This window comes from Pseudoalteromonas sp. CR1 (assembly GCF_019392235.1).
In the GTDB taxonomy this organism is placed as follows: domain Bacteria; phylum Pseudomonadota; class Gammaproteobacteria; order Enterobacterales; family Alteromonadaceae; genus Pseudoalteromonas.
This window is the reverse complement of record NZ_JAHXRM010000002.1, coordinates 1-57671: the sequence shown is the minus strand read 5'-3', so window position 1 is coordinate 57671 and position 57671 is coordinate 1. Positions and strand designations below refer to the sequence as shown.

Annotated in this window: 43 protein-coding genes (1 of these 43 running past the window's edge); 27 read left to right on the top strand and 16 right to left on the bottom strand. The window is 39.9% G+C overall.

Going from position 1 to position 57671, the window contains the following annotated elements; all coding sequences use genetic code 11:
• From KZZ04_RS03130 to KZZ04_RS03115, 4 genes are all read right to left on the bottom strand, one after another.
• A protein-coding gene (locus KZZ04_RS03130) for a PTS glucose transporter subunit IIA (protein WP_138530058.1) crosses the window boundary here: on the bottom strand, positions 1-366 show its 5' portion. It extends 132 nt beyond the left edge of the window; only the first 366 of its 498 coding nucleotides appear in the window; it begins with the start codon at positions 364-366; the stop codon falls past the left edge of the window.
• Between the two features lie 3 nt (positions 367-369).
• Positions 370-756 (bottom strand): ACT domain-containing protein, encoded by a 387-nt coding sequence (locus KZZ04_RS03125; protein ID WP_058404430.1) that lies wholly within the window; start codon positions 754-756, stop codon positions 370-372.
• A gap of 212 nt (positions 757-968) precedes the next feature.
• Positions 969-3122 carry a phosphate acetyltransferase gene (gene pta, locus KZZ04_RS03120; protein WP_219421765.1) on the bottom strand — a complete coding sequence of 718 codons (2154 nt, stop codon included), beginning with the start codon at positions 3120-3122 and terminating at the stop codon, positions 969-971.
• A 1-nt stretch (position 3123) separates the two neighbouring features.
• Positions 3124-4338, bottom strand: coding sequence for an acetate kinase (locus KZZ04_RS03115; RefSeq protein ID WP_219421764.1), 1215 nt, complete (start codon positions 4336-4338; stop codon positions 3124-3126).
• Positions 4339-4621: 283 nt separating this feature from the next.
• Between KZZ04_RS03115 and yfbV the strand changes: the two genes are divergently transcribed.
• Positions 4622-5068 (top strand): terminus macrodomain insulation protein YfbV, encoded by a 447-nt coding sequence (yfbV, locus tag KZZ04_RS03110; RefSeq protein ID WP_219421763.1) that lies wholly within the window; start codon positions 4622-4624, stop codon positions 5066-5068.
• A gap of 16 nt (positions 5069-5084) precedes the next feature.
• Here the strand turns inward: yfbV and KZZ04_RS03105 are convergent, their stop codons facing one another.
• The 3 genes from KZZ04_RS03105 to xthA are packed head-to-tail and all read right to left on the bottom strand — an operon-like array spanning position 5085 to position 7338.
• Positions 5085-5882 (bottom strand): L-histidine N(alpha)-methyltransferase, encoded by a 798-nt coding sequence (locus KZZ04_RS03105; RefSeq protein WP_219421762.1) that lies wholly within the window; start codon positions 5880-5882, stop codon positions 5085-5087.
• Entirely contained in the window at positions 5879-6526 is a 648-nt protein-coding gene (locus KZZ04_RS03100) for an energy-coupling factor ABC transporter permease (RefSeq protein ID WP_219421761.1), read from the bottom strand. Before KZZ04_RS03100 ends, KZZ04_RS03105 begins: the two co-directional genes overlap by 4 nt.
• Positions 6527-6531: 5 nt before the next feature.
• On the bottom strand, positions 6532-7338 hold the full coding sequence (gene xthA, locus KZZ04_RS03095) for an exodeoxyribonuclease III (protein ID WP_058404436.1): 807 nt from the start codon (positions 7336-7338) through the stop codon (positions 6532-6534).
• 240 nt (positions 7339-7578) lie between these two features.
• On the opposite strand from xthA, the gene KZZ04_RS03090 reads away from it, so the two are divergent.
• The 4 genes from KZZ04_RS03090 (at position 7579) to rluB (ending at position 10557) form a co-directional block, all read left to right on the top strand.
• Entirely contained in the window at positions 7579-8010 is a 432-nt protein-coding gene (locus KZZ04_RS03090) for a hypothetical protein (protein ID WP_058404437.1), read from the top strand.
• 219 nt (positions 8011-8229) lie between these two features.
• A complete protein-coding gene (locus KZZ04_RS03085; protein WP_219421760.1) occupies positions 8230-8751 on the top strand; it encodes an EF-hand domain-containing protein in 522 nt (173 codons plus the stop codon).
• Positions 8752-9100: 349 nt separating this feature from the next.
• Positions 9101-9691 (top strand): SMC-Scp complex subunit ScpB, encoded by a 591-nt coding sequence (scpB, locus tag KZZ04_RS03080; protein ID WP_058404439.1) that lies wholly within the window; start codon positions 9101-9103, stop codon positions 9689-9691.
• Positions 9688-10557, top strand: a complete 870-nt coding sequence (gene rluB, locus KZZ04_RS03075) for a 23S rRNA pseudouridine(2605) synthase RluB (RefSeq protein ID WP_219421759.1) — start codon at positions 9688-9690, stop codon at positions 10555-10557. Before scpB ends, rluB begins: the two co-directional genes overlap by 4 nt.
• A 71-nt stretch (positions 10558-10628) precedes the next feature.
• Here the strand turns inward: rluB and KZZ04_RS03070 are convergent, their stop codons facing one another.
• On the bottom strand, positions 10629-11375 hold the full coding sequence (locus KZZ04_RS03070; RefSeq protein ID WP_219421758.1) for a YciK family oxidoreductase: 747 nt from the start codon (positions 11373-11375) through the stop codon (positions 10629-10631).
• A gap of 206 nt (positions 11376-11581) precedes the next feature.
• Between KZZ04_RS03070 and KZZ04_RS03065 the strand changes: the two genes are divergently transcribed.
• The gene (locus tag KZZ04_RS03065; RefSeq protein WP_219421757.1) at positions 11582-14011 is read left to right on the top strand and encodes a VolA/Pla-1 family phospholipase; all 2430 of its coding nucleotides are present in this window, start codon (positions 11582-11584) and stop codon (positions 14009-14011) included.
• Positions 14012-14113: 102 nt separating this feature from the next.
• Positions 14114-15130 (top strand): protease SohB, encoded by a 1017-nt coding sequence (gene sohB / locus KZZ04_RS03060; RefSeq protein WP_138530072.1) that lies wholly within the window; start codon positions 14114-14116, stop codon positions 15128-15130.
• 77 nt (positions 15131-15207) lie between these two features.
• Here sohB and KZZ04_RS03055 read toward each other — a convergent pair whose 3' ends face one another.
• Positions 15208-16539 carry a dicarboxylate/amino acid:cation symporter gene (locus tag KZZ04_RS03055; RefSeq protein WP_010557477.1) on the bottom strand — a complete coding sequence of 444 codons (1332 nt, stop codon included), beginning with the start codon at positions 16537-16539 and terminating at the stop codon, positions 15208-15210.
• A 192-nt stretch (positions 16540-16731) separates the two neighbouring features.
• Here KZZ04_RS03055 and KZZ04_RS03050 point away from each other — a divergent pair, with 192 nt between their 5' ends.
• The gene (locus KZZ04_RS03050) at positions 16732-20082 is read left to right on the top strand and encodes an invasin domain 3-containing protein (RefSeq protein ID WP_138530074.1); all 3351 of its coding nucleotides are present in this window, start codon (positions 16732-16734) and stop codon (positions 20080-20082) included.
• 245 nt (positions 20083-20327) lie between these two features.
• Positions 20328-23036: a type I DNA topoisomerase gene (topA, locus tag KZZ04_RS03045; RefSeq protein ID WP_219421756.1), complete on the top strand. Its 2709-nt coding sequence runs from the start codon at positions 20328-20330 to the stop codon at positions 23034-23036.
• Between the two features lie 158 nt (positions 23037-23194).
• Here topA and KZZ04_RS03040 read toward each other — a convergent pair whose 3' ends face one another.
• Positions 23195-23437: a hypothetical protein gene (locus KZZ04_RS03040; protein WP_058404446.1), complete on the bottom strand. Its 243-nt coding sequence runs from the start codon at positions 23435-23437 to the stop codon at positions 23195-23197.
• Between the two features lie 231 nt (positions 23438-23668).
• Here KZZ04_RS03040 and KZZ04_RS03035 point away from each other — a divergent pair, with 231 nt between their 5' ends.
• Complete coding sequence (locus KZZ04_RS03035; protein ID WP_058404447.1) at positions 23669-24223, top strand: TIGR00645 family protein; 555 nt, start codon at positions 23669-23671, stop codon at positions 24221-24223.
• A gap of 68 nt (positions 24224-24291) precedes the next feature.
• Here the strand turns inward: KZZ04_RS03035 and KZZ04_RS03030 are convergent, their stop codons facing one another.
• Complete coding sequence (locus KZZ04_RS03030; RefSeq protein ID WP_219421755.1) at positions 24292-25914, bottom strand: alpha-glucosidase family protein; 1623 nt, start codon at positions 25912-25914, stop codon at positions 24292-24294.
• 660 nt (positions 25915-26574) lie between these two features.
• On the opposite strand from KZZ04_RS03030, the gene KZZ04_RS03025 reads away from it, so the two are divergent.
• The 6 genes from KZZ04_RS03025 (at position 26575) to KZZ04_RS03000 (ending at position 38718) form a co-directional block, all read left to right on the top strand.
• A complete protein-coding gene (locus KZZ04_RS03025) occupies positions 26575-29367 on the top strand; it encodes a TonB-dependent receptor (RefSeq protein ID WP_058404449.1) in 2793 nt (930 codons plus the stop codon).
• Positions 29368-29511: 144 nt separating this feature from the next.
• Positions 29512-31005, top strand: coding sequence for a tryptophan halogenase family protein (locus tag KZZ04_RS03020; protein ID WP_058404450.1), 1494 nt, complete (start codon positions 29512-29514; stop codon positions 31003-31005).
• On the top strand, positions 31005-32861 hold the full coding sequence (locus KZZ04_RS03015) for a glycoside hydrolase family 13 protein (RefSeq protein WP_058404451.1): 1857 nt from the start codon (positions 31005-31007) through the stop codon (positions 32859-32861). The genes KZZ04_RS03020 and KZZ04_RS03015 overlap by 1 nt, the downstream gene beginning before the upstream one ends.
• An 84-nt stretch (positions 32862-32945) precedes the next feature.
• The gene (locus KZZ04_RS03010; protein ID WP_058404452.1) at positions 32946-34805 is read left to right on the top strand and encodes an alpha-amylase family glycosyl hydrolase; all 1860 of its coding nucleotides are present in this window, start codon (positions 32946-32948) and stop codon (positions 34803-34805) included.
• Complete coding sequence (locus KZZ04_RS03005; protein ID WP_219421754.1) at positions 34798-36297, top strand: MFS transporter; 1500 nt, start codon at positions 34798-34800, stop codon at positions 36295-36297. The genes KZZ04_RS03010 and KZZ04_RS03005 overlap by 8 nt, the downstream gene beginning before the upstream one ends.
• A gap of 9 nt (positions 36298-36306) precedes the next feature.
• Entirely contained in the window at positions 36307-38718 is a 2412-nt protein-coding gene (locus KZZ04_RS03000; RefSeq protein ID WP_219421753.1) for a glycoside hydrolase family 15 protein, read from the top strand.
• Positions 38719-39014: 296 nt separating this feature from the next.
• Here the strand turns inward: KZZ04_RS03000 and KZZ04_RS02995 are convergent, their stop codons facing one another.
• Positions 39015-40031: a LacI family DNA-binding transcriptional regulator gene (locus KZZ04_RS02995; protein WP_219421752.1), complete on the bottom strand. Its 1017-nt coding sequence runs from the start codon at positions 40029-40031 to the stop codon at positions 39015-39017.
• Between the two features lie 292 nt (positions 40032-40323).
• Between KZZ04_RS02995 and glk the strand changes: the two genes are divergently transcribed.
• From glk to gap, 5 genes are all read left to right on the top strand, one after another.
• Positions 40324-41316 (top strand): glucokinase, encoded by a 993-nt coding sequence (gene glk, locus KZZ04_RS02990; protein ID WP_058404455.1) that lies wholly within the window; start codon positions 40324-40326, stop codon positions 41314-41316.
• A 31-nt stretch (positions 41317-41347) separates the two neighbouring features.
• Positions 41348-42364 (top strand): LacI family DNA-binding transcriptional regulator, encoded by a 1017-nt coding sequence (locus KZZ04_RS02985; RefSeq protein WP_058404456.1) that lies wholly within the window; start codon positions 41348-41350, stop codon positions 42362-42364.
• Between the two features lie 327 nt (positions 42365-42691).
• Positions 42692-44542: a phosphogluconate dehydratase gene (edd, locus tag KZZ04_RS02980; RefSeq protein ID WP_058404457.1), complete on the top strand. Its 1851-nt coding sequence runs from the start codon at positions 42692-42694 to the stop codon at positions 44540-44542.
• A 33-nt stretch (positions 44543-44575) separates the two neighbouring features.
• A complete protein-coding gene (gene eda / locus KZZ04_RS02975) occupies positions 44576-45196 on the top strand; it encodes a bifunctional 4-hydroxy-2-oxoglutarate aldolase/2-dehydro-3-deoxy-phosphogluconate aldolase (protein ID WP_058404458.1) in 621 nt (206 codons plus the stop codon).
• A gap of 9 nt (positions 45197-45205) precedes the next feature.
• Positions 45206-46210, top strand: a complete 1005-nt coding sequence (gene gap, locus KZZ04_RS02970; protein ID WP_058404459.1) for a type I glyceraldehyde-3-phosphate dehydrogenase — start codon at positions 45206-45208, stop codon at positions 46208-46210.
• Between the two features lie 70 nt (positions 46211-46280).
• Here the strand turns inward: gap and KZZ04_RS02965 are convergent, their stop codons facing one another.
• The 4 genes from KZZ04_RS02965 to KZZ04_RS02950 form a co-directional block, all read right to left on the bottom strand.
• A complete protein-coding gene (locus KZZ04_RS02965) occupies positions 46281-47612 on the bottom strand; it encodes a leucine-rich repeat-containing protein kinase family protein (RefSeq protein WP_257903528.1) in 1332 nt (443 codons plus the stop codon).
• A 33-nt stretch (positions 47613-47645) separates the two neighbouring features.
• A complete protein-coding gene (locus KZZ04_RS02960) occupies positions 47646-48359 on the bottom strand; it encodes a YebC/PmpR family DNA-binding transcriptional regulator (RefSeq protein WP_219421751.1) in 714 nt (237 codons plus the stop codon).
• A gap of 198 nt (positions 48360-48557) precedes the next feature.
• On the bottom strand, positions 48558-50636 hold the full coding sequence (locus tag KZZ04_RS02955) for a M13 family metallopeptidase (RefSeq protein ID WP_219421750.1): 2079 nt from the start codon (positions 50634-50636) through the stop codon (positions 48558-48560).
• 174 nt (positions 50637-50810) lie between these two features.
• Positions 50811-52589, bottom strand: coding sequence for an ABC transporter ATP-binding protein/permease (locus tag KZZ04_RS02950; protein WP_219421749.1), 1779 nt, complete (start codon positions 52587-52589; stop codon positions 50811-50813).
• 94 nt (positions 52590-52683) lie between these two features.
• Here KZZ04_RS02950 and KZZ04_RS02945 point away from each other — a divergent pair, with 94 nt between their 5' ends.
• The 6 genes from KZZ04_RS02945 to KZZ04_RS02920 all read left to right on the top strand — a co-directional run bounded on the left by KZZ04_RS02945 (position 52684) and on the right by KZZ04_RS02920 (position 57587).
• On the top strand, positions 52684-53145 hold the full coding sequence (locus KZZ04_RS02945) for a hypothetical protein (RefSeq protein ID WP_219421748.1): 462 nt from the start codon (positions 52684-52686) through the stop codon (positions 53143-53145).
• Between the two features lie 110 nt (positions 53146-53255).
• Entirely contained in the window at positions 53256-55094 is a 1839-nt protein-coding gene (gene secD / locus KZZ04_RS02940; RefSeq protein WP_219421747.1) for a protein translocase subunit SecD, read from the top strand.
• Positions 55087-56019 carry a protein translocase subunit SecF gene (gene secF, locus KZZ04_RS02935; protein WP_219421746.1) on the top strand — a complete coding sequence of 311 codons (933 nt, stop codon included), beginning with the start codon at positions 55087-55089 and terminating at the stop codon, positions 56017-56019. Before secD ends, secF begins: the two co-directional genes overlap by 8 nt.
• Positions 56020-56133: 114 nt before the next feature.
• Complete coding sequence (locus KZZ04_RS02930; protein ID WP_219421745.1) at positions 56134-56610, top strand: GreA/GreB family elongation factor; 477 nt, start codon at positions 56134-56136, stop codon at positions 56608-56610.
• A gap of 250 nt (positions 56611-56860) precedes the next feature.
• Complete coding sequence (locus tag KZZ04_RS02925) at positions 56861-57151, top strand: hypothetical protein (protein WP_219421744.1); 291 nt, start codon at positions 56861-56863, stop codon at positions 57149-57151.
• Between the two features lie 118 nt (positions 57152-57269).
• On the top strand, positions 57270-57587 hold the full coding sequence (locus KZZ04_RS02920) for a hypothetical protein (protein ID WP_219421743.1): 318 nt from the start codon (positions 57270-57272) through the stop codon (positions 57585-57587).
• The last annotated feature ends 84 nt before the right edge of the window (positions 57588-57671 follow it).

The following is a 57671-nucleotide window of genomic DNA, read 5'->3' as shown; positions in this document are numbered from 1 at the left end:
TAAGTCAAAATATGCTAGTCGTTGACCTTTAAATACTTGGCTGCCATTTAACTGGGCTATATGGGTATGTGTAATTGCTGCAGATTCCGGTAAAGTTAGGTTAATCAGTATCTTCAACCCGTTTTTAGCCTGTAAAATAAACTCAGTCCCCGCGTTTTTAACCTGTAGTAAAACCCCATCAAAAGGCGCTAATATTTTATGACTTGTTGTTTGCACCATGACGCCTGGGCCAAGGGTACCAAAACTGAACAAAGGCTCTGGGTGGTTACTCAATTCTATTACCTTTCCCGTAAAAGGACTGGTGATATTAATGGCGTCTCGGGGTATTTTATTTTGTGCAATTAGTTCTATTGGTTGTGCTTTCATAAATTAGTTTGTTACCACATTATAGCCATCTTTTTGGAGTGCTTTAATCGCTTCTTTCGCAGTTTGTTTTTTCACTAAAATATAATCAGTGTCGTAAGTTGAAAGAGAAAAAATAGATATTTGTGCCTTTGCTAACACACCAGAAATATTTGCCATAATCCCCGTTAAGGAAAACCCCAAAGGGCCAATTACCTCAAGTGCTTGCCAATTAGATTCGGTATCAAGACTTTGTAATTCAAAATTGCTGGGGCATACAATTGATAGTTCGTCATGGGTTTTTGAGATAAAAAACAACGGAAGTTTTAACAAAGCCGCAGGAATATCTGCATCTATATCTAAACTATGTATAGATAAAATGGTGCTGTGTAATTGTAATGTTTGTTTTGACATTAAAAACCTGCGAACAGCAAAGAGGATTTATTAATAGTATAGATTATTAAAGCTAAATTAAAGCGGTAACTAGGTTGCAAAATGTAGACTAAGAAAACTTACCCACAATTTCTGTGGATAACTATGGGGGTTGAGAGGTATAAATAGCCTAAATAACTAATTTATAATTAGAAATTAGCTAGGCTATAAAAAGCACATGTTTATTAAAGCGTTTAATTAAGGGCTTCTACTTGTGCTGCTTGAATAGCTGTTAATGCAATTGTGTACACAATATCATCAACTAATGCGCCTCTGCTCAAATCGTTCACTGGTTTACGCATGCCTTGAAGCATTGGACCAATACTAATTAGATCTGCACTTCTTTGTACGGCTTTATATGTAGTATTACCGGTATTTAAATCAGGAAAAATAAACACCGTTGCCTTACCCGCAACAGGGCTGTTAGGTGCTTTTTTAAGCGCAACGTTTTCCATAATTGCAGCATCGTATTGAAGGGGACCATCAATAATTAAATCGGGACGTTTTTGTTGTGCTATTTTAGTTGCTTCGCGCACTTTTTCTACGTCTGCACCTGTACCTGAAGTACCTGTGCTATAGCTAATCATGGCTACACGTGGCTCTATACCAAACGCGGCAGCTGAATCAGCTGACTGAATAGCAATGTCAGCGAGTTGTTCAGCATTTGGATCTGGGTTTATTGCACAGTCTCCGTAAACGAGAACCTGATCAGGTAACAACATAAAAAATACCGACGACACAAGAGACGAACCTGGCGCTGTTTTGATGAGCTGCAGTGGTGGTCGAATTGTATTAGCCGTAGTGTTAACTGCACCAGAAACGAGTCCGTCGACTTTACCTTGTTCAAGCATCATAGTACCTAGTACAACATTATCGAGTAATTGTTCTCGCGCTACAACAGCAGTGAGACCTTTGCTTTTTCGGATTTCGACCATAGGCTCGACATAATCATTGATGATGCTGCTTGGTTCTACAATACTTACATTTTCGTTAAGCTCTATACCTTGTTGCTCAGCAATACGCATTATTTCTTCGCGATCACCTAATAAAATGGTTTTTGCTATACCGCGTTGCCCACAGATAGCCGCGGCTTTAATGGTTCGAGGTTCGTTGCCTTCAGGTAAAACAACCGTTTTGCCTGCTTTACGCGCTTTATCTGTAAGTAAGTATCTAAATGCGGGAGGTGATAGTTTACGTGTTTTTCCCACATTTTTTGCAAGTGAGTTTAGCCAATCTGAGTCAATATATTCAGCATTGTGGCTTTTCACTTTTTCTATACGTTGGTCATCATCGCTTGGTACTTCCATATTAAAGTTATGAAGTAATAACGATGTACGCCATGTATCGGCCTCAGTTGCTAATATTGGTAGGCCTGTTTGCATCGCTTGTTCGCACAGCGCCATAATACGCTGTTCTGGCATAAACCCACCGGTAAGCAATATCGCACCAATTTTTGTGCCATTCATTGCCGATAAGCATGCAGCAACTAAAATATCGGAGCGATCGCCTGGGGTAACTAATAATGCACCAGGTGTGAAGTGGTTTAGAATATTAGACACTGTGCGTGCACAAAATGTAATACGACGTAGGCGTCGATGCAGCATGTCACCTTCGTTAATAATTGTGGCTTTTAAATACGCACTTAGATCTTTCACTCGGGGGGCAACTAAATCAAAATCCCATGGTATTGCACCAAGCAACATGAATGGGTTTTTTCTAAAAATTGGTAGGGATGCTAAGCGGTTTAGTTCGTTATCCACTTCATCAGGTTTGTAAGAGTCAACTAAGTCGGCGCGTGCTCTGCCTTCTTCATCTAGCGGAGCATTTACTTTATTAAAAATACAACCTAATACACGAGGGTGGTCAATTCCACCATAGTTACCAGCAGCAATTTCAAGGCGATCTTCAAGTTGAGTAATATTGTCGTTACCAGGTGTTAATACAAATACAATATCTGCACCTAAAGTTTGCGCTATTTCACGGTTTACACGCCCTGCATAAGGCTGTTTACGAGTAGGAACCATGCCTTCAATAATGGCTACTTCATCATCGTTAATTTTACTTTCGAAGCGTTCGACAATTTCTTCTAAGAGGTCGTCGCCTTTTGCATCGCCAATCATTTGCTCTGCGTAATCAAGTGCAAATGGAGTTGGTGGGTCAATAGGGGAGCCTTGTTTTATTATTTGTGTCGATTTTTCTGGACCGGTTTCGCCAGAACGTGGTTGAGCAATAGGTTTAAAAAAATTAACTTTAACTGCTTTTTGCTCTAATGCACGTACAAGCCCAACTGAAACTGATGTTAACCCAACTCCCGTAGAAATCGGTATCAACATAATACGGTGTGCCATATTAAAGCTCCTTAACAATGTTTGCAGAGTCTAGGGCGATGACCCATTCCTCATTTGTTGGCATAACAACACTTTTGATACGAGAGTGCTCTGTGCTGATCACACCTTGTTGGCCAAAGCGAGCATCTAAGTTTGCTTGTGCGTCACATTCTATGCCTAAAAAGCCAAGTTGAGTGATCACTTTTTTACGTATGATATCTGAGTTTTCTCCAATACCGCCGGTGAAAATAAGTGCATCAAGACGCTGCAAAGGCACCATGTACGACGCAATTTGCTTTGATAAACGATAGCAAAACATATCTAAGGCTAGAGTTGCTTGTTCATTTCCTGCTACAGAGGCTTCTTCAATGGTACGGCAATCGTTAGAAAGTTCGCTAATGCCTAATAAGCCACTTTTTTGATTAAGTAGGTCATCTATTTGCTGCGCACTATAATCAAGTTGCGTCGTTAAAAAGTTAAATAAGCCAGGGTCAATATCGCCACTGCGAGTGCCCATTACTAACCCCTCAAGGGGGGTTAGGCCCATACTTGTATCAACACTATTACCATTTTTAATCGCACATACTGAGCAACCATTACCCAAATGAGCACTTATAAAATTGCTTTTTTCAATAGGTTGGTTAAGTAATTTTGCTGTTTGGCCGGCAACATAAAAATGGCTTGTACCGTGAAAGCCATAGCGTCTAACACCAAACTCGGTATATAAATTGTAAGGTAGGGCATAAAGGTATGCGACCTTGTCCATTGTTTGGTGAAAAGCCGTGTCGAATACGGCAATTTGAGGCAAGCCTTTAAACGAGGCTTGCGCTGACGAAATACCCAGTAAGTTAGCATGCCCATGAAGCGGTGCAAGCGTAGCCGCTTGAGTGATGCTTTCAATTACTTTGTCGTTAATTAATACTGATTTAGTGAAATGTTCACCACCATGAACAACACGGTGACCCACAGCGATTAGCTGTTCATCTAGTTTATGATCTTTTATTAACGTTACTAACGTATCAATTGCCTCAGCATGAGCTTGATTCGGCGTTAAATCAATGAGGGTTTTAACTCCCTTGTATTTATACTTTACCGACGGAGTTGCTGCACCTAAACGTTCTGCTAAACCAGATATTATTTCATTACCGGTGTTTGCATCAATAATGGCAAATTTTAAACTTGAGCTACCACAATTTAGTACTAAAACATGTTGTGGTTTAGGAGCAGGTGTTGGCATAGATTAGATTTCCATAAATAAAGTTTAGTCAGTGAACGTTAAGCTATTTTGTTACACTAATATATTAGTAAAGCGGCTAAAGTGGGTTATCAAGTAAGGCTATCAATAAGCTACTTCAGGCTTTTATTTTAAACCATTTGCTGTACTTAGTTTAGTGTTTTGCACAATTTAACAGCAAAATTAAGCACTTTTACTGATTAAGTGAAACCATATGAATTTGTGTTACAATTTATTGAGCGCAAGCTCATTTATATATTGAATAAAGTTAATGTGAGGAGTCATGATGCAAAAAAGTGTGATGTCACAAGTTCAAATTGGCCGACAGTACGCAAAACAATGGCCAATGCGAAAAGAGCTCGCTCCGTTGTTTAGTGAGTTCAGAGTTATTAAAGCAACAGAACTGGCTATCACGGTTATGCCGATACTTGCTATGTTAACGTTGTTTTTTCAACTTAATTATTTGGGGCCTGATTTTTTACCTCAAGCTATTGCCAGTGCATTATTCTTCATCTTACTACCTCTGCAAGGTTTATTATGGCTAGGGAAACGTGCGCAAACACCACTAGACCCTGTTATGCAAAACTGGTACAAAGAGCTTCACACAAAAATGGTCGCTCATGGGTATCAAGCCAAACTAAGTGAAAAGAAGCCTCGCTATTTAGAATTAGCGCATTTACTTAAAGATATGTTCGAAAAAATGGATAAAGCGTTTACTAAAGAACAGTTTTAACAAACGCTAGCGTTAATCATGCTTTCTTAAATTGCGTAATATAAAATGACAAAGTCACTAGGTGGTCACCTTTTTCTTCTAGGGCCTGCCAATGTTCAGGTCTAAATTTCCACGCAAACGGTGTCATCATAATCAGGTTTTTAACATCATTAATACTCAGTGTAACTTGCTCAGTGATTAAATCTTGATTCGTTTCAGTAAAACCCTCAGGTACATCTACTTTCGTATGCTCGTTTACTGTTTGGTAAATATAAGCTTTTAACTCTTTTAGATGCCATGGGCCCGGGCTTGCGACCACAAGCGTGGCATTTGGTTTAGCGAGTCTATCAAGCTCTTTAGAAAATAAAGGCGCAAATACACTTATCAGTATATCAGCAAACTCTTTTTTAAACGGTGCCTGGCTGATTGAAGCCACACTAAAATGGCAATGAGCATATCGCTTTGCGGCATATTTAATAGCTGATTTTGAAATATCTACACCATAAATATTTGCTTGTGTGTTATCTGCAATAGCATGAGTGTAAAACCCTTCACCGCACCCTAAATCAATAATATTATTACCTTGTAAACGGCTGACAATATCGCTGAGTGCTTGTTGTAAAAACGCATAATAGCCTTGCTCTAAAAAAGTACGTCTTGCCTGTACCATTTCAAGTGAGTCACCGGGCTGTTTAGAGTTTTTGTTTTGAACAGGGAGTAAGTTAACGTAGCCTTCTTTCGCAAAGTCAAAACTATGATTGTTTTCACAACTCAGCGAATTTAAAGAGTGTGATAGCGATTTGCTACATAAAGGGCATTGATATTCAAGACTCATGAGTCAAGGTAGTCCTTGTCGTAAAAAGTTTTAACCCAATGGGGACGGTACGTGATTAAGATAGTGATAGCCATTCCATTTAACATGGCTTCTGGAAACCAAATTATAGCACTTAAATAAACGTAATTGTCTGCAAGTTCTGGCCAATTGTACTGGCCTAAAAAGAAATAAAAGAGGGCACCCAAACTTATTTTGATACATGCTATAAACCCTGCAGTTATAAAAGCACAAACAAATATATATACAAAAAAATGCCGCGGTAAATAGTGATAGCATAAAATAAAACTTAAATAACTCAGCAATATGGGAATAAAAGCGCCAATAAGTAACTGTACAGGTAAAAGGTTAAAACTAACCTGCCCAAATGAAAACAACAAAGCACTTGCTAGTAGGCTACTCAAAATGGCTAGCCGCCAGCCCACTATTAATGTAGCTGCGGTAATACCCAGTATATGTAAGTCTAGGCCGGTTAAAATACCGGCTTTAATGCGCCAAAGTAATGCAAACACAAGGGCACAGGCTAATACGCCGGTTTGCCTCGCAGACGTTTTATAAAGCGATTTATAGGTGTTTTTGTCAAAACTAAAAATCGCAATAGCAACTACAAGGACCCACAACAGCCCTTGTATTTCAGTGTTTAACATTATAGCTACTTAAACGTTGACCAAATAGGCGCATGATCTGATGGCTTTTCGATCGCGCGAAGCTCATAATCTATTCCAGACTCAGTGCAACGCTCAGCAAGTGAATGGGTTGCAAGCACCACATCAATTCGCAGGCCGCGATTATCTAAAAAGCCTTTAGAGCGGTAATCAAACCATGAATATTGATCGTTCACCTCGGGGTAGAGTTCTCTGAATGTATCTTTGAACCCCCAATCTAGAAGTGTTGCTAGCCATTGACGTTCTTCTGGTTGGAAAGAGCACTTACCTGTTTTTAACCAGCGTTTAGCGTTTACCTCGCCAATACCTATGTCCAGGTCTGTAGGGGATATATTTATGTCACCCATAACAACCACATCTTGTTCGGGAGAAAGGTGTGTATTTAAGTGGGTCATCAAATCTTTATAAAATTGACGTTTATACGGGAATTTAGTTTCGTGGCTAATGTTATCGCCTTGCGGGAAATAACCATTCATAACTGTAATGTCGCGGCCGCTATCTTGTTCAATAGTGACACTGATCATACGCTTTTGCGACTCTTCTGTGTCGGTAGCAAACCCTTTTAAGACCGATTTTGGCTCTTTTTTGCATAACATTGCTACGCCGTAATGTGCTTTTTGACCATGAAAGTAGACGTGGTAACCCATTTTTTGAACATCGTCTAATGGAAACGCTTCATCATGAACTTTAATTTCTTGTAAGCCAATTACGTCTGGTTGATGCTTATCAATAACAGCTTGTAATTGGTGAAGACGAGCACGCAGACCATTGATATTGAAAGAAATCACTTTCATTCGATTTACCTTTAAATTAGTGCTTATTTTAATGGTAAATTGTATCAGTAATTTAGCTTATATAACATGTCTGAAATGACAAAATAGCTGCGCAAATGTTGATCAAATGCTGGTGAAAGTTTAAACATTGTTAATGTTGTATTAATTTATAAAATAAATAAAAAATTCAATTGATCTGCACAATATTGGCTATATAATGCGCGCAAATTCATTGGCAAACTCGTTCACATAGGATCTCTCATGAAAGCACAATTATTTTTAGCGGCAACATTATTAGTATCTTCTTCTGTTTCAGCTCAAAGTAACACTTACTTTAGTCAAGACAACTCAATTGAGTCTAAATTGTGTGTATTAAGCGCAAACGAAGGTTTTTCTGCGGCACGTAAATTAGCAGCTAAGCACAACGTTTACTTATCGCGCTTTTCACAAAGCATTATGTGTAACGGTCAAGATATTCGCGATATTGCAAAAAAAGATTCAACAAACAACATAATTGAAAACAAAGTAGAAGTGTTTGCTAAAGACGCTCAACAAGAAACTCAACTATGTATGACTGCATTAAAGCAAGGTTTAGCGCCAGTACGCCAAAAAATCGGTAACTTAAACTCGCTAAAATGTAATGGTCAAAAAGTTACTGATTTTGTTAAGCGTTACCAAAATGCTGCAATTTAATTAGTACAACAAGAATTAACGAGAGCCCAGCTTTTATAGTTGGGCTTTTTTTTTGCAAAATTTACAAGGTTGATTGAAAAGGTTTCAAGGCTAACGTATTGAAATAGAATGAAAAACATACGGTCAACTTGCAAGTTATTGAAATTTATATTTATTTCATTTTGGCATTAGACTTGTATTAGTTATTGTGACATTTACTAACAACGAAGGACACGTCTTATGAAAAAGTTAGCATTAGCAACAACTATCCTAGCAACATTAAGTTTAGCGGCTTGTGCGTCTAATCAAGGTCTTGATAAAATAGATAGCGACTTTGCAAGTCTAGACAACGATAGTGACGGTTTCATCTCAAAAGTTGAAGCTGACGATGATAATATTTGGGGGCATTTTTCTAATATCGACACTAATATGGATGAAGAAATTAGTCGTAAAGAATTCAATGCCTACATGCAATTAAATACTGGTAAAGTTGCTACTGACAGTGATGTGAGCGAATCAGCTTTTAAAGCAAATATTGCTAAATTTGATAAAATTGAAAGTAGCTTTGCAAGTTTAGATAACGACAGTAATGGTTACATATCAGTTGTTGAAGGTAACGACGACGATATTTCTAACCACTTTGGTTACATGGACAAAAACAAAGATAAACGAATTAGTAAAAACGAGTTTACGGGTTACATAAAGAAATATGGTAAAGCCGTAGCTGAAGACGATGCATTAAAAGTAATTAAACACAGCTAACTGTGATTTAGTTTTAAAACAGCAAGCCAGTTATAGTAACTGGCTTTTTTTATGGGTAAAGCTCAGTAAGCGCTTATCTTTCCAGGTTGAAATTACAGCAATCTGTTTGGTGTTTAGGCAAAATAGAGTCTACTTAGTGTGGTTATTCCCTATAAATTGGCAACAACACAGGAGCCGTTATCGAGCCCACAAAGTTAAAAACTTTGCGCCGAATTAATCAACCCCTAATTTAAACCCATCTTCATTCGTAAAGATAATAGACCTAATAAAATTACTAGATATATTTTCCTAGTTAGTGCTTATTCTGTCATAATAGATGGCTGTGTATTTTTATTTATTAAGAGTGTATATGGCTGGGCGGCGAATTAGTGATGAGCAGTTAGTTGAAATCATTGAAGCTGCAATTTTTGTTGCAGACAAACCCATAAGTAAACGCCATATTAAAGACACTGTTTTAATGGATATTGCAATTTCTATGTCACGAATAAACCATGCCATAGAAACGATACAAACACATTTTCAAACCCGTGGTATCCGCCTTGTTGAAGTGGGCAGTGGTTATCGATTTCAAGCGTGTAGCAGTTTAAGTCCTTGGTTGAGTAACCTTTGGCAAGAACGAGCGCCTAAATACTCACGTGCTTTATTGGAAACACTATCACTTATTGCCTATCGTCAACCCATTACACGTGGCGAAATTGAGCAAGTAAGAGGGGTAACAACGGGTTCGAATATAATTAAAACCTTACTCGAAAGAGAGTGGGTTAAAGTAGTAGGGCATAAAGAGGTACCGGGTAAACCCGCTTTATACGCCACAACTAAACAATTTTTAGATTATTTTTCATTAACGGGTTTAGAAAACTTACCTGCGTTACCTGCGCAACAAGAAAGTAAAATAGACCAGTTATTAAGTGATCCTTCTGTGAGAGAACCATCCGAATGAATGTACAAGGTGAAAAGTTACAAAAAGTCCTAGCCAGAGCTGGTGTAGGCTCGCGCCGTGAAATGGAAAAATACATTGACGCAAACCGCGTTAGTGTCAATGGCAAAGTCGCTAAACTCGGTGACCGCGTTGAAGAAACCGATTTAATTCGAGTAGACGGTCATACCGTAAAAATTGAAGAGAAAGCAGACAGAATTTGTCGTGTGATAATGTACAACAAACCAGAGGGAGAATTGAGTACACGCAAAGACCCTGAAGGTCGTCGTACTGTATTTGACAGACTACCTCGTATTGATGGCGATCGTTGGATAGCTGTAGGCCGACTAGATGTAAATACATCTGGTTTAATGTTGTTTACTAATGATGGTGAATTAGCAAATCGTTTAATGCACCCAAGTTATGAAGTTGAGCGTGAGTATTCTTCGCGTGTGTTTGGTGAAGTAACAAACGAAACACTTAAAAGCTTGATGCGCGGCGTAGAACTTGAAGATGGTCCTGCAAAGTTCACAAATATTAAACCGCTTGGTGGTGAAGGAATTAACCGTTGGTTTAATGTGACGTTAAATGAAGGGCGTAACCGCGAAGTTCGTCGTTTGTGGCAATCTCAAGATGTTGAAGTGTCGCGTCTTATCCGTATTCGTTATGGTAAGTTAGAGCTCGACAAGCGCGTTCCACAAGGTGGTTGGGTTGAATACGACTTAGATACCGTTAACTATTTACGTAAAACGGTTAAGTTAGGTCGTGAAACGCAAACTAAACTTTCAGTTATGCCAGAGAAACGTAAAGACAAACGCGCTAAAATTAATCAAATTAGAAAAGCGGTTAAAAAGCACAATCAACGTGTTAAGTCGACTAAACGTAAGTAACATTTTAACGTTCATAAAAAAGCCGCATTGTTGCGGCTTTTTTTATTTAGGCTATTAAAAATTAATACCTGTTACTTTTTTATTTGTGCATCTAATGACTCGCCATTGACTGTAGTTGAATCATCACTCATTAAATATAAGTAAGTAGGCATTATGCTTTCAGGCGTTGCCAACTTATCTCTATCTTCACCCGGGTATGCCGATGCGCGCATAGATGTACGTGTGGCGCCTGGATTAATACAGTTTACGCGAATGTTTGTTTTACCTACTTCACAAGCCCACGTTTGCATCATACCTTCAACTGCAAACTTAGAGATGGCATAGGGCCCCCAAAACTCACGGCCTTTTCGACCAACACCTGATGAGGTAAAAACAATAGACGCGTTGTCTGATTTACGCATTACGGGGAATAATGCTTTGGTGATCATTGCTTGAGCTGTCACATTAACTTTCATGATGTTCTCAAACGTAGATGAACAAAAATGCTCTAGTGGCCCAAGAGAGCCAAGTATTCCTGCACTATTTAGAAGCCCGTCTAAACGGCCAAACTGATTTTCAATAGTTGCAGCAAGATCACGATAATTTTGTTTTGTCGCGCCCTTTAAGTCCATTGGTACAATTGCAGGTTTAGGATATCCGGCATTCACAATTTCATCGTATACGCATTCAAGTTTATTTGTTGTTTTACCTAATAAAATGACTGTAGCACCATATTTGGCATAAGTAATAGCCGCTACTCGGCCAATACCATCGCCCGCGCCGGTGATTAAAATAACTTTATCGTTTAATGCATTTTCAGCTGCTTGATAAGTGTGCATAAAAGTACCAATTGATAGATTTTTTTTGATTTTAACATAGCAAATCGACAAGTAATCGAATTTATTGAAAAATTAGGTGGCGAAAAAAGAAACTTTACGTTAAGTTTAACTGGTCTAATGTCTCATTAATAATCTGATTACATTGTTTTAACTTGATACACTGATTAAACACACTATAAAAATAAAATATGTTCGGAGTCACCAATATGAAGAAAATGCTACTTTCACTCTCTGTCACTGCTGCTTTAGCAGGTTGTGGCGGCGGAGAAACGTTAGAAGATGTTAAGAATGAAACCGCTACAGTAGTACCCATGGCCACGGTTAGCTTTGACCCCGCCAACGGTGTAATTTCTGTTCCCAACGATTTATTAATGAGCGGCACCCAAGATGGTACTTTAAACATCCCGGGTGAGCTAGATGACGATAATGTATCTATCCCAAGAGCAGCTTATGCTGACCCTCAGCTTGCGCTAGGTGCACTTGACGGCTGGTCGTCTCAGGTTCCTTATAAAGTTGATTTGACATTTCCACCCACTGTATCACTTGACGAAGCGTCAGCTGGAACACCAGGCAGCGTAAGAATTTTTGAAGTAATAATGGGTGCAAGCTTAACAGATGCAGAATGTTCTGTTGCTCCAGCAGGCGCTGCTTGTAAGCTAGTAGGTGAATTAACATTTGGTGTTGATTTTGTTACTCAAGCTTCTGGAAATGCCGTTGCGATTATTCCTCTTAAGCCTTTTAAGGCAGGTAGTTCGTACATTAACGTTCTAACTACGGGTCTTAAAGATTCAATGGGTCGCTCTATTGCACCGTCGTCTACTTATGGTTTAGTGAAACAAGAAGCGCCATTAATTACCGACTCTCAACTGGCATTACAAGGTGCTGTAAATAGTTACGAGAATGTAGTTGTAAGCTCTGGTGATATTTCAAAAGAAGATATTATTTTCTCCGGCGCAATGACAATTCAGTCAGCGGGTCCGGTACTTGGCACAATAAAAAATCTATTGGCTGCAAGTTTACAGAACGACGCTTTGCCTACACCTGCACTTCAAGTTCCTGAACAACCAATGGTTAATGTGCAACAAGTGTTTGCATCTCAGGGTGTAACGGTATCGGCTGCGTTTTCAGGCGTTCAATATCAAAAAGGTAGCATTATGTTACCTATGTACCTTGGTACGCCAACAGGCACAGATATTAGCGATTTAAACGACACATATTGGCAAGGTATGTGTGATAACGCTGTAGCTCTTCAGGGTTACAAAGCAGTTGCAGGTGATGCATTTCCAACTGATCCTATCAGTGAAAACGATGGGTTATGTTCGGCACTGAGTGGCGGACAGTTACGTGATTTAGGTATCGATAGTACACGTCATTTAACAAAATATAACTCAATTCCTAAAGTACAAAGCATGGCTAACGTGCCAGTACAAATGACTAAGCCAATTTTACCAATTATTAACGGTGTGCGCGCGCAGCTACAGTTACCTGCAATTGAAATGCCTGAAGGTGGTTGGCCTGTTGTTATGATGCAACATGGTATTACAACCAACAAAGAAAGTATGCTTGCATTAACTGCTCAGCTTTCTATTCAAGGTTTTGCAACGGTTGCAATTGATCATCCTCGCCATGGTGAACGAGGTGTAGATGTTGACGGTGATGGTAACGACGACTTTAATGCAACAACCGGTTCAGTACTTAGTTACATGAATTTAAGTTCTTTATTAGTTGCACGTGATAGTTTGCGCCAATCTGCTGCAGATTTATTAGGTTTACGTTTAGGTTTAAACTTTTTGCAAGATGCAACTATTAACAGCCAAGATGTTACTTACATTGGACATTCACTAGGCTCTATTGTTGCTCCTGCGTTTATTGCACAGGCTAACAATCCATTAGCGCCGACTGTTGACCCATTATTTAATGTAAACACAGTGGCTCTTGCAAGTGGCGGTGGTGGTATTGCTAGCTTCTTATTAGAATCAGCAGCATTTGGCCCGTTTATTCAAGGCTCTGTACTTTCTCAAGCTGGTACAACTGAAGCTGATGAGTTTAATGCCTTCTTGCAAGGTGATGCAGTTTCTAACTGTGGCGCTACACTACCCGATATGGAAGCATACTTAACGTGTGGTTATAACGAATACATTGCGTCTATTACAACGGCAGGCGAAACAGCTAAGCTTACAAATATTCAAGGCGTGTTTACGCAGTTTGCGTTTGCTTCTCAAACAGCATTAGACAGTGGTGACCCAACTAATTACGCAGCAGCGGTACAAGCGTTGGGTACACCTGTTTATACTAATGTAGTAGTGGGTGACGGCGGTGAAAACAAGCCGGATCAAGTTATTCCACCAATGGCTGCTAACAATCCTATTTCTGGCACAATTCCACTTGCTAATTTTATGGGATTAGAAACAGTAAGCACAACGCAGGCAATGACAGAAACACCATCTAGCTACTTAGTTAAATTTTCTAAGGGTCATCATGGTTCTATTTTGACACCTGCACAAGATGCTGCTCAGTCATCTACTGCAGAGGGTAGTGCTGCTGCAAATGCTGAAATGCAAATGCAAGTTGCTGTTTATTTAGCTACTCGCGGTCGTACGTTATTAGTAACAAACAGTGATGTTGTTACTGACTAAACATACGCTCTAAAATATATCTAATACAAAGCCACTTTAAAGTGGCTTTTTTTTGCTTAAAAGCATGATAAATTAGCGTAAATTTAAAATCGGAGAAATCAGTTGGAATTTTTATACGAATACGGTTTGTTTTTTGCCAAAACAGTTACCTTTGTTATCGCGGTAGGACTTATTTTAATGATGCTTGTTGGCGCTGCTGTAAAGCCAAAAGCAAAAAAGGGTGAAATACAAATTGATGATGTATCGGCTCAGCTGAGTGAGCTTAAAGAAGATTTTTTACAAAATACATTAAGTAAAAAAGAACTTAAAGTGCACGATAAAGAGCGTAAAGCGCTCGACAAAAAGTCAGAAAAAGAAGGTGTAAAACCTCGCCTTTATATTATTGATTTTATTGGGAGTATGGATGCTCATGAAGTTGAGAGTTTAAGAGAAGAAATTACAGCAATCATTTCAATTGCAGAACCTAAGAAAGATAAAGTCCTAATTCGCTTGGAAAGTGGCGGCGGGGTAGTACATGGTTATGGGCTTGCTGCATCGCAATTGCAGCGCATTAAATCGGCAGGAATACCGCTGAGTGTGTCTATCGATAAAGTAGCAGCAAGTGGTGGTTACATGATGGCTTGTGTTGCTGATGAAATACTAGCAGCGCCTTTTGCTATAGTTGGGTCTATTGGCGTAATAGCGCAAATTCCAAATTTTAATAAAATTTTGAAAAAAAATGATGTTGAGTTTGAACAAATTACTGCAGGTGAGTTTAAACGAACTTTAACTCTTTTTGGTGAGAACACAGACAAAGCACGTGAAAAGTTTCGTGATGAAATAGAACAAACGCATGACTTATTTAAAACCTTTGTTAGTTCACAGCGTCCGAGTTTAGATATAGACCAAGTTGCAACGGGTGAGCATTGGTTTGCAACACAAGCAATAGACAAAGGCCTAGTTGACGTTATTAAAACAAGTGACGATGCATTACTTGAACAGCAATACGAACGTCAAATTTATAAGGTTAAGTACAAAGTAAAAAAAGGACTAAGCGATAAATTTGCGCTTGGGTTAAGTAGTGGCGTAAATAAGATAGGGTTAAACTTAATATCCAAGTTTAAATCGCTAAATCCGTAGATGTTCGTACAAAAATGTTAAGCATAAAAAACCCTGATAATTATCAGGGTTTTTTTACACCATAAAATGCATGGTAATTAGTCAATTGACTTATGGTAATCTTCTAAATCTTTTGCGGCATTAGGGTCGTTAAATATAGTTTCATCTAACTCACCTTCGCTTTTAGCAACTGCACAGGTAACCATACAATCGCCTGTAACATTGACAGCGGTGCGAGTCATATCTAACAGTCTATCTACACCAATAATTATGGCAATGCCCTCTACCGGCAAGCCCACTTGATTAAGCACCATCGCAAGCATTATTAAACCAACCCCAGGTACACCTGCCGTACCGACGGACGCAAGTGTGGCTGTTAAAATTACCATTAAGTAATCAGACACCGTTAAATCAACGGCAAAAACTTGTGCAATAAATACCGTAGCCACACCCTGCATGATTGCAGTGCCGTCCATATTAATGGTTGCACCTAGCGGAATAGTAAATGAAGCTACAGAATTACTGGCACCTAACTTTTTAGTTGCTGTTTCAAGTGTTATTGGCATGGTTGCGCTAGAGCTTGATGTACTAAAGGCAAATAAACACGTGTGTTTCATTTTTGCTAAGAAAGTAGCAGGGTTTAAGCCGGTAAGGAGTTTTAATAACAAGGTGTAGTTTACAAAGGCATGAAACAATAGCGCTAATACAACAACACCAAAGTATTTAGCTAAACTTACAATCAAATTAAGTTCAATGGTAGTAAATAGTTTGGCCATTAAAAAGAACACACCGTAAGGGGCAATGTTCATTAGTAACGTTACTAACTTTAAGATAACGGTGTTCAAATCTTCAAAAACAGCTGCAACACGTTTACCTGCTGAGCCACTTAAAGCCATAGCAATACCAAATAGCAATGCAAACACAATTACTTGCAACATGTTACCTTTTGCCATCGCTTCAAAAGGATTAGTAGGAAACATATCAATAATAACGCGCGCAAGGGTTGGGGCTTCTTTTGCATCGTAACTTGCCTGAGATGGCAAGCCAATGCCTTCACCTGGGTTAAATAATAAGGCAAGAGTCATAGCCACGGTTATGGCTATCGCTGTTGTAATCAAATACAGCCCAATTGATTTACCACCTAAACGGCCTAATTTTTTTGGGTCGCTTAAGCTGCAGGTTCCACATACCAACGACACAAAAACAAGAGGAACAACGAGCATTTTAAGGCTAGCAATAAATATTTGACCGCCGACATGAAAAATACCGTCAACAAAAAATGCTTTAATTGGCAAAGAGAATAACCCAAGAGGGATTAGATAATCGTCTTGACCAGCTAAGATTGCTTGAAATATAAAACCAACTGTAACACCGAGCACCATACCAATCATGATGCGAGTAGTTAAACTTAACGTACCGATTTTTGACATACACCGAATCTACTTTTTATAAATTTGCCATAGACTACCAGTAAGAAATTATTTACTACAGAAAAAATTAGTATTTACACGAAATATTTTTGTACAAAAAAGTAATAAAAAAACTGTGATTTTAGACTAAGTTATAGGTTAATATGAGGTAAACAACATATTGTTAATAATAACAACGCTAGGGAGAGGTTCATGCCTTTAATGCGACTACTTGGCATTTCATTGCTCAGTTTATTACTCACAGCCTGTGGTGGCGGTGGATCAATTGAAAAAAGCGGTACAGTTGGTGGCACTGATACAGACACAGATACAACAACCTATACATTAACGCTTCAAGGGTTCTCTCAAGCAGACGCAACGCAATCAAATACTGTCACAAATACTGCGTCGTTAGATTTACGTGCAACCCTAAAAGACAATGATGGCGCTGTTGTTGCTGGCAAACGTATCACGTTCACGTTGGCCGATGATATTGGGGGCTTAAACCCTGATTCAGCGCTGACGCAAAATGATGGTATAGCAACAATCGAATTAAGTGCAGGCTCAGAGGCGGGGGCTGGTGAAGTTACTGCCACATATAATGGCGATGATGAAACTTATACAGCCACATTTGCATTTCAGTCAACGGGTGGTCAAGGTGACGACACTGGCGTGAGTGGTTCAACAACATTAGAAGTCAAAATTGTTGACCAAAATGGTGAAAAATTCACCAGTGCAAACCCAGTCACGGCAGATAACACCGGTGTTGTTGTTGCAACGCTAAAATCAGATGGTGTAGCAGTTGCAGATAAGCTTATTTCCTTTGGCACTAATTTTACAGGTGTTATAACGCCTGAGCTTGGCACTGCAATCACAGATGATTCGGGTGAAGCACGCGTAACATTAGGTAGTGGTGTAGCAACAGGTGCAGGCCAAGTTGTAGCTAGTTATGCTCCTGCAAGTGGTACAAACGTAAGTAATACAGCTGTTTTTTACTCATCGGGTGATGGGGCTGCGCAAGATGAAGCGCAATTTTCAGTTTCCATAAAACTACTTACAGGTTGTAATGCGGATTGGGATGATAACCGCAGCAATGTTAAATTAGATCCGTTATCTGTAGCGTCTGGTTGTACTGTAACCAACAGCATTTCATCTTCTGAATTGGGTGAATTATTTGTTGAGGTCACTAACGAGCAAAGTGGCGAAGGCAGTAAAAACGCGCTTGTAAATATTGAAACTAATTTGGGTACAATCCTGCCATCTTCGGGTACTGCTTTAACTGATAACTTTGGTATTGCACTGTTAAAACTTCAGCCAGGTAATACCGGTGGGGCAGGAACCGTTACGGCAACAGCTCTAGATGAAAGTGCATCTTTAAATTTTGCAGTAGGTATTGCAAACTTAACGCTTAGCGTTGATAACGGATTGAATACCAATGATGACGGGAGTGTAATACCACTTAAAGCAGGTGGTAGTACTGTAATTGAAGTAACGCTTACAGACGAAAACGGAAACTTATATTTAACGGCTACTGACGTTGAATTTAGCTCTACCTGTGCAGTTGCCGGTGAGTCTGTTATTGATGACAGCGTAAAATCGTCAAATGGTATTGCTACAGCAACTTACAGAGCAACAGGTTGTAACATTGACGATGATGTAACAATTACTGTTGAAACAGGCGGACAAAACTTTACTGAATCAACGGTTATTCCAGTAGAAAGCTCTGCAGTACAATCTATTCAATTTGTAGATGTAAGCGAGACATTTATAGCATTACCACCGGGTGAAGGTGGTTTACCAACGCAATCAATCGTTACGTTTAAATTAGTTGACGCTGATAATATAGCGTCTTCTCAGCAACGAATAGATTTTAAATTAACTGATTCAGTGGGCGCTGCAAATTTAACGCTTACCAGTGGCAATACCGATAATGAAGGGCTAGTTCAAACGACTGTAACCTCAGGCATTGTACCGGGGCCTTTAGTTGTTAAAGCGTGTTATGTATCTAAAGACGATGTTAAAGCACTGCCCGAAGGTGATGATTTAACGTGTTGGGTTGATGACTTTGAATTGTGTCAAACTGATCCTGGCAATGAAATTTGCCCTGAAGGTACATTAAATTTAATCCCACTTTCTGAACAAATTAGCTCTGTTTCTGCACAGCTTACGCTTGCTTCAGGTGTGACTGATCAAAACAGCTTTGATTTAAGCCCAACTACATTTAATACTAATTCACTTTACTACAACGGTATTATCACTGATTTAACTGTATTTTTTGGTGATCAGTTTAATAATTACAACGGCGATGGTGTAGAGGCAACGGTTCTTTCAGAGGCTGGGGTAGTTGGTTCGTCAAGTAACGAAGAGACATGTAAAACAAATGACGCTACTTGTGTCGTCACGTGGCGCTCACAAGGCGACCGCCCATTTGAAGATTACAAATGGGGTAACAGAATCGGTGAAATTGATGGCAATGCGTCGACAACTGAAGGTATTAACCCTAAAACAGGCCAAATTAACTGTGACCCATACTTTGGTGCAGCTGCACCGTGTATTAATGGTATTACACGCGCTAAAAATGACGAAAACGGCGTAGTAATGGGCGGGCGCGTAAGTGTGCTTGCAGTTACCAAAGGCCAAGAGAACTTTGTAGATGAACAATCATCTGATGGCGTAAAACGCACGAATGGCTTATTCGATATAGGTGAATACTACGCAAGTTATGATTTACCTGAAGCCTTTATTGACCACAATGAAAACAATAGCTTTGATAAAGCGGATTGTAGCGATGCTCGCGGCGATGATTACGATCCAGTAACAGATGCTTGTTCAGAGTTAAACTCGCGTGGTGGTCATAACGAAACGTGGCGTGATTTAGACAATGACGGAATTTACGATGCCGCTGACGGCCTTTACAATGGTTTATTATGTAGTGAAGCTGCAAATGCAGCCGGTGAATGTTCGCGCGAGTTGGTTGAGGTTCGTAAAAACATTGAATTAGTTATGTCAGGTGATGAACCCTACGTACGTTTCTCTGTTGTTAAAACGGATGCATTACCTGCGCCATTTGAAGTGTTTGTGCCCGCTGATTGTTCAAGTTCAGTCTCTGGTAACAGAACATTTGTAGAATTAGAAGAGTCGGATGTATCTGAGCGTTGTGATGTTGGTGCTATCGACTTATCAGTTAATAATGTCGAAATCGCTAATCCTGATTTCGATCCTAATGATCCTGACGAAACAGACCCTGAAACACTCACTGTAGACATAGGTTTAACTTCAATGGCTGTGCGTATTCACTATACAGATGAATTTGGTAATCCATTACCTGCAAACACAGTGGTATCTTTAACGACGAGTAATGGCGATCTTTCTATCATTCGTCATAGTGAAACAATACCGAATACCAATACAGATAAGCCTATGTACTCGGACGTATTAATTTCGCGAGAGACAGACGGTAACGACCAAACAAGCGGTGTTTTAACCATCACGTTTGAATTTGAAAACCAATTAGGGGCTAGTAAAACCGTTTCGACAGGCATCACTATTTTTGATGATGTTTAAGTTATTGAAAAAAAATGCCAACCTTTAGGTTGGCATTTTTCTTTGTGTTCTATATATTCCACAGCAATTATTCTAAAAACACCAGTTTGTCTAAATTAGCAACAAAAATTGTTCGTTTATTCAGTAAATACTGAAAAGTTTGTATTAAAAGCTTGTAACAACTAGTGTTTGTAGATATACCTATAAATATTCGCACCGCTAATGCGGTAAACACATTTTCAATATTTGGTTAGAAATAGGCAACTATGGGCAAATCGCTAGTAATTGTAGAGTCACCTGCTAAGGCTAAAACAATTAATAAATACTTAGGTAATGACTTTATCGTAAAGTCCAGTATTGGGCATGTACGAGACTTACCTACCTCAGGTTCGAGCAAAGCAAAAGTGCCGGCAACTAAAACGCCAGCAGAAGTGCGTAAAATGCCACCGGATGAGAAAGCAGCGTATAAACAGCAACGAGATTACACTAACTTAGTTGCACGTATGGGGATTGATCCTGAAAAAGGCTGGCAGCCTCATTACGAAATCTTACCGGGTAAAGAAAAGGTTGTTCAAGAATTACAAAAGCTGGCAGAAAAAGCAGACCAAATATACCTCGCAACGGATTTGGATAGAGAAGGGGAAGCAATTGCTTGGCACCTTCAAGAAATCATCGGTGGTGAGCCAGAAAAATACAAACGCGTTGTTTTTAACGAAATTACTAAAAATGCCATCCAACAAGCGTTTGAAACACCAGGTGAGCTAAATACTGACATGGTATTTGCTCAGCAAACACGTCGTTTTTTAGACCGTGTTGTGGGCTTTATGGTATCGCCGCTTTTATGGGCAAAAGTAGCGCGTGGATTATCGGCAGGGCGAGTGCAGTCAGTTGCAGTGCGATTACTCGTAGAACGAGAGCGTGAAATAAAAGCGTTTATCCCAGAAGAGTTTTGGGATATTCATGCAGATGTTACAAATACTGAGTCAGCATTACGTTTAGAAGTCACTAAACAGGCAGACAAGCCGTTTAAGCCTGTAAACGAAGCACAAATCAAAGAGGCAGTAAAAAGCCTTGAGAATGCCGAATACAAAGTTGTTAACGTTGAAGAAAAACCAAGCAAAAGTCGCCCAAGTGCACCTTTAATTACATCAACAATGCAACAAGCCGCCAGTACACGTTTAGGTTATGGTGTTAAAAAGACCATGATGCTAGCTCAAAGATTGTATGAAGGTGGTTATATTACTTATATGCGTACCGATTCAACTAACTTATCTAAAGATGCGGTTGAGATGTGTCGTGAATACGTGACAGAACAATTTGGTGCAAAGTATTTACCAAAAGAGCCAATTAACTACAGCTCAAAAGGAAACGCCCAAGAAGCGCATGAAGCTATTCGTCCTTCAAGCGTTACCGTGTTGTCTGGACACCTAGAAGGTGTAGATGCCGATGCTAAAAAACTTTACGAGTTAATATGGCGTCAATTTGTAGCGTGTCAAATGGTGCCTGCAGAGTACGATTTAACAACCTTGACTGTTGCGGCTAATGATTTTCAACTTAAAGCTAAAGGGCGTGTACTTCGTTTTGATGGTTGGACTAAAGTACAACCTGCTGTTCGTAAAAAGAACGAAGAAGATCAATCACTTCCTGCTGTTACTATGGGCGAAACATTGACACTTGTCGAACTTGATCCTAAGCAACACTTTACTAAACCGCCAGCGCGCTTTAGCGAAGCAAGTTTAGTTAAAGAGCTAGAAAAACGAGGAATAGGTCGTCCTTCTACATATGCCTCAATTATTTCTACAATCCAAGACCGTGGCTATGTACGCGTAGAAAACCGTCGTTTCTTTGCTGAAAAAATGGGTGAGATTGTCACTGACCGTCTGGTTGAAAATTTTACCGACTTAATGAACTTCGACTTCACGGCAAAAATGGAAGGCCGTTTAGATGACATAGCTGAAGGCGAGCGCGTATGGACGCAAGTCCTTGATAAGTTTTACGCTGACTTTTCAACACAACTAAACATTGCAAAAGACGAACCAGAGCAAGGTGGCATGCGTCTTAATGAAATGGTTGAAACTGATATAGAATGCCCTACATGTAGTCGTAAAATGGGTATTCGAACTGCTTCAACGGGAGTGTTTTTAGGATGTACGGGTTATAACTTACCGCCTAAAGAGCGTTGTACTACTACTATGAATTTAGTATCTGGCGATGAAGCGGTAGCCGCTGACGTTGAAGACGAAGAAACAGAAAAATTAATGCAAATGAAGCGCTGTCCTATTTGTGAAACAGCGATGGATTCGTATTTAATTGATGAGACCCGCAAGTTACATGTATGTGGTAACAACCCAGCGTGTAAAGGGCATATTGTTGAGCAAGGCACGTTTAAAATTAAAGGCTATGACGGCCCAATTATTGAGTGTGATAAATGTGGTTCAGACATGGAACTTAAATCTGGACGTTTTGGTAAATACTTTGGCTGTAATAACGAAGAGTGTAAAAATACACGTAAGTTACTAAAAAATGGTGAAGCTGCTCCGCCTAAAGAAGATCCAGTTCATATTCCTGAATTAGAATGTGAAAAATCGGAAGCTTATTTTGTATTACGTGATGGTGCTGCGGGTATATTTTTAGCTGCAAATACATTCCCTAAATCGCGTGAAACTCGAGCGCCTAAGGTTGAAGAGTTAAAACGTTTTAGAGACCGTATATCCCCTAAATTTTACTATTTAGCTGACGCGCCAGCACAAGACCCTGATGGTAATCTTGCTGTTGTACGCTACAGCCGTAAAAACAAAGCGCAGTATGTTATGACTGAAATTGACGGTAAAGCAACTGGTTGGACTGCTCATTATGAAGCAGGTAAATGGGTAGAGGAAGCCAAGAAAAAAGCGGCACCTAAAAAGAAAGCAGCTGCTAAAAAAGCCCCAGCTAAGGCAAAACCTAAAGCAAAAGCAAAAAAAGATGAAGAGTAACTAAAGCTAGGTAGTAACACTTTATCGATAAAAAAACCGGAATGCACAGCCTGTGTCTATTCCGGTTTTTTTATGCTTAGTAATTGTGTTCGCAACGGCTTTTTGGCTGTTCAATCAACTAAGCATAGCTAACCTTAAATTACAGTTTTGAGTCAGCGTTAAATCTTTACAGACGTTACTTTTTGATAGCCTTCAGATTCAAGCTCATCATTTACACAATTTAAAACATATGCGTAAAGGTCTTCATTCATTACATCGTCGTCTTTAGCCCAGTTAACGCACATCTCAGTGTACTCTTTTATCATTTGCGATGAAGCTACTGGTGTGTCGTCTGCTACTGAGTATGTTGCATATACTGCAAATAGTGACGCTGTTAATGATGCAAGTAATGCTTTTTTCATTCGTTTATTCCTAAAAAAATGGTTTCATAACGGTTATTGTCGCTACAAAACAAAGGTGCCCAAGCAGAACGCTTCTGTTGGTAAGCTGAATTTAATCGAATTTTAAATAAAAGATAACGAAAAATATTTATCGTAAAGATAAGTTTATTTATAGGCCGTTTTTTTTATAATTATTTGTATAAGCTTAATTAATACGTTAATGTCGCCTATTTTTAATATATAGAATAACAAATGACACCTAACACGCCCGATACACCTAAAAAAAGCATTCAATCAACCAATAAAATAGAGCATGCATTGGAGTCATTTATTTTTAAAGGCCGTTGGTTGTTAGCGCCTTTTTTTGTTGGCCTTTTGTTTGCGGTTATTTTGTTATTGATTAAATTTTTTAAACAACTGTATTTAATGGGGATTGCTACTTTTACAGCATCAAACCAAGATTTACTGGTAGGTATATTGACGCTAGTTGATACAGCGTTGCTCGCAGGCCTTTTGTTGATTATTATTTTCAGTGGATACGAAAATTTTGTATCTAAGCTGGGCATAGATAATCACGAAGATAAGCCATCTTGGATGGGCAAAGTAGGGTTTTCAGGGCTTAAAATGAAGCTGATCAGCGCAATTGTTGCAATATCAGCTGTTGAACTCTTAAAAGTGTTTATAAATTCAGAGGCACATTCAAACGACGAGCTACTCTGGAAAGTAATAATCCACGTTACTTTTGTGATGTCGGGCGTGTTGTTTGCATTTACTGACTACCTTAATAGTAAAACCCACAATCATTAATTTACCTACAAAAAAGCCCATGTCATTACATGGGCTTTTTGTTTTCACTAATTAGTGGTTAGTATCAATTAGCACGTTGCGTAATAGCATGCATACGGCGCTAATAGTAATTGCTCGTTCTCTATGTGGCCTTTGTGATGACTAAGCTCACCAAACTCTGTAGAGATAACAGTTGGCAGCGATAAGGCTGCTTCAGCGCCACTTAAATTAAAAACACATAACATCTTTTCATTTTCGAGTGTTCTGTAAAAAGCAAGAACAGGCTCATGTGTGTTAATAAATTCAATATCACCTTCAAGTAACACGGGCTTTGTTTTTCGCCATGCCATAAACTCACGATAAGCATTTAAAATAGAATTACTATCAAGAGTTTGCTGTTTTACTGATTGCTGCTTATGCTGCTCGTCTACTGGCAGCCATGGCTTAGTTTCGCTAAAGCCTGCATGTTGTAAACTTGCATTATCCCATGGCATAGGCGTTCTACAACCATCACGGCCTTTAAAGTTAGGCCAAAAGGTTATTCCATAAGGGTCTTGCAGATCTTCAAAGGCTACGCTTGCTTCGCCTAAGCCTAATTCTTCACCCTGGTACATACACACACTACCGCGTAAAGATGCGAGTAGGGCGGTGAGCATTTTACATTGCTGTGAATTAATTTCGCCATTTTGGCTCCAACGGCTTGCTACACGTTCAACATCGTGATTACTAAATGCCCAACATGGCCAGCCTTCTGTCATCCCTTTTTCAAGGGTTTGCACCGTTGTTCTTATATACTCACTTGAATAATCGTTAGTTAAAAGTTCAAAGCTATAACCCATATGCAGCTTATCACCGCCTTGTGTGTACTCTGCCATCGTGGCTAAAGAGTCCTCTGACGAAATTTCACCTAGTGATACAGTGCCAGGGTATTTATTAAGTAACGCACGAATATCTTGCATAAACTCAATATTTTCAGGTTGGGTATTATTGTAGTAGTGGTATTGAAATGCGTAAGGGTTGTCTTCACTGAAACCACGGCCTTGGCGTTTTTCTTTTGGTTTAGCAGGGTTATCACGAAGCTGCGCATCATGATAACAAAAGTTAATGGCATCGAGTCTAAAACCATCAACACCTTTTTTAAGCCAAAACTCAACGTTATCTAGCACTGCTTTTCTAACATCTGGGTTATGAAAATTTAAATCGGGTTGTTCAGTTAAAAAGTTATGAAGGTAGTATTGCCCTCTGCGTGGTTCCCATTGCCACGCACCGCCGCCAAAAATTGACAACCAGTTATTTGGTGCTGTGCCGTCTTCTTTAGAGTCAGCCCACACATACCAATCGGCTTTATCGTTATTTTGGTTTTCACGGCTGTCTAAAAACCATTGATGTTGATCTGACGTGTGGCTTAAAACCTGATCGATAATAATTTTAATATCGCGGTCGTGTGCTTGCTCAATAAGCTCGTCGAAGTCGTTTAAATTGCCAAATAAAGGATCAATATCACGGTAGTCACTAATATCGTAACCAAAATCTTTCATAGGAGATTTAAAAAATGGCGAAATCCAAATTGCATCAACACCTAAGCTCTTAATATAATCAATACGATTAATTATTCCTCTTAAATCACCAATACCGTCGTTGTTGCTATCTTGAAAGCTACGCGGGTAAACTTGATAAATAACCGCACCTTTATACCACTGCTTTTGGGCCATGCTTTTCTCCGTCATTCCAAACAGTTTTTTAAATTCTTATATGTGATTATGATGAATCACGTTATTTTCAAAAAGCATACGTGAAGGCCGAGATACTGTAAAAAGACTGCATACGTATGCACAAAAATAAGCATGTTTGAGTTACTTCAAAAAATAGATATTTAGTGTCAATTAAGCGTTATAACTAAATTAAACCTGTTTACCAATTGCGTTTAATAAAAAAGAAACATGGCATAGCACCTCGCCAGTGCATATTTTTACTGGATTGCACTATAATAGTGATTGTATGTAATGGTCTTACCAATTTCACATTCATATCTATTAATTAAATTTAGCTTATGGTGCATGGTTAAAATTTATTTCTTAATAATTACAGGCTGTTAAAGCACGTTAAAATCATTAGGCTATTTTGCATAATTGTAATATTTGGATGGAATTGGTTGCACCAATAAATACCATTTAAAACAGTGTGTTACCAAGTGTTATGTGAAGTTTATGTTAATTTATAATGGTTTTATAAGGCTTGAATACGTATGCATAAACTTGTTAATAAAATAAACCAAGCGTTAATATCCATCCTGACAACAAAATAAGCTCGCCTCGGTTTACTATCACTAAACAATTGAGCGGGTATCACAATATGGGTAACGGGAAAACATCATGTCTATGTTCAAACCAAGTATATTAACTCTGGCGTTAGCTGCTGCTGGCATCACTAGTTTTGCAGCAACTGCAGCTGAAGAAAAACAATTAAACAATGATGACGTGGAAGTTATCGAAGTTAAAGGTTTTCGTGGCAGTGTTGTTGAATCTATCAACACAAAACGCTTTTCTACACAGGTTGTAGAATCTATCTCTGCAGAAGATATAGGTAAACTACCTGACTCATCAATTGCTGAATCTATTGCACGTTTACCTGGTTTAACAGCGCAGCGTTTAGACGGTCGCGCAAGCAGAGTATCAATTCGTGGTTTTGGTGAAAACGAAAGTGGTACTACATTTAACGGCCGTGAACAGGTATCTATTAGCGATAACCGTGGCGTAGAGTTTGACCTTTACCCATCAGAAATAATGAGCGGTGTAACCGTATATAAAACACCCAGTGCTAGTTTAGATGCTGATGGTATTGCGGGTGTTATTAACATGCAAACAGTTCGACCTTTGAGTAAAGGCCAACGTGTAATCATGTTTAACGGCCAACTTGAGCAAACTGGTTTTGGTAAACTTAATCCAGACGGTGATGATCAAGGTTACCGTGGTACATTCTCATACATTGACCAATTTGCAGATGACACGATTGGTGTTGCGTTTGCTCTAAACACAATGAGTTCACCAAACCAAGAAAAGCGCTGGAACTCATGGGGCTACCCAGAGTTTACTGCTGAAGATGGTCAGTCATATTCTATTTTAGGTGGCGCTAAGCCTTACGTACGTTCTTCAACGCTTGAGCGTGACTCAGCTATGCTTGTATTAGAAGCGGCTCCTACGGATAAACTAAATATGACGTTTGATGCGTTGTATGTAGATTTTACAGATGAGCAAATTTTACGCGGTATTGAAGTTCCTTTCGCTTGGGGGCAAGGTAGTATTGATGCAAGCAGTGCTACAGTAGATGCAGAAAGTGGATTTATAACAAGTGCTGTAACACAAGGCCAACGAGTAGTAGTACGTAATGATTACCAAGAGCGTGATGCTGAATTAACTGCATTTGGTTTTAATACTAAATACGATATTGACGATTCTTGGTCAGTAGAGTTTGACGCAAGTTACTCGCAAGTTGACCGTAAAATTTGGAGTATAGAAAGCTACTCAGGTACAGGGCGTGGTGATTCTCGCGGTGTTGCAGATAACCTAGGCTATGCCTTTAATGGCGGCAATACTGGCGCTACTTTTTCACATGACTTAGATTACAGCGATTATGATTTAATCCAATTAGGTGGTCCGCTTTCGTGGGGCGCAAGCTCTGCACTAAACGATGCATATGGATTAACAGGTACTGAGTATGAAAACCAAGCGCAAGATGGCTTTATCAACGCACCTACCATTGAAGATGAACTTGTAACTCTTAAACTAGCAGCCTCTAAAGTATTAGAAAACGAATATTTTAGCTCAATTGAATTTGGCTTAGGTTATAAAGAACGTGAAAAGTCTAAATTTTCGCAAGGTTACTTTTTAACCTTGACTGATTTTTCTCTTGAAAATCCAGGTATGGTTAGTGTGCCTGAGCAATACCGTTTAGGCAGTGTTGGTTTAGACTTTATTGGGCTGGGCGACATGATTGCCTACGATGTAAATGGCTTAGTTAACGATGGTTACTATGAAACACTTGATGAAAGCTTAACTAGCTCTAGTCATGCTACTAAATCATGGACAGTAAAAGAAGAAATCACATCAGCATTTGTACAAGCTAATATCAATGCAGAAGTAAATGGTCTTCCATTAACGGGTAATGTGGGTGTACGTTACGTTCATACAGATCAATCGTCTCAAGGTAATGCTTTTGGTGTGGATAATAATACTGGCTTAGTCATTACTTCACCTACAGATATTGGTCACGATTATTCTCACGTTTTACCAAGCTTAAATTTATCACTTGCGATTGATGAGCAACAAACAGTACGTTTTGGCGCAGCTAAAACAATCTCACGGGCGCGCATCGATGTAATGAACGCCTCTGTTAATGCATCATATAATGATACACCGGATGAAAACGGTAACTTTTGGTCTGTATCGGGTGGTAACCCTAATTTAGAGCCAAAAGAGGCAACCGGTTACGATTTATCTTATGAAAACTACTTCAGTGATGAAGGTTACTTCTCTGCTGCATTCTTTTATAAAGATTTAACACAGTGGATTTTTGACGGTACTTACGCAATTGATATGTCGGGTGTTGCAGATCCATCTAATGGAGAAATTCCTGCAACTTCAGAGGGCACAGGTAGTGGTAAAGTCAATGGCGGCGGCGGTGACCTATACGGTTACGAGTTATCACTAGCGCTACCATTTAAAATCTTCCACCCGTCACTTGAAGGCTTTGGTTTAATTGCAAGCCATACAGGTATTGAATCTGATATTGAAGATGGAAATGGCAATGAGTACGAACTTCCGGGTCTTTCAGATAAAATTCAAAGTTTAACGGTTTACTACGAGATGCATGGTATTCAATTGCGTACCAGCATGCGTAAGCGTAGTGACTTCAAAGGTGATGTATACGGTTTAGGCTTTAATACAGAGCAAGTGAATATTATCGGCGAAACAATTTGGGATGTACAAGCTGGGTATGACTTCTCTGAAGCCGGTGTTGAAAGTCTTGAGGGTTTATCAATTCAGTTCCAAGTACAAAACTTAACAGAAGAGCCGTTTACATCGCTTTCTGGCGATAACGCGCTACAAGTTCGCGATTACCAAGATTACGGTCGTACTTACTTGTTAGGCTTTAGCTACAAGCTATAATTAAGGTTGTGTGTAGGAGCCCTTGTAATTTGTTTTACAAGGGCTTTTTTATAGCTACTTTATCTAAATTTTATCAAAATCTGATTTATACCAATCAAACCATTAAGTGCTATGTTGAGTTGGTATTAACACGTGGGCAATACTATGAAACCAATAAAAAACGTTGTTATTGCGGGTGGTGGAACCGCTGGTTGGATAGCCGCAGCGCTACTTAATAAAGTGTTAGGTAAAGTAATTAACATCACGCTTATAGAGTCCAGTAGCATTGGCACAATAGGCGTCGGTGAAGCGACCATTCCGCCTATTATTCAGCTTAACAATGCGTTGGGTATTAATGAACAAGACTTTATAAACGCCACCAATGCTTCTATAAAACTTGGCATCGAGTTCGAAAACTGGAAAACACCATCTCACAGTTACATGCATGCATTTGGCTCGTTTGGTAAAGATTTTCCCTTTTGTGATTTTTATAACTTTTGGGTAAAAGGGCAAATAAGTGGCAGTGAAGATTCGTTATGGGATTTTTCACTTAATTACCAAGCCGCTAAAAAGCACAAATTTGCACCACTTAAAGCTATTCCAAATACACAACTGCCTGGGCTTAGCTACGCTTTTCATTTTGATGCGACTCTATATGCTGAGTACTTAAAAAAATTGGCGTTATCACGCGGTGTAAAACACATAGATGCAAAAATTGAGCATATTACGCAATGCCCTAACACAGGCCAAATTAACAGTCTAACGCTTGATAATAATAGCCAAGTTGAGGGTGATTTATTTATAGATTGTACGGGGCAACGTGCACTTTTAATTGAGCAAACACTTAATACAGGCTTTGTTGATTGGTCGCATTATTTACCATGCGATAGCGCCGTAGCAGTGCAATCAACAGGAAGTGATGAATTAAGGCCTTATACACGTTCTATTGCACATAACGCAGGTTGGCAGTGGCAAATACCTCTGCAAAATAGAACAGGTAATGGGTTGGTTTATTGCAGCCGCTATTTATCTGACGAGTCAGCTACCGCGCTTTTACTCAACAACTTACCGGGTGAACCGACAACATCCCCTCGTTTAATAAAATTTAAAACAGGACGACGTCTAAAGCAATGGCATAAAAACGTTGTAGCAGTGGGCCTTTCTAGTGGTTTTTTAGAACCGCTTGAGTCCACTAGTATTCATTTAATTCAAAGTGCGGTTATACGTTTAATTAAGTTATTTCCTCACAATGGCGTTAGTGATGCGCTTGTTACTGAATTTAATAAGCAAAGTGTGACCGAGATAGAGCATATTCGCGACTTCATTATTTTACACTACAAGTTAACCGAACGAGAAGATACTCCTTTTTGGCGCCAGTGTAAGCAGATGGATATTCCTCAATCGTTAGCTCATAAAATGGATTTATTTAGGCAAACAGGCAAGGTAGTTCGAGAAAGTGACGAGCTATTTGCAGAAGTGGCTTGGCAACAGGTATGCATTGGGCAAGGCCTTATTCCCGATGATTACAATAGTATTGTTGACTCACTCAGTAGTGAACAACTAAACGATTTATTTTCTACATTAAAAGCGCTTATTAATTCAACGGTAGAACAATTACCCACCCATAAAGAATTTTTAGCCAATATAAAAAGGGTTTAATGATGCGATTTTTAAATAAACTATTACTTACAACAGCGTGTGCTTTTTCATGCTCAACCTATGCACTTGACGTTGAACCTACTAATTGGTGGGTAGGCATGAATAAAAACACGATTACCATCATGGTTCATGAGCAAAACATTGCAAACGAGCAAATTAAGTTAGCTAAATATAATGGTGTTAAATTAAATAAAGTAATGCGCACAGATAACCCAAATTATGTATTTCTAAATATTAGCATTACCGATGAAGCTCAACCGGGAACGCTTAAATTTAATAGCAGCGAAGCAAACCAAAGTTTCGAATTTCCACTACTTGCACGTGATAAAAACAGTGCAAAGCGCCAAGGCTTTACATCTAACGATACCCTTTATTTAATCAACCCAGATCGCTTTGCTAATGGTGATGAGCAAAACGATACCGTTCCTAGCATGTTAGAAGCTGCAAATCCTAGTATAAAGGGCGGACGCCACGGGGGTGATATACAAGGTGTTATAAACGCATTACCGTATTTAAACGATTTAGGCATTACTCAGCTTTGGTTAACGCCAGTACTTGAAAACAACATGCCAGATTATTCTTACCATGGTTATGCAATTACTGACTTTTATAAAGTTGACCCACGTATGGGCTCAAATCAGTTATATAAAACGCTCTCGGTAAAAGCAAAAGAGCAAGGCATAGGCCTTGTAATGGATATGGTACTAAACCATTTTGGCTTAGAGCATACCTGGGTTAAAGATAAACCTACCAAAGATTGGATTAACTTTAATGGTGAGTTTAAAAAAGGTAAAAACGCTACAAGCCATGCACGCCAAACTATACAAGACCCACACGCCAGTGAGTACGACAAGCGCCAGTTTAATGATGGTTGGTTTGTAGAAACCATGCCTGATTTAAATCAGCGCCAACCACTGTTAAGTGAATATTTAATTCAAAACGCTATTTGGTGGATTGAATACGCGGATTTAAGCGGTATTCGCGTTGATACCTACTCTTACTCAGATAAAGCATTTTTGAGTGATTGGACAAAAGCCATTATGCAAGAATACCCAGATTTTAATATTGTAGGAGAGGAGTGGACCTCTAACCCTGCAATCGCCTCTTACTGGCAACGTGGTAAAAATAATCAAGATGGCTATAAATCAAGCCTACCCAGTGTGATGGACTTTTCGTTACAAGAGTCGGTAATTCAAGCGCTAAATGAAGATGAAAGTTGGAACACGGGCTGGGTTAAAGTCTATGAGTCGTTGGCGAATGACTTTTTATACCCTGATACCAATAACATTATGGTGTTTGCTGATAACCACGATATGAGCCGTGTATACACCGAGCTTGGTCAAGATGTTGCAAAAACTAAAATGGCTATGACCCTATTTTTAACCACGCGCGGTATTGCACAAATGTATTACGGTACGGAGGTTTTACTAGATAACACCCCAAGTAAAGACCATGGTGATATTAGAATAGATTTCCCGGGTGGGTTTAAAGGCCAAACGAGTAATGGATTTACAGGTAAAGGGCTTACCTCGCAGCAAAAAGACATGCATAAAACAATTAGCACCTTGCTTAACTTTAGAAAAAGCAGCACTGCACTAGATAAAGGCAAGTTAGTGCACTTTACGCCTCAACAAGGTGTGTATAGTTATGCGCGTATTAGCGACGAGCAAACTGTGTTGGTATTTATGAATAAAAACACAAAAGAGCTAGTTAAGAATATTGAGTATATGCAGGAAGTAATGCCAAAAAATGCTAAAGCGCATAACTTATTCACCAACAAAACACAATTACTAGGTGATACAGTGGCTTTACCGGCAATGAGTGCCACCGTTTTAGTAATAAATACACCACAATAGTTTGCCTGAATACGTATGCAGCAACTGTATGGTTGCTGCACTAATCATTAGTATTAAGTGATACGCACTGACAAAAGACACACAATGAAAAAATCAGTTTATGCACCTGCAATTTTATGTAGCGCACTATTAATTAGTAGCTGCTCAGAAAGTAATAAAGATGAGCAACCCCAAGTAACACAGAGTAAAGCTAATGAGTTAGCTAAGCCTGTTGTATATCAAGTTTTCACTCGTTTATTTGGTAATACGCAAACCGCCAATGTGCCATGGGGCAGCAAAGAGCAAAACGGCGTGGGCAAATTTGCCGACTTTAACAACGCTGCGCTTAAGGGTATTAAAGAACTAGGTACCACGCACGTTTGGTATACGGGTGTATTGCATCACGCATTAGTGGGTGATTATACGCAGTTCGGTATTTCTAAAGACGATCCTGATGTTGTAAAAGGGCGCGCTGGCTCACCTTATGCAATTAAAGACTACTACGACGTAAACCCCGATTTAGCGATTAACGTCACTAACCGAATGGGCGAATTTAGTGAGCTTATTAAACGCACACATAATCATGGAATGAAGGTCATTATTGATATAGTACCTAACCATGTGGCGCGTAACTACGAATCGCTGGGTAAGCCAAAAGGTGTTAAAGACTTTGGTGAAGAAGATGACACCAGCAAAGAGTATGATAAAAATAATAATTTTTACTATGTACCAGGAAAGTCTTTTCAAGTACCTACAGATGCTAATTACCAAGTCCTAGGTGGCAATGCTCATCCACTTGCGGACGGCTTTTTTGACGAAAACCCAGCAAAATGGACAGGTAATGGTGCAAGAGCGCCAAAACCCGACATAAATGATTGGTACGAAACCGTAAAAGTTAATTACGGTGTTAAACCAAACGGCAGTTACGACTTTCCAACATTACCAAAAACTATAGCGACGCAAAATTATCGTGCTCATTATGAATTTTGGCAAGATAAAGAGCTTCCTAACAGCTGGTATAAATTTAGAGACATTGCACTTTTTTGGCTCGAAAAAGGCGTTGATGGCTTTAGATACGACATGGCCGAAATGGTACCGGTTGAATTTTGGAGCTTTTTAAATTCATCAATAAAAATGCAAAAGCCAGACGCCTTTTTATTGGCTGAAGTATACAACCCGAAAATGTATCGTGCTTATATTCATCAAGGTAAAATGGATTTCCTTTACGATAAAGTCGGCTTTTACGATACATTAAAGGCCATTATGCAAGTCAAGCAGCCAGCAAACACTATTTTTGATGCGCATAAAACCGTTGCCGATATAGAGCAACACATGCTGCATTTTTTAGAAAACCATGACGAGCAACGCATTGCCAGCCCAGACTTTGCAGGAAGTGCAGCGTGGGGTAAACCCGCTATGGTGGTATCTAACTTAATTAGTCGCGCGCCAAGCTTATTATATTTTGGCCAAGATGTGGGTGAAGATGGTTCTGAAAATGCTGGATTTGGTTCGCCAACTCGCACCAGTATTTTTGATTATATAGGCGTTCCTGCTCATCAAGCATGGATGAATAAGGGTCAGTTTGATGGTGCAAAACTCACTAACGAACAAGCTGCATTGCGTGAATACTACAAAGCAATTATGGCTTTAAATATTTTACCTGCTGTTGTGGGCGGCGATATGCAAGAGCTTACTATTACAGGCAGCGATCGTATTGTAGGGTTTAGCCGAGCGCTTGGGCAGCAAACAATTTTGGTACTCAGTAACTTTAGTGAGCAAACACAGAGTATCTCTGTTGATCTATCTCGGGATAAAGTAACAAAACTGGGTGAAAGCTCACTACTTGTTGATTTACTTGAGCAACACCAAGTGGCACTTAAAACACACTCGCAAGGCGCTACATTTAACCTGACACTTGAAGCATTTAGCAGCGCAGTATTAACAAATAAGGCTAATAATGAATAATCAAAATAATAATAGTGACAAGCCAAATCTAAGTTTTTGGCAAATATGGAATATGTGCTTTGGCTTTTTAGGCATACAGTTTGGTTTTGCCCTGCAAAACGGTAACGTGAGCCGTATATTTCAAACATTAGGCGCCCAAGTAGATGATATACCCATTTTATGGGTTGCTGCACCACTAACCGGTTTAATTGTTCAGCCCATTATAGGTTATTGGAGCGATAAAACTTGGGGCCGATTTGGCCGCCGTCGTCCGTTCTTTTTTGTAGGGGCAGTGTTAACAACGCTTTCGTTATTTATTATGCCGCATTCGCCAACCCTTTGGATTGCTGCAAGTATGTTATGGATCATGGATGCCTCGATTAACGTGACCATGGAACCTTTCAGAGCGCTGGTTGGTGATAACCTGCCAGAGAAACAACGTGCAACAGGCTATGGTTTACAAAGCTTTTTTATTGGTATTGGAGCGGTATTAGCCTCAGCATTACCCTGGATGATGACCAACTGGTTTGATGTAAGCAATACGGCAGCGGCAGGGCAAATTCCCGAGTCAGTCAAATATTCATTTTACTGGGGTGGGGTGGTTTTATTAGTAGCTGTTTTATGGACTGTGGCACGCACCAAGGAATATAGCCCAGAACAACTTGCTGAATTTGAAAAGCAAACAGCGAAGTCTACCACTGCAATTATTGCCGATATTAACTTTAACAAAGGCGCCATTATTTTTGTGGTGTTAGGTTTAGCAATTCTTGCATTAGTAATGGGGTTATCGCTTGAAAAAGAGCTTTACCTACTTGCTGGTGGTTTACTAGCATTTGGGATTGTGCAGTGGATTGCAGCAGCGCTTAAAAGTGCTAATAAAACCCAAGGTGGTTTTTACCAAGTAGTGCAAGATGTATTCACAATGCCAGAGGCCATGAAGCAGCTTGCATGGGTACAGTTTTTTAGCTGGTTTACGTTATTTGCCATGTGGATTTACACCACTGCCGCGGTGACTAGCTTTCACTATGGTAGTAGCGATGCAACTTCTAAAGCATTTAACGATGGTGCAGATTGGGTGGGTATTTTATTTGCCGCTTACAATGGTTTTGCTGCTATTGCCGCTATGTGTATTCCGTTTTTAGTTAAAAAAATGGGTCTAAAAGGAGCGCATTGTTTTAATTTATTGCTAGGCGCGTTAGGCCTTGCAAGCTTTATGTTTATTCAAGATCCTAAAATGTTACTTATACCTATGATTGGTGTGGGCTTTGCGTGGGCCTCTATTCTATCGCTACCATACGCTATGTTAAGTAACGCCTTACCAAGTAATAAAATGGGCGTTTACATGGGCATTTTTAACTTCTTTATTGTTATCCCGCAATTGCTAGCAGCCAGTATTCTAGGGCTTATTTTACGTCACGCATTTTCAAATCAGCCTATTTACGCATTACTAATTGGCGCAGCCTCATTTGTCGTTGCCGCTGTAGCCGTAATGCGCGTTAAAAATTCTAATTAAGGACACACAATGAAAAAATATAACCTTATAACTGCCTCACTTTTAACATTGGGTTTAACTGCCTGCGGTGCACAAAACACAAGCACAGATAATGAAAATATCGCTGCACAGGTTAAATCGGCACCTGGCGCGCCAGGCGCAGAGCCATTTTGGGCGTATGCAGGTAAAACAGGTATCGGCACATCGTTTGAAGAATATAAAAACGGTCAGTACAGTGACTCAGCTGCAACAGGCAATGTATCGAAAGTGTGGTTTTCTATTGCTAAAGGGATGATCACAGAAACTATGTTTGGGCTTATTCACCAAGCACAAATAAAAGACATGCAATTTATTGTTACCGGTAAAGATTTTACGGTAACCGAGGCTGATGACTTAGACGTAACTATTGATTACTTATACAAAGATGAGCAAGGCAGACCACTTTCACTAGCTTATAAAGTAACAAGTACCGACAAGCAAGGTCGCTTTAGTTTAGAAAAACATATATTTACCGACCCAGATACACAAACATTATTTGTACGAAGTGTATTTAATACTCAATTAGAGGGTTTAAAAGCCTACGTTAACGTTAACCCATACATTAATAATAACGGATTAGGTGACTTTGCTAAAACAACAGAGCAAGGGCTTGTAGCTTGGGAAGGCGATAACTATTTAACATTACAATCAAGTTCACCTTTTAAAGCGCAAACCGTTGGCTTTACAGGTGAAAGTGATGGCATAAGCTCACTTAAAACAACACAAGCAATTAGCAATCAGTATACGAATACCGGTGATGCTTCAGGTAATGTAAACATGCTTGCAGAACTCGGTGATATCAGTAACAACACCACATTTGATTTAGCTTTAAGCTTTGGTAACACGCAGCAGCAAAGTATGCAGCACGGTGAGCAAAGCTTGGCAAAGGGCTATAAAGCGGTACTTGATCACTACAACGGTAAAGGCGACGAGCTAGGTTGGCAAGACTACATACAAAGTATTGAGCCACTAGCAAGCATGGTTGAGCAAACTGCCGATAACGGCAAGCTTTTATATACCAGTGCCATGGTTTTAAAAGCACAAGAAGATAAAACACACGCGGGTGCACTTATTGCATCACTGTCAAACCCATGGGGTGAAACTGTATCTGCAAAAGAAGGTTCTACCGGTTATAAAGCGGTATGGGTGCGCGACTTTTACCAAGTAGCAATGGCATTTATGGCGCTCGGCGATACAGCCACTGCTAAAACAGCATTTGAGTACCTTGAAAAAGTACAAGTTAACAGCAATACGCCCGGCAATAATGGCGATACTGGCTGGTTTTTACAAAAAACACATGTAGATGGTGAGCTTGAATGGGTAGGTGTACAGTTAGATCAAACCGCTATGCCTATTATGCTTGCCTGGAAGTTACATAAAGCCAATGTACTTAGCGACGATGAACTAAAAAGTTGGTACGGTAAAATGCTAAAACCGGCAGCCGATTTTTTAGTTGATGGTGGCCTTGCTAAAATTTTATGGAACGACACGCAAATTACTCCACCGGCAACACAGCAGGAGCGCTGGGAAGAGCAAGAAGGTTACTCGCCTTCTACGACGGCTGCAATTGTTGCGGGCTTGATAACAGCCAGCGATATAGCAACACTTAGCGGTGACGACAAAAACGCTAAGCGTTATTTAGAAACGGCTAAGAAGTATAACAGCGAAATAGAATCGCAAATGTTTACTACAAAGGGTAATTTAAAAAGCGAAAATACCGATGGTGAGTACTTTATTCGTATAGGCCAAGATACTGATGCAAACTCAGACACCAAAATTAATGCGAATAATGGCCGTGAAGGGTTTAATAAAAAGCAAATTTTAGATGGTGGGTTTTTAGAACTTGTACGCTACGGTGTGCGTGGCGCTAACGACGAAAGCATTGTTAAAACATTGCCTGAATATGACGATGAAACGCTTGATGATAACCTACAGGTAAAATATAGCTTTAGTTTTGAAGATGGCACCGGCACATTTGCAGGCTACCGCCGCTATGGTAACGACGGTTACGGCGAAGATGAAGTAACAGGCACAAATTACGCAGAGGGCGGCGCTAACACTCCTGGGCAACGTGGTCGTGTATGGCCATTTTTCACCGGTGAACGCGGCCATTACGAAATTGCTGCAGCTAACGCTAGCAAAACACTTAATGATACTAAGCAGGCTGATATTAGAAATAGTTACGTAAAAGGTCTAGAACAGTTTGCGAATGAAGGCATGATGTTGCCTGAACAAGTTTGGGATGGCGTAGGTGTTAATAAAGCCGGTTATGAGTTGGGCGAAGGTACTAACTCAGCAACACCATTAGCGTGGACACATGCTGAGTACGTAAAGCTAGTTCGCTCATTAAGCGATAAACAAGTATGGGATTATTACCCAGTGGTAGAAAAAGCACTAAAGTAAACTTGTCTACTAAGTAAAGAAAAACCACGCTTATAGCGTGGTTTTTTATATTTAAGGTAAAGTTATATTTGAAGCAGGGTGCTGTGTATTGAATAACTTGAACTTTGGTTAAGAGATTTATTAACCAACTAAATTTTAACTAAATTTAATTCTGTTTTTCTCTAGCAAGAATTTTTAAGTGAAAACAAGGCGAATTTACGCGTCAATAGCGAGCCTATTGCAAATAAATTTAACGCAGTTAGTGCTAAGAATAGCTGCTTTAAATAGATATATTATCCACAGTTCAGGTTAAATATTTAACTCGATCCGCGAGCAATTAACACGGGGGGTAAAAGGGTGCTTTGTACTTCTTCTTCACGAATTAATTTTAGTAAATTTTCAACGAGCATTTGACCTGCAACGGTGGTGTTTTGCTCTATGGTTGTCAGTGGTGGGTTTACAAAGCTGGCTATAGCTATGTTATCAAACCCGACGACTGCAACATCTTTAGGGACGTTAATATTTGCTTCTTTGAGTGCTCGAATAGCACCAATTGCGATTAAGTCGCTTGCTGCAAATAACGCGTTAAATTTAATATTGTTGGCAATGAGTGAGCGAGTTGCATGATAGCCTGATTCTTCCGTTGAAATAGCGTTAGCCATTTTACGTTCGTTTATAGCAATATTGTTAGCTTCTAGTTCGTCTTTAAACCCCTGAAAACGAGCAAAAAATTCTGGGCTGTGGTCAGAAGCATCGCCAATAAATGCACAGTCTTGCCTGTTGTGGGCTATAAAATGAGCCGCCGCCTGTTTACCACCGCCGTAATTGTCGCAGCACACGGTTAGATCGGGTCTATTGTCTACCGTTGCACCCCAACATACAAATTTAGTGTTTTGATCAAGCAGGGTTTTAAACTTTGGCTGAAAGTCTATGTAATCACCGTAACCGAGTAAAATAATCCCATCGGCTCTGTGGCTATCCTCGTAATCGGCTTGCCAATCTGCACTGGCTGATTGAAACGACACTAATAAATCGTAACCTTCTTTTGCGCACGCGCGGGTAATGCTGCCCAGCATAGATAAAAAGAATGGGTTTATTTGTGATTCGTCAGAAGTCGGGTCTTCAAATAATAATAAGGCTAGCGTGCTGCTTTGCTGAGTACGCAGGTTACTCGCGTTTTTGTCGACCTTGTAATTGAGCTTTTTAGCTATGTCGTGAACACGCTTGCGTGTTTCTTCATTTACAAGCGGGCTATTTCGTAAAGCACGAGATACAGTTGATTGAGATACCCCTGCATAGTGGGCAATATCAAATGATGTAGCTTTACTTTTCATTATCACAACTTAGTTAATGTAATACACAATAGTGCCATTTTCGTTTATTAATTAAATATTTCAAGCTTTTTGTGTTTAAAGCAAATTATTTATTGATTTGACTGTGACACCGGTGTCATAATATTTATGTTTTATCATTTTGTTGTCAAAACGAATTGGCTGTTTGTAATCGCTACAGGCAGCATTTTTTCTCTGATAGCCGCTTTAGGGTGATAGCCTAAAGTAATTACACCAATGGTTTACTATTGTAGAACAAAAAAGCACTGATTGCTTAAACAAAAGAGATAACACCATGAGCCTAAACTCTTCTACCCAATTTGATCCTATCTTAGTTGCCGATATTGGTGGCACTAACGCGCGCTTTGCTTTAATTACATCGTTTGATGATACAACAAATCAATTTACTATTGAGCACAATAATACATTCCCTAGTGCTAACTTTGGCTCACTTGAAAAAGCACTGGAGCATTACCTAACAACCGTACCACACATTACACCAAAACGTGCGTGTTTGGCGGTAGCAGGCCCAATAAAGGCAGGCCAGGTTCACTTAACAAATTTAGGCTGGCACTTTAGTGTTAACGATTTTAAAGTCCATTTTGAATTGAATGAGCTTGATGTTATTAATGATTTTGCTGCTTTTGCGTACGCTGCACCTTATTTAAACCCATCGCAAAATGTTGTTATAAAAGCCGGTCAGGCAGACGATAACGCAAATATTGGCGTTATGGGGCCTGGAACGGGCTTTGGTGCGGCTTGCTTAGTCAGAACATCTCATTCTACTTCTGTTTTAAGCTCCGAAGGTGGGCATATATCACTTGCAGCGGTGACAGAACTCGACGCTTTATTAATTCAAGAACTAAAAAAAGAGCATCAACACGTTTCCGTTGAAACCGTTTTTTCTGGCCCAGGCATTACCCATTTGTATAAAGCAATGGCTGCCGTTAAAGGGCAATCGCCTAAAAACCTTGATGCTGCTCAAATTAGCAGCTTAGCAAATAGTGGCGAGTGTGATGTGTGCGATGCAACATTAAACCAGTTTTGTGATTGGATAGGCAGTGTAGCGGGTGATTTATCGTTAGCTTACGGCGCGTTAGGTGGTTTATTTATTGGTGGAGGAATATTACCGCGTATGCAAGCCCGCTTGCTCGAAAGTCGCTTTGTTGAACGCTTTTCGCAAAAAGGGATTATGTCGCAATACACAGGTCAAATACCTGTTACATTAGTAACACAAGACAACATACCTTTAATTGGCGCAGCGGCGTGTTTGCATAACGCCAAGTAGTTTTTGTTGATTGCATGTGGAAAATAGAGTGATGAAAAAAGTAACAATCAACAGTGTAGCAAGTCATGCTGGTGTGTCTAAAAAAACAGTGTCGCGGGTTCTAAATAATGAGCCTAACGTAAGTGCAGCCACACGTGAAAAAGTACTCGCTGTGTTTAAAGAACTAGATTACACGCCAAATCCTATTGCGCGTGGTTTAGCACAAAACAGAAGCTTTATTATTGGCTGCTTATACGACAATCCCAGTAAAAGTTATATCACGCGTGTTCAAACTGGTGCATTAGCCGCTTGCCAAGAAAACAATTACAACTTACTAATTCATCCATGCGAATACAGAGGCGAAGCTTTAATTAGTAATGTTGAGCAGTTGCTTCAAACATCTCGTTTAGATGGCATTGTACTTACGCCACCTTTTGGTGATTTTCCTGAGTTGGTCGAGTTTTTAACAGCTAAAAAAATTCCGTTTGCTAGAGTTGCTTCCGCAATTCTACAAGATGAATCTATTTCTGTTCGTAGCAACGACGAGCAGGGCGCATTTGAAATCACAGAACATTTAATCAGCCTTGGGCATAAGTCAATTGCATTTATTAAAGGTCATCCTGATCATAGTGCAACACAGCAACGCTTTAAAGGGTACAGGCGCGCTTTAGCAAATCACAATATTGAGTTTGACGAGCGATTAGTTGAAGAAGGTAACTTTAGTTACCACTCGGGCGTAGACAGCGCGCGCAGCATTTTAGATTTGTCACCTCGTCCCACCGCTGTATTTGCATCAAACGATTACATGGCCGCGGCTGTACTTAAACTCGCAACACAAAGGCAATTGCGTGTACCTGACGATATTTCTATAGCCGGTTTTGATAATGCACCTATTGCACGTCATATTTGGCCAGGGTTAACAACCATAGCCCAACCAGTAGAAGAAATGACAAAGCTTGCGGTTACCCAATTAATTAACCACATTACAGAGCCTCAAGAGCAACCCTTTCAAATCACGCTTGAATCACGTTTAATAACGCGTGAATCAACAGCACGCGTAAATCCATAAAATACTTTTTCACAGTAGCCTGAATATGAGTGACGCTTATTCAGGCTTTTTTTGCCCGCAGCTTGATAAAAGTGTGTATGTACACAAGAATTTAAGTGTTCATTAATTGGTCATGATAAAAAGTTAAATTAAATTTAGCGGCCAGGGTTGACACCGGTGTCATAGCTGTGAGTTAATACAGTGACACCGGTGTCAGGTTTGTTGTGAGAGGCTCCCTGATATCGTACCTTTGAACGGGTCAATCAAAGATGCTCAGTACAGTTATTTACGTGGAGTCTGTAATTGCTACTGAGCCTTTATCCTCTAACTAATAGAGATGAGTTAATTATGTTACATCCTCGAATTCAAGAAGTTACCCAACGCGTTATTGAACGCAGTAAAAACACCCGTCAAGATTATTTAGATCGTATTTCGCATGCAAAAAAACAAACAAGAGTTCGTGCGGGATTAGGTTGTGGCAATATTGCCCACGTAATGGCTGCCTGCAGTAGCGATGATAAAGCACGCTTAAAAGCAGATGAAGTGCCAAACCTAGCCATTATCAATTCATACAACGACATGTTATCTGCGCATGTACCTTACAAAGATTACCCAGACGTAATCAAAAGCATTGCAACTAAGTTCGACGCAACCGCTCAGGTAGCGGGTGGCGTTCCTGCAATGTGTGATGGCGTTACGCAAGGGCGTGATGGCATGGAATTATCACTGTTTTCTCGCGACGTTATTGCAATGTCTACCGCAGTTTCATTATCGCATGACGTATTTGACGGCGTTTTTTGTTTAGGCGTGTGTGACAAAATTGTCCCAGGTTTATTGATCGGCGCACTATCGTTTGGCCATTTACCTGTGTTCTTTTTACCAGCGGGTCCAATGCAATCTGGTATCCCAAATAAAGAAAAAGCACGTATTCGCCAAAAGTTTGCACAAGGCTTAGTTAGCCGTGAAGACTTACTAGAAGCTGAAAGCGCATCTTACCACAGTGCAGGTACCTGTACGTTTTACGGTACTGCTAACTCAAACCAAATGTTAATGGAAATAATGGGCTTGCACCTTCCGGGTAGCTCATTTATTAACCCATACACAGAGCTTCGCGATGGACTAACAGGTAATGCTGTAGAAACCATGCTTAAGCAGCTTACAGATGATAAAGAAAGCCCGTGTTTAGCAGAGGTAATTAGCGAAAAAACCATTATTAATGGTTTAGTTGGCTTGCTATCTACAGGTGGCTCTACAAACCACGCTATTCATATTGTTGCAATTGCAAAGGCTGCAGGTATTCAAGTGACGTGGAAAGACATGTCTGATTTATCAGAAGTTGTACCACTACTTACGCGTATTTACCCTAACGGTTCAGCAGATGTAAACCATTTCCAAGCCGCAGGCGGTATGGGTTTCTTAATGCGCGAACTAGCAAGCGCAGGTTACCTGCATACTGATGTTAAAACAATGCTTGGTGATGGCCTAGCACCTTACATGACAGAGCCGCGTTTAGATAAAGACGAAAGCCTGATCATGAGCGATTCAAATGGCCCAAGCAAAGTTAAATGGGTTGATTGCCCTGCAAATTCACTTGATGAAGAAGTACTTCGTCCTGTAAGTAATCCATTTAGTAAACAAGGTGGCCTACAACTGCTTACTGGTAATTTAGGTAAAGCGGTAATCAAAGTATCTGCTGTTGCACAAGAGCATCAAGTGGTTACGGCACCGGCTAAAGTATTTAGCTCGCAAGGGGCACTTCAAGATGCGTATAGCCGCGGTGAGTTAAACCAAGACTTTATAGCCGTACTTAAAGAGCAGGGCCCTAAAGCGAAAGGGATGCCAGAGCTTCATAAATTAACGCCGGTTATGGCAACTCTTCAAGACGAAGGTTTTAAAGTTGCCATTGTAACCGACGGCCGTATGTCGGGTGCATCTGGTAAAGTTCCTGCTGCAATTCACCTAGCCCCAGAAGCTGTAGAAGGTGGCATTATTGCAAAAATTCAAGAAGGTGACTTAGTAACCCTTGACGCGCCTAACGGAATTTTAAAAGTACATGTTAGTGATGACGAGCTTGCTAAACGTGAGCTTGAAATTAGCCAACCAAGTTTAACATTTGGTACTGGACGTGAATTATTTACAGGATTTAGAAATATAGTAAGCAGTGCCGATTTAGGCGCGAGTGCTTTTGGACTTGAATAATAATTAGCCGAACTGGGTAATGAGGAACAAGTAATGAGTATTGAAAAAATCTTAGCATCGGCACCTGTTGTGCCAGTGGTTGTAATCGAAAAATTAGAAGATGCTGCACCACTTGCTAGAGCGTTATACAACGGTGGCTTAAAAGCACTTGAAATTACACTGCGTACACCAGTTGCAGCAGAAGCTGTAAAGTTAATGAAAGCTGAAGTGCCAGAAGCTTTTGTAGGTACAGGTACTGTAGTGGACAAAGCAAGTTTTGAAGCCTCAGTGGCGGCAGGTGCTGACTTTATGGTGAGCCCAGGTGTGAGCACTGAGTTATTAGCACTTGCAAAAGAGTCTGATATCCCATTTTTACCAGGCGCTGCAACTGCGAGCGAAGTAATGCAGTTAGCAAGTCATGGTTTCAAGTTTTTAAAATTCTTTCCAGCTGAAGCTGCTGGTGGAACGGCAATGCTTAAGTCGATTGGTGGCCCATTACCGCACGTTACTTTTTGCCCAACTGGCGGCATTAGCCTAGCAACTGCACCTAACTATTTAGCACTTAACAATGTTATTTGTGTTGGTGGTACGTGGATGTTAGATAAACAACTTATTGAAAATAAAGACTGGCAAGCCATTGAAGCGCTTGCTCGCCAAGCAAGTGAACTTAAATAGGAGTCTAAAATGATTAATGTAGCAATTAACGGTTATGGTCGTATCGGTCGCAATGTATTACGTGCACTTTATGAGTCAGAGCAAAACAGTGAAATTAAAATTGTAGCAATCAACGATTTAGCACCTGCTAACGTAAATGCACATTTAACTCAGTTTGACTCAGTTCATGGTCAATTTTCTAAAAAAGTAACACTTGCAGATAACACCATGTTAATTGGTGATGATGTAATTACACTTACTCAAGAACGTGACCCTGCAAACTTACCGTGGAAAGAGCTAAGCGTAGATATCGTTTTAGAATGTACAGGCTTTTTCACTAAACGTGAAGACGCAGCTAAGCACATTACAGCAGGCGCTAAAAAAGTAATTGTATCTGCCCCTGGTAAAGACTTAGATGCAACTGTAGTGCACGGTGTTAACAGCGATGTAATTAATGCTGATAGCAACATCATTTCAAATGCTTCTTGTACTACTAACTGTTTAGCACCTATTGCAAAAGCAATTAACGACACAGTTGGTATTGAGCAAGGTAGCATGACTACAATTCATGCTTACACAAACGATCAAAACTTATCTGACGTTTACCACCCAGATCTATACCGTGCGCGTAGTGCAACACAGTCTATGATCCCAACTAAAACAGGTGCCGCTGCAGCTGTTGGCTTAGTACTTCCTGAGCTTGCGGGTAAATTAGACGGTATGTCGGTACGTGTACCTACTATCAATGTTTCTTTAGTTGATTTTACGTTTATTACTAAACGCGACACAACTGCTGAAGAAATTAACGAAGTAATGAAAGCCGCAGCAACGGGCTCAATGAAAGAAATCTTAGAGTACAACGAGCTTCCGCTTGTTTCTATCGATTTTAATCACAACCCTGCGTCATCAATTTTTGATGCAACGCAAACAAAAGCTGATGGTAAACTAGTTAAAGTAATGGCTTGGTACGATAACGAATGGGGTTTCTCGAACCGCATGTTAGACCAAGTTAAAGCATTAGGTCAGTACTTATAATTGACCCTGTAAAAGTTTAGCTTTATCCAACCAAGCCTGCATTATGCAGGCTTTTTTATTTTTGATTAATTTATACCAAGTCGTTTAATAAAGCGTTTAGCGCTTTAAAACTAGGGCGCGATGCAATAGCGGTATTTATAGCACGCGCGGCTATATCGGACATTTTATCAAAGAGGTCGTTTTGTTTATCTGCTGAGCTAACAGTACTTAGTAAATCCTCAATTAAATACCCAAAAGCACACACTTCTATTAACTGTATTCGCTGCTGCTGATATCCGCTGAGCATAGCTAAGTTTGTAGCTGCACCAAAATCACCAAACAAAATATCATATTGTTCGTTTATCATGGTGTTGTGTGCGTAAATATCACCATGGCTTACGTAATTGTCATGTAAGTGAGTTAGCGTGTTTGCCATCTGTTTTGCTATTTTATAAACAGCTTCAATAGGGTAGTTACAACCGTCATTAAACGTGTCGCGTGTGCATGTTTGTAAACTTGGTGGTAACCCTAAATTTGTATAATTGGTATCTATTAATTCCATTACCAAGCCAAGTTGTTCACTTTGCTCTATGTAACTCAGTACATTAATTAAGTGATTGTGATTACCTGCTTGAAGGCAGCAATTTACTTCATCAAGAGGGTAACCATCGCTGGTGATTGCACCTTTAAACAGCTTTATTGCAACACTAGTTTGCTCAGCTTTTGCTAGGTGTATAAACCCCGATGCGCCTTGGCCTATTACTTTTTTAAGTTGAAAATTTTCAAGCGGGGTATTTTTCAACGTACTTTTAGTTAAGCACTGCGCTTTATTATAGTCGTTACCTGCAAAAGCAAGCCAAGCAAGTTTGGGTAATTCTATTAGCCAATCATCGAGTTTTGTTAGGTTATTGGCAGAGAGCCTTACAAGCTCTAAATTAGTACAGTTAGCCATACTTGTCGGTAAATGTTTTAACTTATTACCCGCAAGTGCAAGCTTTTTAAGCTGGGTGTAATTACCAAAATCTTCAGGTAACTCGTGTAGGTTATTATCGGTGAGAATAAGCCACTCAATTTTTTTTGGCAGGCTGTTAGGTGCAAACTTTGAAATTTGGTTACCTTTAAATGCCACCATAATTAAAGCAGGGCATTTGGCCAAAACTTTGGGTACATGCTTAAACTGATTAAACGATAAAAACACACGCTTAAGGCGGTGTAAACAAGCAAATTCGTCTGGTAAATCACTTAAATTGTTATTTGAAAGATCAAGTACTTCGAGTGTATCGGCAAGCTTAAAAATGTCTGCTGGAAACTCAGATAATTGCTCAACCAGCTGTAAGTGCTTCGCACCGGCTAACTTACCAGTATTAAGCTCTGCAAGGGTATTCATTAATTTATAAAGCCCTGTAAATAAAAAAGCCAACATGGCTGTTGGCTTTAATTAATATGTGAATAAGGTTTAGAATTGCGCGTTATGATAAACGTTTTGAACGTCGTCACAATCTTCTAGCATGGCTAAAAAGCGCTCCATTACTTCAACGTCTTCGCCTTCAATTGGCGCTTCTACTTGTGGTACAAACGCAATTAAGTCTTCGTCAAACTCAGTAATGCCCATTTCTTCAAGTGCTGTACGAGTATTGTTGTACTCTGTATGCGGAGCAAATACGGTTACTTTACCGTTATCAACTTCGACATCGGTTACATCAACGTCAGCCATCATAAGTGCTTCAAGGACCGCTTCATCATCGTCGCCACTAAAAACAAAAATAGCTAAGTGATCAAATAAATGTGAAACCGAGTTTTGAGCGCCAATTTTAGCATTCGCTTTAGTAAAACAAACACGTACGTCTGCAAATGTACGTTTGTTGTTATCGGTTAAGCAGTCAACAATAATCATACAGTTACCTGGGCCGTAGCCTTCGTAACGTGTTGCAGCGTAGTCTTCACCACCGCCGCCTTTTGCTTTTTCAATTGCGCGGTCAATTACGTGTGCTGGTACCTGGTCTTTTTTTGCACGTTCAATTAAGCGGCGCAATGATAAGTTACCATCTGTATCCACACCGCCATTTTTAGCACAAATATAAATTTCTTTACCGTACTTAGAGTAAACTTTAGTTTTAGCACCCGCAGTTTTAGCCATTGAATCTTTTTTGTTTTGGTAAGCTCTTCCCATCTGCGTTTCGCCTTAATTTTATAAATAACTGAAAAAATAATAGACCGTATTCTAAAGGTAAATGACATTAAGGGCTAGTACGGATTGGGGAACATTAATAGTTAAAAAGCCAATATAGCCATTTGAATAAAATACGTTCTAAATAAAACAGCCCGCTATTGCGGGCTGTTTAGTATTGATTTACATATTATAAGGCAATTACCAAATACGAACGCGTTCTTCTTCTGGTAAATACAAGGCATCACCTGGTTTTACGTCAAACGCTTTGTACCAAGCATCGTGGTTACGTGGTGCTTGCGCTCTAAACCGACCTGGAGCATGTGTTCCACCACGTAACTGGTTTAACATGCTTTGCTCAGTACGTTTTTCTTTCCATACTTGTGCCCAAGCTAAAAAGAAACGTTGATCGCCTGTTACGCCATCTATTACAGGCGCTTCTTTACCATTTAGGCTTAGTTTATACGCGTGGTAAGCCATGGCTAAGCCACCCACATCACCAATGTTCTCACCTAGGCTGTTACGGCCGTTTACAAAGTTACCTTCAATAGGTTCGTATTTACTGTACTGTGCGGCAAGTTGGTCTGCTTTTGCATCAAATGCAGCGCGGTCTTCGTCTGTCCACCAGTTCCGTTGAATACCGTTAGCATCAGATTTTGAACCCTGATCATCAAAACCATGGCCCATTTCGTGACCAATTACAGCGCCAATGCCGCCATAGTTAACTGCTGGATCGGCATTTGGATCAAAAAACGGAGGTTGTAATATGGCGGCAGGAAACACAATTTCGTTAAACGAGCTATTGTAGTAGGCATTTACACGTTGTGGTGTCATGCCCCAGCGGTTGCGATCCGTTTTTTGTAGCTCTTTTTCTACGCTTTCAGCGCGGAAAAACTCACGCATGTTTTTAACGTTACCCACTAAATCGTTTTGGCTAATAGTTAAACCATCATAAGACTGCCATACATCCGGGTAACCAATTTTTGGAACAAATGCAGCTAACTTAGCACGTGCGTTTACTTTAGTTTCAGCGCCCATCCAGTCTAAGTTATCAATACGCTCACCTAACGCTGAACGCAGGTTTTCAACCAGTTCAGACATTTGTTGTTTAGATGATTCAGGAAAGTATTGGTCAACGTAAATTTTACCAATCGCAAAGCCTAGCGAGCTTGTGCCCGACATTTCGTTAATAGCGCGTTTCCAACGAGGACGCGGCTCTTGTTGGCCGTTTAGCTCTTTGCCATAAAATGCAAAACGCGTATTAAAAATATCTTCAGAAAGTAAACCCGCATTACCGCTAATTGCATGGTAAGTTAGGTAATCTTTCCAAACCGCGATATCTTCATTATTAATAAGCTCAATCATGGCTTTAACCGGTTCAGGCTGAGATACGTTAAGCTGAGGTACTTTGTACCCTGTTTGCTCAAAATATACATCCCAGTTAAAACCAGGGTAAGTAGCGGCTAAATCTTCACGTTTAATTTGATTTAACGACAGGTCGCGGTTACGTCGTTTTTCGCGTGGCCAATGCCCTTGTGCTATTTTAGTTTCAAGCTCTAGTATGGCTTTTGCGCGTTCTGTTGTGTTATCAACATTGGCAAATTTTAGCATGTCGGCAATATGAGCCACGTACGCTTCGCGAGTTTTAACAAAACGCTCAGCATCTTCTAAATAGTAAGAACGGTCAGGTAAGCCTAAACCACCAGCGCCTAACGACATTTCGTATTTATTTGGATCTAAACGGTTAAACCACATACCACCACCAATAGGAGTACGAAGGCCCGATAACCACGATTGCCCAAATACATAAGCTAAGTCGTCGGTTGATTCCATATTACTAATTTGATTTAACAGCGGTTGAATAGGTTTAACACCCAACTCATTAAGTGTGTCGGTATCCATGTATGAATTATAAAAATCAGCAACCAATTGCTCTTCAGCGTTTAGCTCTTTACGTGCAGCTATGTCTTCGATAATTTTTTTAACACGGTCTTCACTGCGTTCTGCTAATGCTGAAAACGCACCATAACGCGTTTTGTCAGCTGGCATATTATAGTTGTCGTACCATGTGCCACTGGCGTACATGAAAAAATCATCACCAGGCTTAACGGCTTCGTTACGCGCTGATAAATCTACACCAAAGCTACCTAGTTCGGCTTTATCGCTAATGGCTGTACTTTCAGCGCTTGCAGTTTGAACTTCACTGTTTGTAGTTTGTGGCTCTGAACAGCCCGTTATAAAAGTGGCAGCTAAAGCCGCTGCAATTAAACTCTTTTTCATTGTTTATCCCCTTGGATAATGAATTTGTTAATTTTTGTTATAAAAAATATCATTTTTGATTGTTATGTATAAAAGGCAGGCACACAATTCTTTTGAGGTGAATCACAGCCTGACCCGATAAAAGCCAATAAACAATAGCAAGCAATAAGCGACCAATATAAATTTATAAACAGGTTAATCTTGTTGTTGTAATGCCCACATATTTGCATATTCACCAGCCAAGGCCAGTAACTCATTATGTTTACCTTGTTCAACAATTTGGCCTGATTTAAGCACAATAATAGAGTGTGCATCGGTAATGGTTGATAAGCGATGCGCAATTACAATACTGGTGTGCTCGCTGGCTACCTCATGCATGGCCTTTAATATTGCTTGTTCGGCCTGAGAGTCGAGTGCCGATGTGGCCTCGTCAAATATTAAAATAGGGGATTGTTTTAAAATTGCGCGTGCAATTGCAATGCGCTGTTTTTCGCCACCGGATACTTTTAAACCGCGTTCACCAACTCGCGTTTTATCGCCATCAGCCAACGTGTTAATAAAACCTTTTAGATGGGCCATTTCAATCGCTTTATCAATATCTTTGTCGCTTGCAGAAGGGCGGCCATAGGCAATATTTTCACGAATTGTTGTATTAAATAAAACGGTATCTTGCGGAACGATAGCAATGGCTTTACGAAGGCTATCAAGCGTAACAGAGCTAATTGCTTGGTTATCAATGGTAATAATGCCCGAAGTTACATCGTAAAAACGATAGAGCAGGCGCGCTAATGAACTTTTGCCGGCACCACTTGCGCCCACAATCGCCACTTTACTACCCGCTTTAACCTTAAAGCTAATATTATCAAGAATAGGGCGGTTTGCATTGTAGCTAAAACTGACGTTATTAAAGGCAATTTCCCCCTTTTTTATATTAAGGGTATTTGCCTGTGGAGCATTAGTTACTTGTGGCTTTTTATTAAGTAAGCCCAGCATATTTTCTAAATCGGTAAGGGCGCGACGTATTTCACGGTACACAAACCCCAAAAAGTTAAGTGGTAAGAATAGTTGGATCATGTATGCGTTTATCATTACTAATTCACCAATGCTAAGTGATCCAGTCACTACCTCACTTGAGCCTAACCACATTAAAGCGGTAATGGCACTGGCAATAATTAACGCTTGCCCAGAGTTTAGCGCTAAAAGAGACATTCTATTTTTTAATCGCGCAGTTTCCCAGTTTGCTAAAAAGGAGTCGTATGTGTTGGCTTCAAACTCTTCGTTGTTAAAGTACTTTACAGTCTCGTAGTTTAGAAGGCTGTCAATTGCGCGCGTATTACTGAGGTTATCAGCCGCGTTTGATTCACGAATAAAACGGTTACGCCACTGAGTGACCGTGACAGTAAAAAATATATACACACCTACAGCAAGGAGCGTAATTAAAGCAAACCAGACAGAAAATAGCGTCCCAAAGATAATCGCGACGGTGAGTATTTCAAAAAGGGTGGGTACAATGTTAAACATTAAAAAGCGCATTAAAAAGCTGAGCCCACTGGTGCCACGTTCTATGTCACGGCTTATTCCACCAGTTTGTCTGTCTAGGTGAAAGGCAAGCTCTAGGCTATGTAAATGTTTAAATACTTTTAAGCCAATATTGCGCATGGCATGTTCTGTTACACGCGAGAACACCGCATCGCGTACCTCGCCTAAAAACACGCTAGCGAAACGTAAGCTGCCGTACATAAGTAACAATAAGGCGGGAAGGACCAATATTGGGTTTATTGACTTATCAACCGAGTCGATAATTTCTTTAAGTGCCCAAGGCATTAAAAGAGTGGCGCCTTTGGCACCAATAAGCGCTAAAAGCGCAATTAAAACACGCCCTTTAAATTTTGTAATGTAAGGCCACAATGTTTTAACGCTTTGTTTTAAATTCATGGCGTCTGCACGTTTTTCAACGTTTTGTCTGGAGCGCATTATTTTTCTCGATTAAATACTTAATTATTAAGCATTGTATTTTAAATAGTTGCCCTAATATACTAGGCATCCTTTATTTTAGTTTGATTTAAGTATGTTTAAATTTCGTGTTTTTATAACTGCTTTTTTGCTACTAGCTGCACTTTTTAGTGTGCAGAGCAATGCTGTGCAGGTAACACAACATTTAAATCCAGCTGTCAATTCACAGCTTTTATTTACAGATGCCGTTGATATAACTAAAACAAAGCCTACTACAAAGTCTGCAGACGCCCCTGCGCATAAAAAAACACAACACACCGATTTTGACTCACATCAGCCAAGGCTTACAGCAAGTAATGCATCACATTTTTTGCACACAGTTCAAAGTGAGCCAGAATACGACGTTGTTTTTGAGTTTTTTGCGCAGCACCTTGTAAGGCAAATATTTTTACGCCCCCAAGCTGTAAATGCTATTCAGCCATGGTTTACACTTGTAACGCATAGCAAGAAGTCGCGGCTCAGCGGCTGGAAAGACGCCAACGTACTCTACAAAGCGGTAACTACCTACCACGCTTAATTTTCTTATTTAATTTTTATTAGGTTTTAACGTTTTACGTTTAAGCCTTGAGATTAATTGTGCTTTTAAAAAGTACGTTGCCAGTAATTTACTGGCAATAAGGAAAAAACATGTTAAGTGTAAAAAAAGATCAAAAGCCATTTATGGCTAAATTTAAATTAAGCTATATAGCCATGCTTATTGTGCTGATTTTATTAGCTATTAGTGCATTACCCAACTTATACCCTAATAAATCGTGGTTGCATGTAAATAGCGCGCCACATAGCGAAATCCAAGTCGTGCCAAGCACTAAAGCACTCGTTACTTTTTTAAATAACCAAGGCTTAAAAGTCGAGCAAGGCCTTGATAAGCAATCCACTATAAATATTTTATTAAACGAGCCAACTAAAAGCGCCCAAGCGCAAGCGGCTATAAAGGCGCAGTATCCAAACACGCAAGTTAAAATTGTAGAGCATGCAACCAGCCCACCATGGTTACAAAATTTTGGTTTATCACCAATAAAGCTGGGTCTTGATTTAAATGGCGGCGTGTTATTTGTACTCGACGTAGATTTAGATAAAGCAATTGATGAGCAATTAGCCAGTGCGTATCAACAAGCCAAATCAATTATTGTTAAACAAAAAGCGCACGGTCTTAAAGCGCAGCAAACTGAGCATGGATTTGAAATTAACGCGCTGCCTAATGCGGTGCAAAAACTTACACCCGTAATTGATGAGCTTCAAACTCGCTTTGCTAATTTAGCGGTTACAACAACCAATAATGGCAATGTTAAAAACGCCAAGTTTAGCTACTCAGAGCAAGGGCGCAGCAATTTTGATAAAGAAGTAATGAGCCAGACGCTTACTACGCTTCGCTCACGCATAGAAGAATTAGGTATTACCGAAGCTGTAACACAGCGTCAGGGTAAGCAGCGTATACGTATTGAGCTGCCTGGTGTGCAAGACCCAACCGAGGCAAAGCGCATTATAGGCGCCACTGCATCACTTGGGTTTTATCAGTTAAAAGAAGTGGGTGGCCAAACATTTAATATGCAGTCGGGTGGCACCATAAATCTTGATCCTGTGCCTATTTTTACCGGCGATCATATTAATAATGCCAACATAGGCCGTGACGATTGGGGTAAGCCACTGGTTCAACTTAGCCTAGATGGGCAAGGCGGCGATGCTATGTCGGCGTTTTCAAAAGCTAATATTGGTAAGCCTATGGCCACGGTTTACTCTGAGTACTCTCAAAACGCAAATGGTGAAACCATTAAAAAAAGCGAAGTTATAAATGTTGCTAATATTGCGCAGCATTTAAGTTCACGTTTTAGCATTACCAATATGAAAAGCCAGCAAGCAGCGGCCGACTTAGCCTTGTTATTGCGCGCCGGCTCACTAACCGCGCCGGTAACTATAGTGCATGAGCAAACAATAGGGCCAAGCCTTGGCAGCGAAAACATTAGTAATGGTTTAGCTGCACTCATGCTGGGCATGGGTATTACACTTGCCTTTATGGCGCTGTGGTATCGCCGTTTAGGGCTTATTGCAAACGTAGCGCTGTTATTAAATTTAACGTCGCTTGTTGGCCTCATGTCTTTATTACCAGGGGTTGTATTAACACTTCCGGGTATTGCCGGGCTTGTGCTCACTATTGGTATGGCGGTCGATACCAACGTTATTATATTTGAGCGTATTAAAGAAGAGCGCCGTAAAGGGCGTACGCCATACCAAGCAATTCAAGAGGGGTATAAACAGGCGGCCAATACAATATTTGATGCCAATATAACCACTATGATCACCGCGCTTATTTTATATGGCATAGGTTACGGGCCAGTTAAAGGCTTTGCCATAACATTGGCACTTGGATTAATTACTTCAGTATTTACTGGCGTGTACGTATCAAAAGTACTAAGCCAAACGTTATATTTAAAATTGGCTAAAAAAGCAGGAGTAAATGCACATGCTTAACACTTTTTTAAAGGGCGAGGCGGGCACGCGCCTGCGTTTTTCAGGCATGCTTTTGAGCGCCATACTTGTGCTGCTATCGGTGTTTACGCTTAGTCAAAAAGGGCTTAATTTTGGGCTCGACTTTACCGGTGGCTACCTAACAGAATTTACTACCAGCCAAGGTGTTGAGTTAAAAGAGCTTAAATCGTTTATTACTAAAAATCACAATGGCGAGTTTGAGCTAACCGCGCAAGGTAATAGCCATTTTCAACTACGCGAAGCGCCTAGCGATTCAACAGCAAATAGTAACGATTGGCAATCTGCCATTACTCAAAACGCAGATATAAACGCTGAGGTTTTATCGTCAGCGTATATTGGCTCACAAGTGGGTGATGAATTATTTGAGCAAGGTTGTTTAGCGCTATTTTCAGCCATGGTTGCAGTAATGCTTTATTTAGCGGTGCGGTTTGAATGGCGTTTAGCTGTAGGCTCAGTGGTTGCGCTAGTACATGATTTACTACTCGTACTGGGGCTATTTTCGCTATTAAATATTGAGTTTAATTTAACCGTGCTTGCCAGTTTACTCGCCATTATAGGTTACTCACTTAACGACTCTATAATAGTGGGTGATAGAGTACGCGAGCTTTTACGTGTTAAATCTAATAATGCACTTAGCCCTGCAAGTATTATAAATAGCGCGATAAAAAGCACCTTAACGCGCACACTTATTACATCGGGCACCACACTTGCAACGGTTGCCAGCGTTTGGTTACTCGCAGGCGCACCATTACAAGGCTTTGCTATTGCATTATTTACAGGCATTGTAGTGGGTACTTTCTCGTCTATTTGTATTGCAGCCACTTTGCCAGAGCTTTTAGGGTTAAGTGCTAAAAACTACGAAGAAGAGCTCGATGTAAAAACCCAAGCATTGATGGATATGCCGTAAATGCGAGTCTTAATAATTAAGTAAACATATCGGCGCTTAAAATAATGGTTTTAAGCGCCTTATAACGCTAAAATTAACCACATAGTTTACAGCATTGGTTATTAGCGCTCCCTCATGAACAAAACCCACGTAATAGAACACCTTAAATTTGCACTTGAAGCACAATTAAACAACGCTAAACAAGCTGCCAAAGCCGCGCACGACGCCGCAACTCACGAAGAAAGCGTAGCTGAAACACAATACGACACCCTAGGGCTCGAAGCCGCTTATTTAGCACAAGGCCAAGCCGAGCGCGTAAACGAATGCTATAAAAGCATTAAACAATTTGAAGCCATTTTTAAAGAGCCTACTCACAATAAAGTGATTATAAGCTCACTCGTTTGTATAGAAGATGAAAACGCCTTACAAAAATGGTTTTATTTAGGCCCAGCCGCAGGCGGCTTAACGGTTGAAGTTAAAGGGATAACCATTCAAGTTGTTACACCCGAAGCCCCGCTGGGTAAACAACTTTTAGGCAAACAGCTTGATGATGAAGTAAGCCTAATCATTGCAGGCAAAAACCATGAATATTGTGTGGTAAAGATTTTATAAAACATTGTTTTTATATGTAGGTCGGATAAGCGAAGCGCCATCCGACAAAGCCAATTTGTCTCATAACATTATTAAAAGTCGCTTTGGTGTATTTTACCAACAGAGACTTTGTAACATACGTAATTAGTTGTTTACATTAGAGTTGTTTGGTGGAATTATTGAGCTATGTAATATACGCCGTTTTGGGGTGTTATAAACCACCAAAATGGTGTTCAATAAGTTGTTATATGCCAAGGAGTATGGTTCAAGCATGAAAGTCCAAATCAAGAATATATCGGGTCATCAAACAAGTAAGGTTTTCGCGTTAACATTTGCGATATTAATGATTCCGTTTAGTTTCATTTCGGTTTTATTCTTTTTTATGGCTCCAGAATTGAAAACAGAAAGCGGTGAAACGATGCCTAACTTTCCATTTCTATTTTTTGCTTTAGCTCCTTTATTTTATGGCGTTATGTTTTACTTCATGCAAAGGGTATTCTGCTGGGCATATAATCTAGTTGCTAAAAAAGTTGGTGGCTTTGAATTTGAAACAAATGAGTAATTAGCATATAACAAGCCAATGAAGCGGGACTAAAAACAGTTTGCTCGGTTTCGCTTCGCTACACATTTTAGCAAACAATTTTTAGCCCCTTATTGGGGCGTTATGTACCTAGAGTGATATGAAAACACTGATTTCAATTTTACTTTGTTCTTTGTTGGCTGCATGTGGTTTCCAATCTATCAACTTGGTGGGTTATGGTAAAAAACTCGACGTTCCTGTCTATGAGGCCTGCTTCTTTGAGAAATTTGAAGAGTATCGGTCATTAACTAGTTATTTGCTCTCCGTAGAAGTAGAAAAAGCTGAAGGGCAAATTACTTACTATGAATTAACAATTGATGGTACAAATACAGATGACCCAGATGAGGTGTTTACACCTAAGTCTTTCAAGGAATCAAAAAAATTTCTGGAAAATATAGTTAATGAATGTTCTGCTTAAGGTGTACATAACAAGTGACTATGGTGTCAATTCCTAATTTCAAACCATTTTAGGATCCCACATGACACCATCCCTCACCATAGA

Coding starts and splice junctions, on each gene's coding strand:
- KZZ04_RS03065 (WP_219421757.1), top strand. CDS start 11,582: ATGAAGAAAATGCTACTTTCACTCTCTGTCACTGCTGCTTTAGCAGGT.
- KZZ04_RS03105 (WP_219421762.1), bottom strand. CDS start 5,882: ATGAGTCTTGAATATCAATGCCCTTTATGTAGCAAATCGCTATCACAC.
- eda (WP_058404458.1), top strand. CDS start 44,576: ATGAGTATTGAAAAAATCTTAGCATCGGCACCTGTTGTGCCAGTGGTT.
- KZZ04_RS03070 (WP_219421758.1), bottom strand. CDS start 11,375: ATGCACACTTATCAAGCAGCTGAAAATGCATTAAACGATAAAGTTATT.
- KZZ04_RS03085 (WP_219421760.1), top strand. CDS start 8,230: ATGAAAAAGTTAGCATTAGCAACAACTATCCTAGCAACATTAAGTTTA.
- KZZ04_RS03015 (WP_058404451.1), top strand. CDS start 31,005: ATGATGCGATTTTTAAATAAACTATTACTTACAACAGCGTGTGCTTTT.
- KZZ04_RS02950 (WP_219421749.1), bottom strand. CDS start 52,589: ATGCGCTCCAGACAAAACGTTGAAAAACGTGCAGACGCCATGAATTTA.
- glk (WP_058404455.1), top strand. CDS start 40,324: ATGAGCCTAAACTCTTCTACCCAATTTGATCCTATCTTAGTTGCCGAT.
- topA (WP_219421756.1), top strand. CDS start 20,328: ATGGGCAAATCGCTAGTAATTGTAGAGTCACCTGCTAAGGCTAAAACA.
- KZZ04_RS03100 (WP_219421761.1), bottom strand. CDS start 6,526: ATGTTAAACACTGAAATACAAGGGCTGTTGTGGGTCCTTGTAGTTGCT.
- KZZ04_RS03040 (WP_058404446.1), bottom strand. CDS start 23,437: ATGAAAAAAGCATTACTTGCATCATTAACAGCGTCACTATTTGCAGTA.
- xthA (WP_058404436.1), bottom strand. CDS start 7,338: ATGAAAGTGATTTCTTTCAATATCAATGGTCTGCGTGCTCGTCTTCAC.
- KZZ04_RS03055 (WP_010557477.1), bottom strand. CDS start 16,539: ATGTCAAAAATCGGTACGTTAAGTTTAACTACTCGCATCATGATTGGT.
- KZZ04_RS02965 (WP_257903528.1), bottom strand. CDS start 47,612: ATGTTGGCTTTTTTATTTACAGGGCTTTATAAATTAATGAATACCCTT.
- KZZ04_RS03125 (WP_058404430.1), bottom strand. CDS start 756: ATGTCAAAACAAACATTACAATTACACAGCACCATTTTATCTATACAT.
- KZZ04_RS03025 (WP_058404449.1), top strand. CDS start 26,575: ATGTCTATGTTCAAACCAAGTATATTAACTCTGGCGTTAGCTGCTGCT.
- KZZ04_RS03020 (WP_058404450.1), top strand. CDS start 29,512: ATGAAACCAATAAAAAACGTTGTTATTGCGGGTGGTGGAACCGCTGGT.
- KZZ04_RS03000 (WP_219421753.1), top strand. CDS start 36,307: ATGAAAAAATATAACCTTATAACTGCCTCACTTTTAACATTGGGTTTA.
- rluB (WP_219421759.1), top strand. CDS start 9,688: ATGAATGTACAAGGTGAAAAGTTACAAAAAGTCCTAGCCAGAGCTGGT.
- KZZ04_RS03035 (WP_058404447.1), top strand. CDS start 23,669: ATGACACCTAACACGCCCGATACACCTAAAAAAAGCATTCAATCAACC.
- KZZ04_RS02920 (WP_219421743.1), top strand. CDS start 57,270: ATGAAAACACTGATTTCAATTTTACTTTGTTCTTTGTTGGCTGCATGT.
- secF (WP_219421746.1), top strand. CDS start 55,087: ATGCTTAACACTTTTTTAAAGGGCGAGGCGGGCACGCGCCTGCGTTTT.
- gap (WP_058404459.1), top strand. CDS start 45,206: ATGATTAATGTAGCAATTAACGGTTATGGTCGTATCGGTCGCAATGTA.
- pta (WP_219421765.1), bottom strand. CDS start 3,122: ATGGCACACCGTATTATGTTGATACCGATTTCTACGGGAGTTGGGTTA.
- KZZ04_RS02925 (WP_219421744.1), top strand. CDS start 56,861: ATGAAAGTCCAAATCAAGAATATATCGGGTCATCAAACAAGTAAGGTT.
- KZZ04_RS02995 (WP_219421752.1), bottom strand. CDS start 40,031: ATGAAAAGTAAAGCTACATCATTTGATATTGCCCACTATGCAGGGGTA.
- KZZ04_RS03050 (WP_138530074.1), top strand. CDS start 16,732: ATGCCTTTAATGCGACTACTTGGCATTTCATTGCTCAGTTTATTACTC.
- KZZ04_RS03030 (WP_219421755.1), bottom strand. CDS start 25,914: ATGGCCCAAAAGCAGTGGTATAAAGGTGCGGTTATTTATCAAGTTTAC.
- yfbV (WP_219421763.1), top strand. CDS start 4,622: ATGCAAAAAAGTGTGATGTCACAAGTTCAAATTGGCCGACAGTACGCA.
- secD (WP_219421747.1), top strand. CDS start 53,256: ATGTTAAGTGTAAAAAAAGATCAAAAGCCATTTATGGCTAAATTTAAA.
- KZZ04_RS03115 (WP_219421764.1), bottom strand. CDS start 4,338: ATGCCAACACCTGCTCCTAAACCACAACATGTTTTAGTACTAAATTGT.
- edd (WP_058404457.1), top strand. CDS start 42,692: ATGTTACATCCTCGAATTCAAGAAGTTACCCAACGCGTTATTGAACGC.
- KZZ04_RS02955 (WP_219421750.1), bottom strand. CDS start 50,636: ATGAAAAAGAGTTTAATTGCAGCGGCTTTAGCTGCCACTTTTATAACG.
- scpB (WP_058404439.1), top strand. CDS start 9,101: ATGGCTGGGCGGCGAATTAGTGATGAGCAGTTAGTTGAAATCATTGAA.
- KZZ04_RS03090 (WP_058404437.1), top strand. CDS start 7,579: ATGAAAGCACAATTATTTTTAGCGGCAACATTATTAGTATCTTCTTCT.
- KZZ04_RS03010 (WP_058404452.1), top strand. CDS start 32,946: ATGAAAAAATCAGTTTATGCACCTGCAATTTTATGTAGCGCACTATTA.
- KZZ04_RS02945 (WP_219421748.1), top strand. CDS start 52,684: ATGTTTAAATTTCGTGTTTTTATAACTGCTTTTTTGCTACTAGCTGCA.
- KZZ04_RS02985 (WP_058404456.1), top strand. CDS start 41,348: ATGAAAAAAGTAACAATCAACAGTGTAGCAAGTCATGCTGGTGTGTCT.
- KZZ04_RS02960 (WP_219421751.1), bottom strand. CDS start 48,359: ATGGGAAGAGCTTACCAAAACAAAAAAGATTCAATGGCTAAAACTGCG.
- KZZ04_RS03005 (WP_219421754.1), top strand. CDS start 34,798: ATGAATAATCAAAATAATAATAGTGACAAGCCAAATCTAAGTTTTTGG.
- KZZ04_RS02930 (WP_219421745.1), top strand. CDS start 56,134: ATGAACAAAACCCACGTAATAGAACACCTTAAATTTGCACTTGAAGCA.